The sequence below is a fragment of the Nesterenkonia aethiopica genome (assembly GCF_039534665.1).
Lineage (GTDB): Bacteria > Actinomycetota > Actinomycetes > Actinomycetales > Micrococcaceae > Nesterenkonia > Nesterenkonia aethiopica.
In genome coordinates, this window is record NZ_BAAAVT010000018.1 from 1 (window position 1) to 56,538 (window position 56,538).

53 protein-coding genes and 2 tRNA genes (1 of these 55 only partly in view) are annotated in these 56,538 nt (G+C 70.6%); 17 read left to right on the plus strand and 38 right to left on the minus strand.

Annotation, left to right across the window (positions count from 1 at the left end):
- Positions 1 to 338: 338 nt before the first annotated feature.
- The 12 genes from ABD658_RS12825 to ABD658_RS12880 all read right to left on the minus strand — a co-directional run bounded on the left by ABD658_RS12825 (position 339) and on the right by ABD658_RS12880 (position 14,817).
- Complete coding sequence (locus tag ABD658_RS12825) at positions 339 to 542, minus strand: hypothetical protein (RefSeq protein WP_070159649.1); 204 nt, start codon at positions 540 to 542, stop codon at positions 339 to 341.
- A gap of 306 nt (positions 543 to 848) precedes the next feature.
- Positions 849 to 1,763: a hypothetical protein gene (locus ABD658_RS12830; RefSeq protein WP_344681506.1), complete on the minus strand. Its 915-nt coding sequence runs from the start codon at positions 1,761 to 1,763 to the stop codon at positions 849 to 851.
- A 63-nt stretch (positions 1,764 to 1,826) separates the two neighbouring features.
- Positions 1,827 to 2,663 (minus strand): hypothetical protein, encoded by an 837-nt coding sequence (locus tag ABD658_RS12835; RefSeq protein WP_070159653.1) that lies wholly within the window; start codon positions 2,661 to 2,663, stop codon positions 1,827 to 1,829.
- A gap of 124 nt (positions 2,664 to 2,787) precedes the next feature.
- Positions 2,788 to 4,479: an alpha-amylase family protein gene (locus tag ABD658_RS12840; RefSeq protein ID WP_344681508.1), complete on the minus strand. Its 1,692-nt coding sequence runs from the start codon at positions 4,477 to 4,479 to the stop codon at positions 2,788 to 2,790.
- A 35-nt stretch (positions 4,480 to 4,514) separates the two neighbouring features.
- On the minus strand, positions 4,515 to 5,504 hold the full coding sequence (locus tag ABD658_RS12845) for a TIGR03885 family FMN-dependent LLM class oxidoreductase (RefSeq protein ID WP_344681510.1): 990 nt from the start codon (positions 5,502 to 5,504) through the stop codon (positions 4,515 to 4,517).
- 76 nt (positions 5,505 to 5,580) lie between these two features.
- Positions 5,581 to 6,102 (minus strand): gamma carbonic anhydrase family protein, encoded by a 522-nt coding sequence (locus tag ABD658_RS12850; RefSeq protein ID WP_070159659.1) that lies wholly within the window; start codon positions 6,100 to 6,102, stop codon positions 5,581 to 5,583.
- Between the two features lie 51 nt (positions 6,103 to 6,153).
- A complete protein-coding gene (locus ABD658_RS12855) occupies positions 6,154 to 7,071 on the minus strand; it encodes an NAD(P)-dependent oxidoreductase (RefSeq protein WP_344681512.1) in 918 nt (305 codons plus the stop codon).
- A gap of 183 nt (positions 7,072 to 7,254) precedes the next feature.
- The gene (locus ABD658_RS12860) at positions 7,255 to 9,477 is read right to left on the minus strand and encodes an NADP-dependent isocitrate dehydrogenase (RefSeq protein WP_344681514.1); all 2,223 of its coding nucleotides are present in this window, start codon (positions 9,475 to 9,477) and stop codon (positions 7,255 to 7,257) included.
- A gap of 166 nt (positions 9,478 to 9,643) precedes the next feature.
- Positions 9,644 to 10,984, minus strand: coding sequence for a magnesium transporter (gene mgtE, locus ABD658_RS12865; RefSeq protein WP_070159665.1), 1,341 nt, complete (start codon positions 10,982 to 10,984; stop codon positions 9,644 to 9,646).
- A gap of 104 nt (positions 10,985 to 11,088) precedes the next feature.
- Positions 11,089 to 12,753 (minus strand): bifunctional phosphoribosylaminoimidazolecarboxamide formyltransferase/IMP cyclohydrolase, encoded by a 1,665-nt coding sequence (gene purH / locus ABD658_RS12870; protein WP_344681631.1) that lies wholly within the window; start codon positions 12,751 to 12,753, stop codon positions 11,089 to 11,091.
- A 148-nt stretch (positions 12,754 to 12,901) separates the two neighbouring features.
- A complete protein-coding gene (locus tag ABD658_RS12875; RefSeq protein ID WP_344681518.1) occupies positions 12,902 to 13,582 on the minus strand; it encodes a response regulator in 681 nt (226 codons plus the stop codon).
- Entirely contained in the window at positions 13,579 to 14,817 is a 1,239-nt protein-coding gene (locus tag ABD658_RS12880) for a sensor histidine kinase (protein ID WP_344681520.1), read from the minus strand. The genes ABD658_RS12875 and ABD658_RS12880 overlap by 4 nt, the downstream gene beginning before the upstream one ends.
- A 206-nt stretch (positions 14,818 to 15,023) precedes the next feature.
- On the opposite strand from ABD658_RS12880, the gene phoU reads away from it, so the two are divergent.
- Positions 15,024 to 15,683: a phosphate signaling complex protein PhoU gene (gene phoU / locus ABD658_RS12885; RefSeq protein WP_344681522.1), complete on the plus strand. Its 660-nt coding sequence runs from the start codon at positions 15,024 to 15,026 to the stop codon at positions 15,681 to 15,683.
- Between the two features lie 168 nt (positions 15,684 to 15,851).
- Here the strand turns inward: phoU and ABD658_RS12890 are convergent, their stop codons facing one another.
- From ABD658_RS12890 to ABD658_RS12900, 3 genes are all read right to left on the minus strand, one after another.
- The gene (locus ABD658_RS12890) at positions 15,852 to 16,598 is read right to left on the minus strand and encodes a phosphoglyceromutase (RefSeq protein ID WP_344681524.1); all 747 of its coding nucleotides are present in this window, start codon (positions 16,596 to 16,598) and stop codon (positions 15,852 to 15,854) included.
- Positions 16,599 to 16,702: 104 nt separating this feature from the next.
- Positions 16,703 to 17,011: a DUF2516 family protein gene (locus ABD658_RS12895; protein ID WP_070159673.1), complete on the minus strand. Its 309-nt coding sequence runs from the start codon at positions 17,009 to 17,011 to the stop codon at positions 16,703 to 16,705.
- Between the two features lie 9 nt (positions 17,012 to 17,020).
- On the minus strand, positions 17,021 to 18,277 hold the full coding sequence (locus ABD658_RS12900) for a trans-sulfuration enzyme family protein (RefSeq protein ID WP_344744728.1): 1,257 nt from the start codon (positions 18,275 to 18,277) through the stop codon (positions 17,021 to 17,023).
- 164 nt (positions 18,278 to 18,441) lie between these two features.
- Between ABD658_RS12900 and tmk the strand changes: the two genes are divergently transcribed.
- The 5 genes from tmk to ABD658_RS12925 all read left to right on the plus strand — a co-directional run bounded on the left by tmk (position 18,442) and on the right by ABD658_RS12925 (position 23,314).
- Complete coding sequence (gene tmk / locus ABD658_RS12905; RefSeq protein ID WP_344681528.1) at positions 18,442 to 19,191, plus strand: dTMP kinase; 750 nt, start codon at positions 18,442 to 18,444, stop codon at positions 19,189 to 19,191.
- Positions 19,184 to 20,374, plus strand: a complete 1,191-nt coding sequence (locus tag ABD658_RS12910) for a DNA polymerase III subunit delta' (protein WP_344681530.1) — start codon at positions 19,184 to 19,186, stop codon at positions 20,372 to 20,374. The genes tmk and ABD658_RS12910 overlap by 8 nt, the downstream gene beginning before the upstream one ends.
- A gap of 14 nt (positions 20,375 to 20,388) precedes the next feature.
- Positions 20,389 to 21,954 carry an alpha/beta hydrolase gene (locus ABD658_RS12915; RefSeq protein ID WP_344681532.1) on the plus strand — a complete coding sequence of 522 codons (1,566 nt, stop codon included), beginning with the start codon at positions 20,389 to 20,391 and terminating at the stop codon, positions 21,952 to 21,954.
- A 131-nt stretch (positions 21,955 to 22,085) separates the two neighbouring features.
- Positions 22,086 to 23,096: a universal stress protein gene (locus ABD658_RS12920; protein ID WP_070159679.1), complete on the plus strand. Its 1,011-nt coding sequence runs from the start codon at positions 22,086 to 22,088 to the stop codon at positions 23,094 to 23,096.
- 145 nt (positions 23,097 to 23,241) lie between these two features.
- Positions 23,242 to 23,314 (plus strand) — tRNA-Thr (locus ABD658_RS12925).
- Between the two features lie 66 nt (positions 23,315 to 23,380).
- Here ABD658_RS12925 and ABD658_RS12930 read toward each other — a convergent pair.
- From ABD658_RS12930 to ABD658_RS12940, 3 genes are all read right to left on the minus strand, one after another.
- Entirely contained in the window at positions 23,381 to 23,851 is a 471-nt protein-coding gene (locus ABD658_RS12930) for an HD domain-containing protein (protein WP_311025857.1), read from the minus strand.
- Positions 23,852 to 23,853: 2 nt separating this feature from the next.
- A complete protein-coding gene (locus ABD658_RS12935) occupies positions 23,854 to 24,300 on the minus strand; it encodes a cupin domain-containing protein (RefSeq protein WP_344681535.1) in 447 nt (148 codons plus the stop codon).
- 116 nt (positions 24,301 to 24,416) lie between these two features.
- Positions 24,417 to 24,875 (minus strand): DoxX family protein, encoded by a 459-nt coding sequence (locus ABD658_RS12940; RefSeq protein ID WP_344681537.1) that lies wholly within the window; start codon positions 24,873 to 24,875, stop codon positions 24,417 to 24,419.
- 139 nt (positions 24,876 to 25,014) lie between these two features.
- On the opposite strand from ABD658_RS12940, the gene ABD658_RS12945 reads away from it, so the two are divergent.
- Complete coding sequence (locus ABD658_RS12945) at positions 25,015 to 25,605, plus strand: MarR family winged helix-turn-helix transcriptional regulator (RefSeq protein ID WP_311025854.1); 591 nt, start codon at positions 25,015 to 25,017, stop codon at positions 25,603 to 25,605.
- Positions 25,606 to 25,708: 103 nt separating this feature from the next.
- Positions 25,709 to 26,497 carry an SDR family oxidoreductase gene (locus ABD658_RS12950; protein WP_344744755.1) on the plus strand — a complete coding sequence of 263 codons (789 nt, stop codon included), beginning with the start codon at positions 25,709 to 25,711 and terminating at the stop codon, positions 26,495 to 26,497.
- Positions 26,498 to 26,531: 34 nt separating this feature from the next.
- On the opposite strand, the gene ABD658_RS12955 is transcribed toward ABD658_RS12950, so the two are convergent.
- Positions 26,532 to 27,269, minus strand: coding sequence for a pentapeptide repeat-containing protein (locus ABD658_RS12955; RefSeq protein WP_344681543.1), 738 nt, complete (start codon positions 27,267 to 27,269; stop codon positions 26,532 to 26,534).
- 118 nt (positions 27,270 to 27,387) lie between these two features.
- Here ABD658_RS12955 and ABD658_RS12960 point away from each other — a divergent pair, with 118 nt between their 5' ends.
- Positions 27,388 to 27,825 carry an NUDIX hydrolase gene (locus ABD658_RS12960; RefSeq protein ID WP_237089932.1) on the plus strand — a complete coding sequence of 146 codons (438 nt, stop codon included), beginning with the start codon at positions 27,388 to 27,390 and terminating at the stop codon, positions 27,823 to 27,825.
- A 34-nt stretch (positions 27,826 to 27,859) separates the two neighbouring features.
- Positions 27,860 to 28,480, plus strand: a complete 621-nt coding sequence (locus ABD658_RS12965) for a flavin reductase family protein (RefSeq protein WP_344681547.1) — start codon at positions 27,860 to 27,862, stop codon at positions 28,478 to 28,480.
- Here the strand turns inward: ABD658_RS12965 and ABD658_RS12970 are convergent.
- From ABD658_RS12970 to ABD658_RS12985, 4 genes are all read right to left on the minus strand, one after another.
- On the minus strand, positions 28,471 to 30,501 hold the full coding sequence (locus ABD658_RS12970; RefSeq protein ID WP_344744734.1) for a glucose PTS transporter subunit IIA: 2,031 nt from the start codon (positions 30,499 to 30,501) through the stop codon (positions 28,471 to 28,473). The genes ABD658_RS12965 and ABD658_RS12970 overlap by 10 nt on opposite strands.
- A 120-nt stretch (positions 30,502 to 30,621) precedes the next feature.
- Positions 30,622 to 31,056, minus strand: a complete 435-nt coding sequence (locus ABD658_RS12975) for a hypothetical protein (protein ID WP_311025849.1) — start codon at positions 31,054 to 31,056, stop codon at positions 30,622 to 30,624.
- Positions 31,057 to 31,175: 119 nt separating this feature from the next.
- Entirely contained in the window at positions 31,176 to 32,162 is a 987-nt protein-coding gene (locus ABD658_RS12980; RefSeq protein ID WP_070160322.1) for an NAD(P)H-quinone oxidoreductase, read from the minus strand.
- A gap of 81 nt (positions 32,163 to 32,243) precedes the next feature.
- Positions 32,244 to 33,113: a class I SAM-dependent methyltransferase gene (locus ABD658_RS12985; protein ID WP_344681555.1), complete on the minus strand. Its 870-nt coding sequence runs from the start codon at positions 33,111 to 33,113 to the stop codon at positions 32,244 to 32,246.
- 200 nt (positions 33,114 to 33,313) lie between these two features.
- On the opposite strand from ABD658_RS12985, the gene ABD658_RS12990 reads away from it, so the two are divergent.
- Positions 33,314 to 33,401: transfer RNA gene (locus ABD658_RS12990), tRNA-Ser, on the plus strand.
- Positions 33,402 to 33,498: 97 nt separating this feature from the next.
- On the opposite strand, the gene ABD658_RS12995 is transcribed toward ABD658_RS12990, so the two are convergent.
- A complete protein-coding gene (locus ABD658_RS12995; protein WP_344681557.1) occupies positions 33,499 to 33,837 on the minus strand; it encodes a hypothetical protein in 339 nt (112 codons plus the stop codon).
- Positions 33,838 to 34,012: 175 nt separating this feature from the next.
- Complete coding sequence (locus ABD658_RS13000) at positions 34,013 to 35,305, minus strand: SLC5/6 family protein (RefSeq protein ID WP_344744737.1); 1,293 nt, start codon at positions 35,303 to 35,305, stop codon at positions 34,013 to 34,015.
- 262 nt (positions 35,306 to 35,567) lie between these two features.
- Between ABD658_RS13000 and ABD658_RS13005 the strand changes: the two genes are divergently transcribed.
- On the plus strand, positions 35,568 to 36,485 hold the full coding sequence (locus tag ABD658_RS13005; RefSeq protein WP_344681561.1) for a DUF4190 domain-containing protein: 918 nt from the start codon (positions 35,568 to 35,570) through the stop codon (positions 36,483 to 36,485).
- Between the two features lie 50 nt (positions 36,486 to 36,535).
- Here ABD658_RS13005 and ABD658_RS13010 read toward each other — a convergent pair whose 3' ends face one another.
- Both ABD658_RS13010 and ABD658_RS13015 read right to left on the minus strand, forming a co-directional pair.
- Positions 36,536 to 37,477 carry a hypothetical protein gene (locus ABD658_RS13010; protein WP_344681563.1) on the minus strand — a complete coding sequence of 314 codons (942 nt, stop codon included), beginning with the start codon at positions 37,475 to 37,477 and terminating at the stop codon, positions 36,536 to 36,538.
- 65 nt (positions 37,478 to 37,542) lie between these two features.
- Positions 37,543 to 38,757 (minus strand): MFS transporter, encoded by a 1,215-nt coding sequence (locus ABD658_RS13015; RefSeq protein WP_344681566.1) that lies wholly within the window; start codon positions 38,755 to 38,757, stop codon positions 37,543 to 37,545.
- Between the two features lie 77 nt (positions 38,758 to 38,834).
- Between ABD658_RS13015 and ABD658_RS13020 the strand changes: the two genes are divergently transcribed.
- Both ABD658_RS13020 and ABD658_RS13025 read left to right on the plus strand, forming a co-directional pair.
- Positions 38,835 to 40,250, plus strand: a complete 1,416-nt coding sequence (locus tag ABD658_RS13020; RefSeq protein WP_344681568.1) for a phosphomannomutase/phosphoglucomutase — start codon at positions 38,835 to 38,837, stop codon at positions 40,248 to 40,250.
- 108 nt (positions 40,251 to 40,358) lie between these two features.
- Complete coding sequence (locus tag ABD658_RS13025; RefSeq protein ID WP_344681570.1) at positions 40,359 to 41,891, plus strand: OFA family MFS transporter; 1,533 nt, start codon at positions 40,359 to 40,361, stop codon at positions 41,889 to 41,891.
- Between the two features lie 143 nt (positions 41,892 to 42,034).
- On the opposite strand, the gene ABD658_RS13030 is transcribed toward ABD658_RS13025, so the two are convergent.
- From ABD658_RS13030 to ABD658_RS13045, 4 genes are all read right to left on the minus strand, one after another.
- The gene (locus ABD658_RS13030; protein ID WP_344681572.1) at positions 42,035 to 42,970 is read right to left on the minus strand and encodes an alpha/beta hydrolase; all 936 of its coding nucleotides are present in this window, start codon (positions 42,968 to 42,970) and stop codon (positions 42,035 to 42,037) included.
- A 114-nt stretch (positions 42,971 to 43,084) separates the two neighbouring features.
- Positions 43,085 to 45,241: an iron ABC transporter permease gene (locus ABD658_RS13035; RefSeq protein ID WP_344681574.1), complete on the minus strand. Its 2,157-nt coding sequence runs from the start codon at positions 45,239 to 45,241 to the stop codon at positions 43,085 to 43,087.
- Positions 45,242 to 45,285: 44 nt separating this feature from the next.
- Positions 45,286 to 46,293, minus strand: a complete 1,008-nt coding sequence (locus tag ABD658_RS13040; protein ID WP_070160300.1) for an ABC transporter substrate-binding protein — start codon at positions 46,291 to 46,293, stop codon at positions 45,286 to 45,288.
- Between the two features lie 107 nt (positions 46,294 to 46,400).
- Complete coding sequence (locus tag ABD658_RS13045) at positions 46,401 to 47,222, minus strand: ABC transporter ATP-binding protein (RefSeq protein ID WP_344681576.1); 822 nt, start codon at positions 47,220 to 47,222, stop codon at positions 46,401 to 46,403.
- A gap of 495 nt (positions 47,223 to 47,717) precedes the next feature.
- Between ABD658_RS13045 and ABD658_RS13050 the strand changes: the two genes are divergently transcribed.
- Genes ABD658_RS13050 through ABD658_RS13060 form a run of 3 tightly spaced genes read left to right on the plus strand, consistent with a single transcriptional unit; the run spans position 47,718 to position 50,760 of the window.
- The gene (locus tag ABD658_RS13050) at positions 47,718 to 48,890 is read left to right on the plus strand and encodes a FecCD family ABC transporter permease (RefSeq protein WP_344681578.1); all 1,173 of its coding nucleotides are present in this window, start codon (positions 47,718 to 47,720) and stop codon (positions 48,888 to 48,890) included.
- A 27-nt stretch (positions 48,891 to 48,917) separates the two neighbouring features.
- On the plus strand, positions 48,918 to 49,943 hold the full coding sequence (locus ABD658_RS13055; protein WP_344681580.1) for an ABC transporter substrate-binding protein: 1,026 nt from the start codon (positions 48,918 to 48,920) through the stop codon (positions 49,941 to 49,943).
- Positions 49,930 to 50,760 (plus strand): ABC transporter ATP-binding protein, encoded by an 831-nt coding sequence (locus ABD658_RS13060; protein ID WP_344681582.1) that lies wholly within the window; start codon positions 49,930 to 49,932, stop codon positions 50,758 to 50,760. Before ABD658_RS13055 ends, ABD658_RS13060 begins: the two co-directional genes overlap by 14 nt.
- A 281-nt stretch (positions 50,761 to 51,041) precedes the next feature.
- Here the strand turns inward: ABD658_RS13060 and ABD658_RS13065 are convergent, their stop codons facing one another.
- The 7 genes in view from ABD658_RS13065 to urtC are tightly spaced (at most 26 nt apart) and all read right to left on the minus strand, a layout consistent with a single transcriptional unit that may run on beyond the window.
- Positions 51,042 to 51,572 carry a Fur family transcriptional regulator gene (locus ABD658_RS13065; RefSeq protein ID WP_344681584.1) on the minus strand — a complete coding sequence of 177 codons (531 nt, stop codon included), beginning with the start codon at positions 51,570 to 51,572 and terminating at the stop codon, positions 51,042 to 51,044.
- Entirely contained in the window at positions 51,569 to 52,156 is a 588-nt protein-coding gene (locus ABD658_RS13070; protein ID WP_344681586.1) for a TetR/AcrR family transcriptional regulator, read from the minus strand. The genes ABD658_RS13065 and ABD658_RS13070 overlap by 4 nt, the downstream gene beginning before the upstream one ends.
- Positions 52,153 to 52,839 carry a TetR/AcrR family transcriptional regulator gene (locus tag ABD658_RS13075; RefSeq protein WP_344681588.1) on the minus strand — a complete coding sequence of 229 codons (687 nt, stop codon included), beginning with the start codon at positions 52,837 to 52,839 and terminating at the stop codon, positions 52,153 to 52,155. Before ABD658_RS13075 ends, ABD658_RS13070 begins: the two co-directional genes overlap by 4 nt.
- A gap of 11 nt (positions 52,840 to 52,850) precedes the next feature.
- Complete coding sequence (locus ABD658_RS13080) at positions 52,851 to 54,575, minus strand: purine-cytosine permease family protein (RefSeq protein ID WP_344681590.1); 1,725 nt, start codon at positions 54,573 to 54,575, stop codon at positions 52,851 to 52,853.
- A 26-nt stretch (positions 54,576 to 54,601) separates the two neighbouring features.
- Entirely contained in the window at positions 54,602 to 55,300 is a 699-nt protein-coding gene (locus tag ABD658_RS13085; RefSeq protein WP_085437906.1) for an ATP-binding cassette domain-containing protein, read from the minus strand.
- Positions 55,293 to 56,048, minus strand: coding sequence for an urea ABC transporter ATP-binding protein UrtD (urtD, locus tag ABD658_RS13090; protein WP_070158524.1), 756 nt, complete (start codon positions 56,046 to 56,048; stop codon positions 55,293 to 55,295). The genes ABD658_RS13085 and urtD overlap by 8 nt, the downstream gene beginning before the upstream one ends.
- A protein-coding gene (urtC, locus tag ABD658_RS13095) for an urea ABC transporter permease subunit UrtC (protein ID WP_344681593.1) crosses the window boundary here: on the minus strand, positions 56,045 to 56,538 show its 3' end. The gene runs 847 nt beyond the window's last position; the window shows 494 of its 1,341 coding nt (coding positions 848-1,341); the start codon falls outside the window, past its right edge; the stop codon is at positions 56,045 to 56,047. The genes urtD and urtC overlap by 4 nt, the downstream gene beginning before the upstream one ends.

Consider the following 56,538-nt stretch of genomic DNA (forward strand, 5'->3'; position numbering starts at 1 on the left):
ACCTCCATCATCGGAAGGCCTCGACTTCTATCCATCCACCGCCACGCCGACTCCGGCGCGCGTCCCAGCTTCTACACCCTCAAACGCGAAGAGCCCGAGAAGGCCCTGGAGGGCCCCGGGGTGTGCGCTGGACGTGCGCAGCGACGCGCCGGGATGACCACGCGCACGCCCTCCGGACACAGAACGGCCCCGGCGGTATGCACCGCCGGGGCCGCACTGGATCGGTGGGCTCGGTCCACCATGGGCCGAGCCGCACCGACCATCGTCGTACTGGAGAAGCTCTCCCGCCGGGACCGTGCCCTGCAGGAGACGACCTCAACCGGACGTCGGAGAAGGAATCAGCCCTCCTCTTCCTCCTCGGCCGGGTCCTCAGCCGGGTCCTCGGCCGGGTCCTCCTCCATACCCTCTTCCTCTTCGACCGCCGGGTCCTCTTCGCCGGTGTCCCCGTTGGTGTCACAGGCTGTGACGCCGAACAGTGCCAGGGATCCGACTCCGATGGCGGCAGCCAGGGAGCGAAGCTTGTTGTCGTCGGTGGTAACCATAGGATCAGTACCTCCGTCCAGGTGCATTCTCGATGCATCGCGGGCTTTCCGCTGGTCACCTGATCTGACCGTTCTGCGGCAGTCGCCTGCCTTCGACCAGATGACTCGTGACCATTCTCACCATAGAAGTTCCCTGAAAGAAAGCTCTGCAAAAGCTTTCTCCCGAATCTATGAGGACGCTCCCATGAATCGTCCAGGTTGTCGCCCGGATCACGCTGAATCTGGACGTAACCTGAACGTCCACTCGGTGGTCGGTTCACTCGAGCAACAGCTCCGCTGAACCGGGGCGCCGGGTCGACGCACCGATCAGCTGAGGATGTCCTCCATATCGTCGACGGTCAGGATGTCCTCGTCAGCGGGCCGCTCCGGCTCGGCAGCCTCGTCCCAGTCGCTGAACCGGACGTCGAAGACGTCGCCGTCATTGTCCGCGTAGACCGACAGCAGCACCGGGTCATCCCCGGCCCGGACCACGATCTCCCGGCGGTCATCGGTGTAGATCCACACGTCCTCGCCGTCGCGGGTGTCCGCCTCCGCCTCGAGCTCGCCGAATCCTCCGGCCTCCTCGAGGCTGCCGCGGAAGTCGGCCATCCACTCGTCCACCGTGAAGCCCTCGGGGAAGATCTGCGAGTAGTCCACCCACTTGCCCTCGAACTCACCGGCCAGCTCGTCCTCATCGATCTCACCCGGGAACTGTCGCGCCACGGCGGCCAGCTCGTCCTCGCCGCGCAGATAGGTGCCGTCGTCGAAGGAGATGTACTCGGCCGAGGCGCCGCCTGCCTCCTCCCGGAGGGTCAGCGCCGAGCCGTCCATCTGCCCCGAGTAGTGCTGGACGATGGTGTCCGCACCCTCTTCGGCGTCGATGTCGGCCTCGACCTCCTCGGCGCCGGCGGGCACCTCGGCGTCGAGCACCACGGACTCGGCCTCCTCCATGGCACGCCACAGGTCGGCTTCGATCTCCTCGATGGCCGGAGCGTCTCCCGCCTCAGCCTCCGTCTCGTCCTCGGGCTCCTCGTCGGCCCCGTCCTCGGCGATCTCGTCCGGCTCGTCGCCCTGGTCCTCGGCGCCGTCCGGATCCACATCCTCCTGACCGGCGTCCTGCTCGCCGGCGTCCTCCTCGGCCTCGCCGGCCCCACAGCCGGTGAGGGCCAGCAGGGCGATCCCCACGATCCCCAGCATCCTCACCGTGGTCGGGACCGCAGCGGTCTCCATCTCCTCAGTCACGTCGTGCCTCCTTCAGGCGGTGCATGATTCCTCCGTTCCGCCGCGCGTCGCCGCGCGACCCCATCACTGGTCCGAGACGTCCTCCTCGGTGGGCCACCCCTGATGGTCGGCGATGGCATCGAAGATGTCGTCCAGGGTGATGACGTTCTCAGGCTCCTCGGGAATGTCCGCGGAGTTCCAGTCGGTGAAGGTGTACGTGCTGTCCTCATCCCGCAGCTCCAGGAGGTGCGGCTGTCCGTCCGCGGCCACCACGTACTCGGTCTCTCCGTCCTGCTGCGCGTAGACGTAGACCTCCTGCCCGTCTCGGGTCTCCCGGACTCCCGAGATCGCATCCGTGTCCTCCTCGCGCAGCTCGCGCTGCCAGATGCCCAGGAAGTCCTCGGCGGAGAAGATGGAGGCCGAGCCGTCGGCGGAGAACTCCACCCACTGGTCGGCGACCAGGTCCTCGATGAACTCCGGCTCCACCGCGGCGGCGACGTCGTCGTCCAGGTTGCCGTACAGCAGGGCGCCGAAGTCCTCCCCGCGGAAGTACTCGACACCACCGACCGCACGCTGGGTGAAGGTGTTGCCCTCCCCGGCCGCGTAGCTCATCTCCGAATCCGTCCCGTCCAGGGCACCTGTGATGGTGATGTCGCCGACCGCGTCCTCGTCGATCTGCTCGAACAGCTCGTCCAGATCGGCCTCCCCGGCTTCGACCTGCCCCTCGATGGTGACGGTCTCAGCGGCGAGCATCGTCTCCCACATCTCGTCCTGGATCTCGCCGAGGCTGGGAACTTCGGCCTCAGCGACGGTGCCGTCGTCGGAGTCCTCGGGGGCGTCGTCCGCGAAGGGGTTCGACGCGCAGGAGGTGAGCAGCAGGGTCCCGGCGATCGCCAGGGACGTCACGGCGGTGGGCTTCATCGTCAGGTGCCTCTCAGCAACGGATCACAGGGTGCTGTCGGACCACCGACGCCTCGCGGCAGAGTGGTCCGAAGCGTGACTATACCCACGGAACCTGGTCCGTGCCTCCACATGACCTGGGGCCTCAGACGAGCCGCGGGTCCTCCTGCCTCCTGACACGCAGCCAGCGGTGCCCATAGCCCTCCAGGTCGAGCTCGGAGCGACGGCCGGCATCCAGCCGGCAGGCCCCGGGCTGCAGCAGATCCACCAGCTCCGTGCCCTCCGACAGGTCCTCGAGCTCGAAGCCGACGACCACCGGCTCCGGGCTCAGATTGTGCAGCAGGACCATGGAGGAGCCCCGCCAGACCATCCGGTGGGCCAGCACCTGCTGGTGCGGCTGCTCGATGATCTCCACCGTGCCCCAGCCCAGCTCCGGTGACTCCCGGTAGCGCTGGCAGAGCCGCGTGATGTGCTGCAGCAGCGAGCCGGCGTCCCGGCGGGCATCGGCCGCATTGACATGCTCCGGGCCATAGGGGCCCTCCACCACCGGCCGCGGCAGCCGGCTGGGACGAGCCGCGGAGAAGCCGCCGTTCTTCTCTGCGGACCACTGCATAGGGGTGCGCACCGCGGCCCGCCCCTCCAGGGAGAGTTCCTCCCCCATGCCGATCTCCTCACCGTAGAACAGCACCGGAGTGCCGGGCAGGGCGAACAGCAGCGAGTACGCCATCTTCAGGCGCCGGGGGTCTCCGTCCACCATGGGCGGGAGTCTCCTGCGCAGTCCGCGGCCGAAGAGCTGCATCTCCTCCGCAGGGCCGAACGCGGCGAAGATCTCCTCCCGCTCGTCCGTGTCGAGCAGGTCGAGGGTGAGCTCGTCATGGTTGCGCAGGAAGGTCGCATACTGGCAGGTCTCCGGTAGGCCGGTGGGGCGGCTGCGCAGCGCCTCCGCGATCGGCCGGGCGTCCTGCCGCGCCATGGCCAGGAACACCTTCTGGTTGGTGAGGAAGTCGAACTGCATGGTCAGCTGGTCGCCGCCGTCGCCGCCGAAGAACTCCACCTGTTCCTCATGCGGGAGGTTGACCTCACCGAGCATGATGCCCGCGCCGTTGCCGGAGGAACGTCGTTGCAGGAAGCCGCGCAGAGCCCGCAGATAGTCATGCGGCTCATCGAAGGCATGGTGCTGCTGCAGGTCGATGGTGTTCTCGTTCAGCGCGAAGGGCACGGCGTCCACCCGAAAGCCGTCGACGCCCATCTGCAGCCAGAACCCCATGGTCCGCTCGATCGCCTCCCGCACCTGCGGATTGGCGGTGTTCAGATCCGGCTGATGACGGAAGAAGTGATGCAGGTAGTGCTCGCCGGTCTTCTCGTCACGGGTCCAGATCCCGTCCTCCACATCGGGGAACATGGTCTGATCGGAGGTGTCCGGAGGGGTGTCCGCGCGCCATACGTAGAAGTCCCGGTACGGGCTGTCCTTCGAGGACCGGGCCCGTCGGAACCACGGGTGCCGGTCCGAGGTGTGGTTGATGACCAGGTCGATGATCACCCGGATGCCGCGGTCATGGGCCACCCGGATGAACTCGACGACGTCGCCGTGGTCGCCGTAGCGCGGATCCACCCCGTACATGTCCTGCACGTCGTAGCCGCCATCGCGCCGCGGAGACGGGTAGAAGGGCATGAGCCACAGGCAGGTCACCCCCAGCTCGGCCAGGTAGTCCACCCGCTGAGTGAGCCCGGCGAAGTCCCCGACGCCGTCTCCGTCCGCGTCCAGAAAGGTCTCCACATCCAGGCAGTAGACCACGGCGTTCTTGTACCAGAGGTCGGCGGTGTCGGCGATACGCATGCTGGGGTCCTCCTTCGGCGGCGGCCGGTGCTGACTCAGCCGGACCGGAGCCCGGGGAGCACGTGCTCTCCGGCGGTGTCGAGCCATGGGCGCTGATCCTGGCCCACGTGGTGCAGGTACAGGGTGTCGAAGCCGGCCTCCATGTCCTCGACCAGGTGCTCCAGGTGCCACTGCGGGGACTCCGAGATACGCACCGCCTCCCGGACCCTCGCCAGCGGAACATCCTCGGCGACGGCGTCGAAATGCTCCGGGGAGGGCAGGTCCTGATCCACCGGGGGCCCGAAGACGTTGGTCCGCCATTGGTCATGGGCCAGAGCCTCCGCCTCGGCTCTGGTCTCCGCCCAGCTGAGGTGGACCTGCAGCATCGCCGGGCCGACGCCGCCGGCCTCCCGATAGGCCTGCAGCACGTCCCGTTCGGCGTGGTCGGGCTGGTTCAGCGTGATCACGCCCTCCGCCCACTCGGCGGCCCGCTGCGCAGACTCCACCGTGATGCAGGCCGCGTAGAGCGGCACGGGGTCGGCGGGCAGGTCGTAGAGGACGGCGTCGTCCACGCGGACCAGGCCGTCGTGGCTGACCCGCTCCCCCCGATGCAGACGACGGATGATGTCGGCGCATTCGGCCAGTCGGCGCCGTCGGGTCTCCCGGTCAGGCCAGGGGTCCCCGGTGATATGTTCGTTCATCGCCTGGCCGGCGCCCAGGGCCGCCCAGACCCGGCCGGGGAACATCTCCGCCAAGGTGGCGTAGGCCTGCGCGACGACGGCCGGATGATGGCGCTGTCCGGGTGCCGTGACCGCGCCCAGGGAGAAGCTGGTGGTGACCAGCGCCGCCCCCAGCCACGCCAGCGTGAAGCCTGAATGCCCCTGTCGGGTGGACCAGGGCATGAAGTGGTCCGAGCTCATGGCCGCGTCGAACCCCACCTGCTCGGCCAGCTGCACGTCGCGCAGCAGCTGGGACGGAGGGATCTGCTCCTGCGAGGCGTGGAACCCCACGCGCGGGTGAGGCAGGCCAGCGGTCTCCTCTGCCATGCGCCCTCCTGGTCACCTGTCACGACTCGGTGCGCAGTCTGCCACGAGCCGCGGCATGCGCGCACGGCCCGGCGGCTCAGGCCGGTTCGGCGTGGATGTGGGCGTCCTTCAGCTCCAGGTAGGTCTGCGCGTTCTCCCTCAGCCCGGCGACCTCATCCTCGGTGAGCTCGCGCCGCACCTTCGCGGGCACGCCGGCCACCAAAGACCGGGGCGGAATGACGGTGCCCTCCAGCACCAGGGCGCCCGCCGCCACCAGGCTCTGTTCGCCCACCATGGAGCCGTTGAGCAGGGTCGCTCCCATGCCGATGAGACTGTCGGCCCCGACCGTCGCTCCGTGCACGACGGCGCCGTGGCCGACGGAGACGCCTGCCCCCAGCGTGCAGGGGTACCCCTCGTCCGCGTGGAGCACCACATTGTCCTGCAGGTTCGTCCCGGCACCGACGGTGATGCGTGCCGAGTCGCCCCGAGCCGAGACGCCGTAGAACGCCGAGGAGTCCGGCTCCAGGACGACGTCGCCGGTGATCGCGGCTGTGGGTGCCAGGAACACCCCGGCACCGATGCTGGGGGTCTTGCCTCTGACGGTCAGGATGTGTGCCATGCTCCGGTCCTCCTTGATCGGATCCTGCGGTCCAGCGGGGCCTCTCCCCGCTCAGTACCCGGCGGTGGTGTCGACGACGCCGACCGGCGGCTCGCCGTCGCGCAGGCGACGGTGGTTCTCCAGCACGCGGTCCCGCAGCCGCGGAACCACCATGGCCTTGGTGTCCGCGGTGTGCGGCGTGATCAGACAGGTCTCCAGCTCCCACAGCGGGTGGCCGTCAGGCAGCGGTTCCGGCTCGGTGACGTCGAGCCCGGCTCCTCGCAGCCGTCCGGCACGCAGCGCGTCCACCAGGGCGTCATGGTCGATCAGTCGACCGCGCCCCACGTTGGCGACCACCGCGCCGTCGGCCAGCAGACCGAGCTGGCGGGCCCCGATCATGTTCTCCGTGTCCGGGGTGACGGCGGCGGCGAGGGCCAGGACGTCAGCACCGTCGAGCACTTCGTCCAACTGGTCCTGGGAGACGGTCCGATCTGCGCCCTGCAGCGGCTCCTGGGTGCGCCGGACCACCGTGACATGCGTGTCGAAGGCCTTGTAGAGGCGCACCATCTCGGCGGCCACGCCTCCGGCCCCGACCACGACGCAGCGCAGTCCGTTCAGCGAGATCCCGCCCTCGGTGCCCCAGCTGGTGGCCCGGGCCCGGACCTTGAGTCCGCGCAGGGCCGCCAGGGTCAGCAGCAGCCCGTGCTCGCCGACGGGCTTGGCGTAGGAGCCCTTGGCGGAGGTCCAGAGCCGGTCCGGGAACCGACGCAGGATCTCGCCGTACTTCTCGATGCCGGCGCTGGGCAGCTGGATCCAGGAGATCTGCGGGTTGGCCTCGAGGACCTCCGCCAGGTTGAAGCTGCGGAACATGCCGGTGACCACCACCGCCGTCGGCTGCTCGTCGGCGCCGACGATCTCGGCTCCCTGGGCCTGGAGGCCGGCGACGAGCTCCGGCTCGCCGTCGGGCATGAGGTGGATGCGTGAGGTCACGAGGTCTCCGTCCGCGTCTCGAACTTGTCGGCCCCCGATCATGCCTGAGCATGTCCGGGCGCGTCTGGGGTGGTCCGGCTCACCATCCTACGAGGTCAAGGCCACCGACGTCGGAACACGTGACGGGCCCGGGCTCCCTGTTCAGGGAGCCCGGGCCCGTCACGTCTCAGCCGAGGGCGGCAGTCAGCCCTTCAGACCGTCCACGATCGTGTTGAGCGTGGCCGAGGGGCGCATGGCCGCGGCCGCCTTGGCGTCGTCGGGCCGGTAGTAGCCGTCCAGCTCCACGGACTGGCCCTGCACGCCGTTGAGCTCCGCGAGGATGGTCTCCTCCTGGGAGACCAGCTGCTCGGCCACGGGACCGAAGATCTCCGCCAGCTCGGCGTCCTCGGTCTGGGCGGCCAGCTCCTGGGCCCAGTACTGGGCCAGATAGAAGTGCGAGCCGCGGTTGTCGATCGTCCCCAGCTTCCGGCCCGGGGAGCGGTTCTCCATCAGGAACGTCGCGGTGGCGCGGTCCAGCGCGGAGGCCAGCACCTTCGCCTTGGGGGCATCGGCCTGCTCGGCGTACTTCTCCAGCGAGGGCACCAGCGCGAAGAACTCTCCCAGGGAGTCCCACCGCAGGTAGTCCTCCTGGACCAGCTGCTGGACGTGCTTCGGAGCGGATCCGCCGGCCCCGGTCTCGAACAGGCCGCCGCCGGCCATCAGCGGCACGATGGAGAGCATCTTCGCCGAGGTTCCCAGCTCCAGGATCGGGAAGAGGTCGGTCAGGTAGTCGCGCAGCACGTTGCCGGTCACCGAGATGGTGTCCTCGCCGCGGCGGATGCGCTCCATGGAGAGCTTCGTGGCCTCCACAGGGTTGAGGATCCGGATGTCCAGGCCCTCGGTGTCGTGGTCGTCCAGGTAGGCCTCCACCTTCGTGATGAGGTTGGCGTCGTGGGCACGCTCCGCGTCCAGCCAGAAGACGGCGGGCGCGCCGGACTCGCGGGCCCGGGTCACGGCCAGCTTGACCCAGTCCTGGATCGGGGCGTCCTTGGTCTGGCAGGCGCGCCAGACGTCTCCGGCGGCCACCTGGTGCTCCATGAGCACCGCACCGGCGGCGTCGAGCACCTGCACGGTGCCCGGCTGGGAGATCTCGAAGGTCTTGTCGTGGGAGCCGTACTCCTCGGCCTTCTGCGCCATCAGGCCGACGTTGGGCACCGTACCCATCGTGGCCGGGTCCAGAGTCCCATGGGCGCGGCAGTCCTCGATGACGGCCTGGTAGACACCCGCGTAGGAGGAGTCCGGGATGACGGCGAGAGTGTCGTCCTGCTCGTTGGAGGGGCCCCACATGTGGCCGCCGTTGCGGATCATCGCCGGCATGGAGGCGTCGACGATCACGTCGGAGGGTACGTGGAGGTTCGTGATGCCGCGGTCAGAGTCGACCATGGCCAGCCGCGGTCCCTCAGAGAGGCCCTTCTCGATCTCGGCCTTGACACCCTCCGCGACGTCGGCGTCGAGGTCCTCCACGCCGGAGAGGATCGAGGCCAGCCCGTCGTTGGCCGACAGGCCCGCCTGGGCGAGCTGCTCCCCGTACTGGGCGAACAGCTGCGGGAAGTAGGCCTTGACGATGTGGCCGAAGATGATCGGGTCGGAGACCTTCATCATGGTGGCCTTCAGGTGCGCGGAGAAGAGCACGTCCTCCTCCTTGGCGCGTGCCACCTGGGCGGCCAGGAACTCGTCCAGGGCGGCGGCGCGCATCACGGTGGCGTCCACGACCTCCTCGGCCTGCACCGGCAGAGCGTCCTTCAGCACCACGGTCTCGCCGGAGTCGGTGACCAGCTGGATCGTCAGCGTGTCCTCGGAAGCCAGGACCACCGACTGCTCATTGGAGGCGAAGTCGTCGGCACCCATCGTGGCCACGTTGGTCTTCGACTCGGAGGTCCACTCGCCCATCCGGTGCGGGTTGGCCCGGACGTAGGCCTTCACGGACTCGGGAGCACGGCGGTCCGAGTTGCCCTCACGCAGCACCGGGTTCACGGCCGAGCCCTTGACCCGGTCGTACCGGGCGCGGATGTCCTTCTCCTCCTCGGTGGAGGGGGACTCCGGGTAGTCGGGCAGGGCGTAGCCCTGGGACTGCAGCTCGGCGATCGCGGCCTTCAGCTGCGGCACCGAGGCGGAGATGTTCGGCAGCTTGATGATGTTCGCCTCGGGGGTCTTGGCCAGCTCGCCCAGCTCGGCCAGGGCGTCCGCCTCACGCTGCTCCTCGGTGAGGTGGTCCGGGAACTGGGAGATGATGCGACCGGCCAGCGAGATGTCTCGGGTCTCCACCTCCACGCCTGCGGTCGAGGCGAAGGCCTCAACGATCGGTTTGAACGAGTAGGTCGCCAGCATCGGCGCTTCGTCGGTGTGGGTGTAGATGATCTTGGCCATCGGCGCGTGATCTCCCTCGAGGTCTGGGGTCAGGGAACAGGCTGGAGCGTCGCCCCGGCCTGTTTTCGGTCAGTCGACGATCCAAATCTACCGGAGTGCGGGCTTGAGCCCGTGCTCCGTTTCGTCGCCTGCGGCGACGCGCTCATCTCCCGGGTCATGTCCCGGGTCATATACCGAGCACGGCGCGGGCGATGAGGAAGTAGACGATCAGTCCGGTCGCGTCCACGAAGGTGGAGATGAACGGATTGGCGAACACGGCGGGATCCGCACCCAGCTTCTTGCCCAGGATCGGCATGAGTCCGCCGGCCGAGGCCGCCAGGGTGCAGATGGCCAACAGCGTGAGCCCGATCACCGCCCCCACATGCCATTCCCACCGCCAGCTGACCAGCAGGAACCCGAGGACCCCCAACACGGAGCCCAGCGTGATGCCGACCCTGATCTCCCGCCAGAACACCTTGAACACGTCCCGGGTGGTGACATCGCCCAGCGCCATGGCGCGCGTGACGGTGGTGGCCGCCTGATTGCCGGTGTTGCCTCCGGTGCCGATCAGCAGCGGAACGAACAGCGCCAGCACGACGACGGCCTCCAGCGTCTCCTCGAAGACGTCGAGGACCTGCACTGTCAGCGTGGCCCCGATCGCCAGGACCAGCAGCCATACGATGCGCGAGCGCATGATCGTCAGCACCGGTGTCGACAGGTACGGCCGGTGCAGCGGCTCGGCACCGCCGTGACGGGCGGCGTCCTCCGACTCGGCGCGCTCGAGGATGTCCAGGGCGTCATCGACGGTGAAGATCCCCACGACCCGGTGCTCGGAGTCGGTGACCGGCATCGCCAGGTGCTTGCGGTCCGCACACAGACGGGCCGCGTCCTCGGCGTCATGGTCCGCATCCACCGAGTCCGCCTCCGTGGTCAGGGAGGAGATGCTCACGTCAGCGTCCGCGGCGACCAGGTCCCGCAGCGAGACCACCCCCTTGAGCAGCCGCTGCCGGTCCACCACCGGCAACGTGTAGAGGGTCTCTGCCTCATCCCCGGCCCGGCGAATCTTCTCCATCGCCTGCCCCACCGACCAGTGCTCCGGGATCGCCACGAATTCGGGGCTCATCTGGCGGCCGATCGTGCCGGAGGGGTAGCCCAGCACGATGTTGGTCAGGCTCCGCTCGCGCGGGTCCAGATGCCGCATCATCTTGCGCGCCACCGAGGCCGGCATCTCGTCCATCAGACGCACACGGTCGTCGGGGTCGAGTGAGTCGAAGTACAGCGCGACGTCGACGTCCTTCAGGCCCTCGATGATCTCGTGCTGCAGCGCCTGGTCGAGCAGGTCGAAGACCTCCACCGCCCGGTCCTTGGGGAGCAGGCGGAAGGCCACGGCCCGGTCCTGCACGCCGAGGCGCTCCAGGAAGTCGACGATCTCGCCGACCGGAAGGTCGTCCAGCGCCTCGCGCAGATCTCGCAGCCGCTCATGGCGGACCAGGTCTGCGAGCTCATCCAGTCTCTCTGACACTGACATCACCCCTTCCGAGGGTGTTGGCACCGATGAGTGGTCATCGCCGGCGGGATCCGCCGGCCGGTGCCGAGCGGGCCCGCACGCTGAGGGGCTCGCGGCCCCTCAGGTCAGTGGAAGAAATGTCGCGCGCCGGTGAGGTACATCGTCAGGCCCGCCTCTTCGGCGGCGTCGACGACCTCCTGGTCCCGCTGCGAGCCGCCCGGCTGCACGACGGCGCGCACCCCGGCGGCGATCAGGCTCTGCAGCCCGTCCGCGAACGGGAAGAACGCATCCGAGGCGGCCACCGAGCCGCGGGCGCGGTCCACGCCGTCACCTGCGAGCGTGTTGGCCCGCTGCACCGCCAGACGGCACGAGTCCAGGCGGTTGACCTGGCCCATCCCGATGCCGACCGTCGCGCCCTCACGGGCCAGGAGGATCGCGTTGGACTTCACCGAACGCACCGCGCGCCAGGCGAACTCGAGGTCCGCCAGCGTGGACTCGTCGGCGGCCGCACCGGAGGCCAGCTTCCAGGAGCCGGCGGCATCGCCGTCGGCGTCCAGGGCATCCGAGGCCTGCAGGAGCATCCCCCCGGAGATCTGCTTGTACTCCACCCGGTCCCGCCGGTGGCCCTCCGGGAGCCGCAGCAGCCGGATGTTCTTCTTCCGGGTGAGGATCTCCAGAGCCTCCGGCTCGAAGTCCGGGGCGACGACGACCTCGGTGAAGATCTCGGCGACCGTGCCGGCCATCTCGGCGGTGATCGTGCGGTTGGCGGCGATGACCCCGCCGAAGGCCGAGAGCGGGTCGCAGGCGTGGGCCCGACGATGCGCCTCGGCGACCGTCTCCCCCACCGCGACGCCGCACGGGTTGGCGTGCTTGATGATGGCCACCGCCGGGCCCGCGAAGTCGTAGGCGGTGCGGACGGCCGCGTCCGCGTCGACGTAGTTGTTGTAGCTCATGGCCTTGCCGTGGAGCGTCTCCGCCTGGGCCAGGCCAGGGGCGGCGTGCGTCTCCGTGTACAGGGCCGCCGGCTGGTGCGAGTTCTCCCCATAGCGCAGCCCGGTGATCCGCTGGAGGGCCAGCCCGGCGTAGGGCGGGAACTGCAGCGTCTTGTCCTTCCGGGGGAGAGGGGGCGCCGGCACCGAGGCGGCGTCGAAGTCGTCGTCGTACTGCTGGGAGGTCCAGCGGGCCACCGCGGTGTCGTAGGCGGCGGTGTGGGCGAAGGCCAGGGCCGCCAGCCGCTGGCGGGTGGCCAGGGTGAAGCCGCCCTGCTCGGCGGCGGTGATGACCTCCCCGTAGCGCAGCGGATCCACGACGACGGCGACCGAGGCGTGGTTCTTCGCCGCGGCGCGCACCATGGAGGGCCCGCCGATGTCGATCTTCTCGACGATCTCATCCTCCGACGCGCCGGAGGCCACGGTCTCCGCGAACGGATAGAGGTTGACCACCACCAGGTCGAAGGGCCGGATCTCCAGCTCGTCGAGCTGCGCCCGGTGGTCCTCGCGCCGCCGGTCGGCCAGGATGCCTGCGTGGACGCGGGGGTGCAGCGTCTTGACCCGGCCGTCCAGACACTCGGCGAAGCCGGTGACCTCGGAGACCTCGGTGACCGGCACGCCGGCGTCGGCGATGCGCTGGGCGGTGGAGCCGGTGGAGACCAGCTCGACGCCGGCCGCGTGCAGCCCCTGGGCGAGCTCCGTCAGCCCCGTCTTGTCGAAGACGGAGACCAGGGCGCGGCGGATGGGCTGCCGATCCGTGGCGGAGGAGTTCTCCTCAGGGCTGGGACTGGTGTTCTGCACGTTCGACACGCACGCTCCTTACTCTCCGACACGGCTGGAGGGCAGGACCGCTGCGGGTCCCGCCGCTGCGGGGCACGGCGGCCCGGGCGCCCTGGATGAGGGCGCGGCGGACCTCGATCAGTCTAGCGCCCCGGCGCTGGCCTGCGCCTCACTCCTCGAACTTGTAGCCCAGGCCGCGCACCGTGATCAGGTGCTGAGGCCGGGAGGGGTCCGGCTCGATCTTGGCGCGCAACCGCTTCACATGCACGTCGAGGGTCTTGGTGTCCCCGACGTAGTCGGAGCCCCACACTCGGTCGATCAGCTGACCCCGGGTCAGCACACGTCCGGCGTTGCGCAGCAGCATCTCCAGCAGCTCGAACTCCTTCAGCGGCAGGCTCACGCCGTCTCCGCGGACCTCCACCGTGTGCCGCTCCACGTCCATGCGGACGGGCCCGGCCGCGACGGAGGAGGTGTCATCCACCTCGGTGTCCACGTGCCGGCGCAGCACCGCACGCACCCGGGCCAGCAGCTCCCGGGAGGAGTACGGCTTGGTCACGTAGTCGTCGGCGCCGAGCTCCAGGCCCACCACCTTGTCGATCTCCGAGTCCTTGGCGGTGAGCATGATGACCGGCACATTGGAGCGCTGGCGGATCTGCCGGCACACCTCAGTGCCGGGCTGGCCCGGCAGCATCAGGTCCAGCAGGACCAGGTCGGGGCTCTCCTTGTCGAAGAGCTCCACGGCCTGCAGGCCGTCGTCGGCGACCGAGACGTCATACCCCTCCTTCTGCAGGGTGTACGACAGAGCCTCGGAGAACGAGGGCTCGTCTTCGACGATGAGAATCCTGGTCACGCTGTTCCTCCTTCACCGGCGCGAGCGCGGTCGGACTGTTGATGGTCGGTGCGGGGGCCGCCGTCGGCGTCGGCCTCCGGGGCGCCCTCCTCGGGCTCCCCGGGCCCCTGGCCCTCCTCGAGCTCCGGGATCCGCACGGTGAACGTGGACCCCTTGCCCTGCTGGGACCAGAGGGAGACCTCTCCCCCGTGGTTGGTGATGACGTGCTTGACGATGCTCAGGCCCAGGCCGGTGCCCCCGGTCTGACGCGAACGGGCGGCGTCGACACGGTAGAAGCGCTCGAAGATCCGCTCCTGGTCCTCCGGGGCGATGCCGATGCCCTGGTCCGTGATGGTCACCTGCGCGATCCCATCGCGGGAGGACAGCCCGATCCCGATGCGGGTGCCCTCCGGGGAGTAGCGCACGGCGTTGTCGATGAGGTTCCGGAAGGCCATGGTCAGCTGATCATGGTCCCCGTGGACCGAGCGGGTCAGGCTGCCCCCGACCTTGATGGTGATGTCCTTGGCCTCCGCGGGCAGCGTGGAGCGGTCCACCGCCTCCGAGATGACCTCTCCCAGGTCCACGGGGCGCCCCGAGTGGACCACGTTCTTGCCCTGCACGCGGGAGAGCTCGATGATGTCCTGGACCAGTGCCGCCAGGCGGGCCGACTCGCGCTGCAGGCGCTGGGCGAAGTGCCGCACCGCCTCCTCGTCGTCGGCGGCGTCCTCGATGGTCTCGGTCAGCAGCGAGATGGCGCCCACCGGGGTCTTCAGCTCGTGCGAGACGTTGGCGACGAAGTCATGCCGCACCGCCTGGGTGCGGGAGAACTCGGTACGGTCGTCGGCCAGGACCAGGATGTACTCGTCCCCCAGCGGAGCCACACGCAGATGCACCACGATGGAGGACTCCCCCTGCAGCCCGCGCGGCAGCTCATGGTCCTGATCGATGATGACGCCGTCGGCCCGGACCCGCGCGGTGAGGGCGAGCAGCTCCTGGTGCACCACGGTGTGGCCGCGCACCAGGCCGAAGGCGTAGGCGGCCGGATTGGCGCGCACCACGCCGTCGACGGTGTCGACGACGATGTAGGCCAGGCCCAGCGAGGCGAGCACCTCGGTGGCGCCGGCGGGCATGGTCGGCTCGTCCACGTCGATCCCGGCGGCGCGCTGCAGCTCGCTGACCCGGAACGCGTGCATCCCGGCGACGCCCAGGAGCAGGCCGACCAGGCCGGAGACGATGGCGATGAGCAGGGAGTCCACGCCTACAGCTTAGGCATGTGTTCATGCGCTCGTCGCCGCAGGGCCCCGATGCGTCGAGGGGTTCAACGAGCGTTCACCTGGTGGTTGACTGGGGCGCGGGCCCGCGTTCACGTCCGTCGGTGAGCCTGGAGCGTCGGGATGCTCCGGGACGAGCCGGCGCGCCCGCGGCAGGCCGCGGCCCCCTCACGACGAAAGGACCGTCACCCGTGCGCAAGCTCTTTCAGGAAGACCTCCAGAACCTCGGCGAGCAGCTGATCGACATCGCCACCCTGGTCTCCCAGGCGATGCAGAAGGCCTACCGATCCTTCGAGACGGCCGACGTGCAGCTGGCGGAGGAGGTCATCGCCGCGGATCAGCGGATCGACGCGCTGCAGAACGACCTGGACGAGCGTGCCATCGACCTGCTGGCGCTGCAGGGGCCCGTGGCCTCCGATCTGCGCACCATCGTCGGCGCCCTGCGGATGAGCACCTCGCTGGAACGCATGGGGGATCTGGCGCGCCATATCGGGCAGCTGGTCCGCCTGCGCTACCCGGACCACGTCTCTCCGGAGCACCTGAAGCCGGTGTACGCGCGGATGGCCCAGCACGCGCAGGACCTCGCTGAGAAGGTTGTGAGGCTCCTGCAGACCCGGGACCTCGCCCTCGTGGACGAGATCACCGCGGAGAACGAGGCCATCAATGCGCTCCACGCCTCCGTGTTCCGCCTGATCGCCGAGGACGAATGGGATGCCAGCCCCGCCACCACGGCGGACTGCACGCTGGCCAGCCGATACTTCGAGCGCTTCGGGGACCACGGCGTCTCCGTGTCCAAGAAGGTCGCCTACCTGGTCACCGGAGAGTGGGACGTGAAGGCCCACGCCGAATGAGCTGAGTCGGCTCTCCGGCCCGGATGTGACCGCCCGAGCAGGTGAGGAAGACGGCCCCGACGTCATCGAGCGGGAGACCCGACCACGGGTCTCCCGCTCGATGACGTCGCTGGGACGGTGCTCGCGCGTCGCGCGGCCGTCCCGCTCAGCAGGGCGGCCCGGACAGCCTCACTTCTTGCCCTGGTTGGCCACCGCCTCGATGGCCTCCTTCGCGGCCTCAGGGTCCAGGTAGGTGCCCCCGGGCTTCACAGGCCGGAAGTCCTCGTCCAGCTGGTAGTGCAGCGGGATGCCGGTGGGGATGTTCAGCCCGGCGATGTCCTCGTCGCTGATGCCGTCCAGGTACTTCACCAGGGCGCGCAGAGAGTTGCCGTGCGCGGCGAGCAGCACCGTCCTGCCGGCCTTCAGGTCCGGGATCACCGCGGACTCCCAGTACGGCAGCATGCGCTCGACGACGTCCTTGAGGCATTCGGTGCGCGGGGCGGCGTCACCGAGATCCGCATAGCGAGGGTCGCCGATCTGCGAGTACTCGTCGTCGGCGTCGAGCTCCGGCGGCGGAGTGTCGAAGGAGCGGCGCCAGGTCATGAACTGGTCGTCGCCGTACTGCTCACGCACCTGGGTCTTGTCCTTGCCCTGCAGCGCGCCGTAGTGGCGCTCGTTGAGCCGCCAGTCCCGCTTGACCGGGATCCAGAGCCGGTCCGCCGCCTCCAGGGACAGGTGCGCGGTGGTGATGGCCCGCTGCAGCAGCGAGGTGTGGACGACGTCGGGCAGCAGGTCGTTCTCGGCCAGCAGCTCGCCGCCGCGGGCGGCCTCGGCCCTGCCCTGGTCGGTCAGCGGCACGTCGACCCAGCCGGTGAACAGGTTCTTCTGGTTCCAGTCGCTCTGTCCGTGACGGAGCAGAATGAGGTCATAGCTCATCTGGCGGTGATCCCTTCCGATGCGTGATGTGGGTGGAACGTCGGTGGTCAGGGCGCACGTCGGCGGGCGCGGAGTGGAACGGCGATCGCGTCAGCTCATCCGGCTCACTCGGAGACGGCGGGCTCGACGTCGGCCAGGTAGACGGCGGCCATGGTCGCGCCGATGACCGGGAACAGGAAGCCGAAGGGGCCTCCGAACAGCTGGGAGTAGACGCCGAACAGGCACAGCAGCGCCGCGCCGCCGGTCATGCCGAGCCAGAACCCCTTGGTGCGCTTGAATGCGATGTCGAAGCGCTGCGCGTTCTTCGGCAGGCATTTCAGCAGCGCCACGCCCGCCACGATCAGGCAGACGACGGCGAAGGCGAGGAAGAGGTAGATCTCAGAGACGAGGACGGCGTACCAGATTCCGGACATGTGTCGATGCTATCGCTTCTCGTCGCGGTTTTCCGAGGCGACCAGCCGCAGCGCCTGCAGCAGGTCGGCATACAGGTCGTCCACGTGCTCGATGCCCACCGAGAGCCGGATCAGCCCGTCCGGCACCGTCTCCGGTTCGGTGGAATGCCGACGGCGGCGCTCCGCCAGGGACTCCACTCCTCCGAGGCTCGTGGCCGGGGTCCACAGGGTCAGATGCTGGAGGACGGCGTCGGCGGTGGCGGCGTCGGGCAGCTCGATGGTGAGGATCGCTCCGAAGCCGCCCAGCTGGGCCGCGGCCCGCGCATGCTGCGGGTGGCTCCCCAGCCCCGGGTACCGGACGCCGCGCAGGGGCGTCTCCCCGGTGGGGAGCAGCGCGGCGAACCGCCGGGCGAGCTCGGCGGCGTTGGACTCCGCGGCGTCGAGGCGCACCGCCAACGTCCGCACCCCGCGCAGGGCCAGGAAGACCTCCATGGGCCCGGGTACCGCGCCATGGAGGGTGCGGTGCTGGTGCAGCCTCTGATGCAGCTGCTCATCGGCCGTGATCGCCGCCCCCATGATCAGGTCCGAGTGTCCGGCCAGGAACTTGGTCACGGAGTGGAGCACGACGTCGGCTCCGTGCTTCAGCGGCTGCTGCCGCAGCGGGGTGGCGAAGGTGTTGTCCACCACGGTGAGGATGCCGCGCCGCTTCGCCTCGGCGAGCAGCGCCGGCAGGTCGGCGACCTCGAGCATCGGGTTGGTGGGGGACTCGATCCAGAGCATCACCGGCGCGTCCTGCGCCTGGGCGAGGGTGGCGACGTCGGCGATGGTGGTCCTCACCGCCTCGGTCTCGGCGATGTCCACCCGGTGCAGGGTCAGCAGGCCCCGGTCCGCCATCTCCTGGGCCAACGTGGAGAAGCCCATATAGCTGTGCCGGGGCAGGATCAGGTGGCCGCCCGGGGGCAGCAGATGCACCACCGCGGAGATCGCGGCCATCCCGGAGGAGAACAGCAGACCCGGCAGCACCGGCACCGGGTGTTCCTCGGCGGTGGTGACGAAGCCCTGACCGCTGTGGCCCCGGCGCGTGCCGGCCTCCAGATGGGCCAGCAGCTCCTCGAGCGGCTGCCAGGAGGGCACGCCTTCTCGGGCGTACTCCCAGCGGTTGTCGCCGCCGGGCCGATAGCTGTAGGTGGAGGTGAAGTCCACCGGGGGATTCACCGGGGAGCCGGCCTCATGGATGCCGCGGCCTCCGGACACGAGGTAGGTGCGTTCGTCAGTCACATCAGCCACGGTAGTCGACTCCCCCGTCACGAGGGCCGCCCGCCGAGCCGCGTCCAGGCTCTGAGACGCCGGCAGGGCTCGCGGGGCGCCGGCGGAGGTGCTCACACAGGCCTCCGGTGACGTTCGATGATCGCGTCACCGGAAGCGTCACCGGAAGCCGATAGGCTGTCCGCGTGACACAGACGAAGCCAGCGAGCACGCGCGGAGCCTTCATCGTCGTCGAAGGCGGCGACGGGGCCGGGAAGACCACGCAGCTGGACCTGTTGGAATCCTGGCTGAGCGCCCACGACGTCGCCTGTGAGCGGACCCGGGAACCCGGCGGCACCCCCATCGGCGAGCGGATCCGGACGCTGGTCCTGGAACACGGCCACGGTGAGGTGGACCCCCGCACCGAAGCGCTGCTCTTCGCGGCCTCACGCGCGGCCCACGTGGTGCAGCGGATCCTTCCGGCTCTGGAGTCCGGGGCCACGGTGCTCTGCGACCGGTACATCGACTCCTCGGTGGCCTACCAGGGCGTAGGACGTGGCCTGGGCCCGGAGAAGGTGGCGGAGATCAACGGCTGGGCCACCTCCGGACTGCAGGCGGACCTGACGATCCTGCTGGATGTGGACCCGACGATCTCCCAGCGGCGGCGGGCCGGACGCGACGGCGGCCCCGGGGACCGTATGGAGTCCGCCGACGACGCTTTCCGAGCCCGCATCCGAGAGGCCTTCCGCAGCCGGGCCGAGGCCGAGCCGGACCGCTATCTCGTCATCGACGCCGACGACGACGTCGATGCCGTGCAACGGCAGATCCGGCACCGAGTCGCCGCGCTGATCGGCGAACCTCTGCGCGCCGCCCAGCCCGCCGGGTCCGAGTCCACAGATCCCGAGCTGAACGAACCCGAGCTGAGCGAGAGCTCCGGGGAGGCCGGTCTTGGCTGAGCCCGCCGTCTTCGCCGAACTGCCCGCGGTCTTCGCCGAACTGGTGGGCCAGGAGCCCGTGGTGGACCAGCTGCGCCGGGCCGTGGCCGCGAGCGCACCGGCCCATGCCTGGCTGGTCACGGGGCCGCCCGGATCGGGTCGGTCCAACGCCGCCCGGGCCTTCGCCGCCGCACTGAACTGTGAGGTGGCAGAGCCGACGGAGCGCGGCTGCGGGACCTGTCGCTCCTGCCGACTGGTCGCCTCCGGCGCCCACCCCTCGGTGAAGCTGGTCTCCACCGAGAACGTCACCTACCGGATCGATGACGTCCGCGAGCTCGTCACCACCGCCCAGGACAGCCCGCAGGGGGCACGCTGGCGAGTCATCGTCGTCGAGGACGCAGACCGGATGACCGAGCGCGCCACCAACGTGCTCCTCAAGGCCATCGAGGAACCGCCGCCGCACACGCTCTGGGTGCTGTGCGCCCCGAGCCCCGCCGACGTCCTGGTCACCATCCGCTCACGTTGTCGACTGGTGAGCCTGCGGATCCCCCCGGCCGACGCCGTCGCCCGGCTGCTGGTGGAGCGGGACGGACTCAACGCCCAGCAGGCGCACTTCGCTGCCCGGGTGTCGCAGAACCACGTGGGGGTGGCCCGGCGCCTGGCCCGCGACCCCGAGGCGCGCCAGCGGCGGGAAGATGTGGTGACGCTGCCGCTGCGGGTGCGCAGCTCCACCGACGCCGTCCGGGCCGCCGGCACACTGGTGGCGATGACCCAGGCCGACGCCGAGGCGACGGCCGACGCCCGCCTCGCCGAGGAGCAGGCCGCGCTGCGGCGCTCGTTGGGGCTGGAGCCGGAGGAGAAGATCCCGCCGAAGCTGCGCAGCCAGTTCAAGAGGCTCGAAGAGGAGAACACCCGGCGCGCCAAACGCGCCGTGGCCGACTCGCTCGACCGGGCTCTGATCGACCTGACCGCGGTGTACCGGGACGTGCTGAGCCTGAAGCTCGACGCCGACGTCGAGCTCATCAACGACCACCTGCGCGAGCAGCTGGCCGACTACTCCGAGAGCCTCAGCCCGGAGCATGCCCTGGGCTGCCTGGATGCGATCGGCGCCGCACGCACCAGGATCGGTCAGAACGTCCCGCCGCTGTTGGCCATGGAAGCTCTCATGATGTCCTTCCTGCCCGTGGAGGCCCACCGACGCTGAAGGGAGCCCTTCCCATGGAGACCACCGCAGGCCCTGTGCTCCGCCATGCGGCGGCCCTCGGCGTCGCCGCGATGCTGCTCAGCGGCTGCGTGCCGCTGGGCGGACCGCCAGAGACGCAGCAGCCCTCCCCCGGCGACACCGCCGAGGACGTGGGGCGCGGGAACGCCACAGACCCCGCTTACGCCAGGTTCTACGATCAGGAGCTGGACTGGGAGGACTGCGAGCGCGGGGCGCGATGCGCCGATGTGGAGGTCCCCCTGGACCACGCCGAGCCCGACGGCGAGACTCTCCAGCTCCGCATCATCAGCTCCGGCACCGGCGGGCCTGACGCCCCGCATCTGCTCATCAATCCTGGCGGCCCCGGGTCCTCCGGATATGACTCGGTGGCCGAAGACCTGCAGTACTTCTTCACCCCGGCCCTGCTGGACGACTATGACATCGTCGGCTTCGACCCGCGTGGAGTCCACCGGTCGGCGCCCGTGGAGTGCCTTACGGACGAGCAGATGGACGAGAACCGGGAGCAGGTCGCCGAAGGGGACGAGGAGCTCGACGACGAGGCCGCCGTCGAACAGGCCCGCGAGGACGCCCGCTGGCTGGGTGAACAGTGCCTCGAGCAGACCGGCGAGGTGCTCGGACACGTGGACACCGCCTCCGCCGCCCGAGACATGGACATCATCCGTGCCGCCCTGGGCGAGGAGCGACTCAACTACCTCGGCTTCTCCTACGGGACCCACCTGGGGGTGACCTACGCGGAACAGCATCCGGCTTCGGTGGGACGGTTCGTGCTCGACGGGATGATGAACACCGCTCTGAGCGACCACGAGCTCTCCCTGGACCAGGCGGTCGGGTTCGAGGAGGCGCTGCAGGGCTACGCAGCATGGTGCGTCGAGCAGTCCGACTGTCCGGTGGACGGTGAGGCTGAGGACGTCGTCGACGCCGTGGCGGGCCTGTTCGAGGATGTCGCCGAGGAGCCCTCAGAAGGCCCCGACGGGCGGACCATCTCCGTGAGCGTGCTGGTGAGCGGGTTCATCCAGCCCATGTACTTCTCCGGGGGCTGGCCGATGCTGAACCAGGCGCTGGGCTCCGCCCTCGACGAGGAGGACTTCTCCTCCTTCCAGCAGTGGGCTGACCTGGCCGCAGGCCGCGAGCCCGACGGCAGCTACGGGTGGAAGAGTCAGCTCGCCTTCCGCGCGATCATGTGCCTGGACCACCCGGTCTCGGAAGACTCCGAGACCATCGAGGCGGAGTATGAGGAGACCGTGGAGGCCGCCCCCACGTTCGGCCCGTACCTGGGGCACGCCGGCATCGCGTGCTCCGAGTGGCCCTTCGAGCCGGTGGGCGAGCCGCGGGAGCCGCAGCTGGACGAGGTGGAGGAGATCCTGTTCATCGGCACCACCGGGGATCCGGCCACCCCGGTGTCCTGGGCCGAAGACATGCACGCCATGGCGCCCACCTCCTCCCTGTTGGTCTACGACGGCGAGGGCCACCTGGCCTACCGGCCCGGCAACACCTGCGTGACCGAGATCGTCGACTCCTACCTCCTCGACGGGGAGCTCTTCGAGGGCCGCCAGGACTGCTGACCCCGGCCAGCATCCCTCCTGGTGAGCGGCATGCCGCCGCTAGAATGGCGGCAGCTGGGTGACGGTGACGTCGCCTCGGTGGCCGCACCGTCGTCGACAGCTCTGACCGTCGTCGTGTCCAGGAGGTCGCCATGAACGAGGATTCCCGGCATCGAAAAGCTGTCCCCTACACCCCCGCATCCCGGGCACTGGGCGTGATCGTCGGATTCGACGGCTCGGACCAGGGGTCCCGTGCGCTGCACTACGCCGCCGTCGAGGCTCATCGGCGCGATCTCCAGCTGACAGTCATCAGCGCCTTCACGGTGCCGCGCGCCGTCGCCGGCTATGTGGACTCCGCCGCGGAGATCACCGGAGACTCTCTGGCCCGGCGGGGCGCCGAGGAGGTCCTCGACGAGGCACGCGACCAGCTCCACGGCTATCCCGGCCACGTCGAATACCGGGTGGAGCACGGGGATGCCGCCGGAGTCATGATCGCGAGGTCCGAGAACGCCACCCACGCCGTCGTCGGCGGCCGCGGACGCGGTGGTTTCGTCGGACGCCTGCTGGGTTCGGTGTCCTCGGCGCTGCCCGCCCACGCCCACTGCCCCACCACCGTGGTCAACCGCCGCTACGATCCCGACCTGGTGGGCGGCGACACCCGATTCACCGCGCGTCGGGACGCACGACCGGTGATCGTAGGCGTCGACGGCTCCGCCCACGGACGAGTGGCCGCACTGCACGCCGCCGAGGCCGCCGGGCTGCGAGGCACCTCCCTGCAGCTGCTGCTCGCGCTGCCGACGATCGACTCCTCCCTGCTCTGGTACGCGGGCCGCACCGCGAAGGAGTCCGGCATCACCGAACTGGAGATGCAGGGCCTGCAGGAACGGCTGGACGGGGACGTCCGCTGGCTCACCGGACATTTCCCGGACCTGAGCATCGAGGGAATCATCGAACAGGGCTCGCCGACCCAGGTGATGGCCCACGCCACCGAACGCGCCCAGCTCACGGTGCTCGGGACCCGCGGCCGGGGAAGCATCACCAGCGCACTGCTGGGCTCGGTGTCCCGCAGCGTGCTGATGGAGGCCCACGGGCCCGTGGAGATCGTCCCGCTGCTGACCGATCGCCGTCTCAACGACCACGGAGAGCACGAACCCGTGCTCTGAGACACGGGAAGATGTCGCGACCTGAGCCGGCGCGTCCGAGCTGAAAGGCCTGGACAGCAGAGATCGCGCAGCCGTTTTGACCAGTCCGCCCTGAGCCGAGTAATGTTGTGCATCGCGCGCGAGGGCACACCGTCCACGCGAGCAGGCCACCTTAGCTCAGTCGGTAGAGCGATTCACTCGTAATGAATAGGTCGCCGGTTCGATTCCGGCAGGTGGCTCCGTGGATGCAGCAGAACCCCCGGTCAGGCACGCTGGCCGGGGGTTCTGTCATCTGTCGGGCGTGCTCAGAGGCCCAGCAGCTCCCGGGCCTTCGCGTACTTCGCGGCCAGACGGTCACGGGTCTCCGGGTCCAGCTGAGAGGTCCGTGCAGGATCGGTGTTGTCCGCGAGGTCCGCCGCCTTGACCTGCAGCGCCAGTTCATCAGACCGCACACGGCGGTAGTAGTCCTCGGACGACTCTCCCTCGCCTCGGGAGACCGCCTCCACCGCGGCGACGACCTCCTCGGGCATCCGACTGGCCAGCAGATCGACGGCCGTGACCGACGTGTCCTCGATGACGTCGTGGAGCCAGGCCGCCGCCACCACCTCCGGCGCCGCACCGGCCACCTCGGTATGCCCGGCCACCCGCTCCGGATGCCCGATGTAGTCCGCCCCCAGCTTGTCCACCTGCCCGCGGTGCGCCTCGGCGGCGATCTGCGCTGCCGCACGCACCAGGGCCGGCCCGCGCAGGGGCTCCCGTCCCAGCTCCGTGGTCATCCTCAGTCCTCCCACTCCGAGCAGTGCAACGTGCCCTCCACCTCGGCATCGCCCACTGCCGCGGTGGCGAACTCCACCTGCGCCTCCCCCAGCTCGATGCCGTCGGGAGACGTCGTCTCCTGCGGACGCTCGGCTCCCTCCAGGCGCACCTGGGCGAAATCCTCGCCCGCGACCTCGACCCGCGAGGAGTCGTCACCGGTGGTCGCGATCAGGTGATGGACCTCCCCCGGGGGTCCTGAGCACAGGACCTCCGACGGGGCAACCCGATGAGTCTCCCCACCCAGGGTCACCTCCAGCTCCCCGAGGTCCCCGCCGGGGTCCGCGCCATGCCGGGCATCCGTCACCTCCAGCTCGCTGGGGTCGAGGTCCTTCGAACATCCGACCGCCACGAGCGCCGCAGCGACCCACGCCACCGTGACCCACGCCACCGTGACCCACGTCGTCCTCATGCCACGGAGGCTACCACCGCGCACCGACAGGACGCCCGAGACGAGCCTCCGGTCCACCGGCTCACACAGCTCAACTACGCGCCTTCGCACAGCTCAACTGCGCGCCTTCGCACAGCTCAACTGCGCGCCTTCGCACGACGCCGCGGTGCCGGGGCGATGAGCCGGTCCACACTGAAGCGGCCGGCCCCTGTGGCGACCAGGATGACCAGACCGGCGAAGATCGCCAGGACCAGCTCGTAGCCGCCCTCGGAGACGAACAGGCCCGCCGGCGCATGGACCAGGAACAGGGCCACCACCATGGAGACCGCATTGACCGCCGCGGCGATCGGGGTGAACAGCCCCACGATCAGCAGCACACCGCCGATCAGTTCCGCGCCCGTGACCACCGCAGCACTCACCGAGGCCGCCGGCACACCCATCCCCTCGAAGGAGGCGGCCGTGCCAGCCACGGTCCACTCGTCGAACTTCTGCCAGCCATGGGCCACCAGGATCACCCCCAGCGCCACTCGCGCGACCAGCAGGGCCAGATCCGTCAGCGCCGGGGCCCCGGCCGACGGGTTGAGCAGCGTCTTCATCTCGGAACGTCCTTTCGCCAGCACCTGCCGCAGCAGACACAGAATCGTCCGCGGGCCCCGGAACACACCGGGCCGACCCGCGACTCGTAAGTTGTTGCGACAACCAATGTAGGGCACAACAGTTGTCCCATCAACCCCGGTGCGCAAGAATCGACCTGTGGACGCGCAATGGTTGGACTCCCGACAGCTGGCCGCCTGGGTGCGGCTGACCGCCGTGCTCGAACTGCTCCCCGGCGTGCTGGACTCCCAGCTCCGCCACGACGCCGGCCTGACCCACTTCGAGTACTACGTGCTCGCGGTGCTCTCCGAGACCGAAGGCCAGTCCCTGCAGATGAGCACGCTCGCCGTGCGCACCAACGCCACACTTCCCCGCCTGTCCCATGTCATCCGACGCATGGAGGACCGCGGCCTCGTCCGGCGCCGCCGTCGTCCGGACGACGCGCGCGCCACCCATGTGGAACTCACCGAGATCGGCTGGGAGAAGGTGAAGGCGTCCGCCCCGGGCCACGTGGCCACGGTGCGTCACCACGTCATCGATGCACTCACCGCCGAGCAGGTCGACCAGCTGCGGGAGATCGCCGAAGCCATGCTGGGCCGTCTCGACCCCGAGGGGCGCCTGATCCCCGTCTACCGCCGCCACGACACGGTCGCCGATGCGGACGCGGGGAAGGACACCGACGCCGACACGGACGCCGACCCCGACGCCGGCGGCGGCTCCGCCGGCGCGTGACCAGCTCACCACTCGCCGACTCATGCCGCTCCCCGACGAACCGCATCTACGATGGGCGCATGACCGACAGTCCCAGCCCCCTGCGCCGAGATCCTCTCCCCCCCTGCGGGGTCGACGGATGCTGGTCACCGGCGTGAGTCGCCGGGACGGCATCGGTCATGCCGTCGCCTGCCGGCTCGCCGCCTACGGCGCCGAAGTCTTCTGCCACCATCACCGCCCCCACGACGCCGACCAGCCCTACGGCGCCGACGATCTCGGGGCGGTGCTGGCCAGCGTGGCCTCCCATGCGATCCCGGGAGCGCGGGTCGAGGATCTCGGAGCCGACCTCACGGTGACCGGCGCCCCAGACCGCGTGGTCGACGCCGCCGTCGAGACCTTCGGCGGCCTGGACGGGTTGGTGTGCAACCAGGCGCTCAACGGCTCGGACGGCGGCCTCGGTGAGCTGACCGAGCAGCTGCTGGACCGCCACTGGGCCGTGGACGCTCGCGCCTCGATCCTGCTGGCCCAGCGATTCCTGCACCACCACCGGGACGGCAGGGACGCCTCGATCGTCTTCATGACCTCCGGGCAGGGCCAGGGCCCGCTGACCGGAGAGATCGCCTACGGCGCGGCCAAAGCCGCCCTGGCCGGCATCACCACCACGATCGCCGCACAGGTCTCCCCCACAGGAATCCGCGTGAACACCGTCAACCCCGGACCGGTGGACACCGGCTACATGACACCTCAGCTCTGGGGCCAGGTGGCTTCGATGTTCCCCCGCGGCCGGTTCGGAGAGCCCGACGATCCGGCCCGCCTCATCGCGTGGCTGATGACCCCAGAGGCCGAATGGATCACCGGGCAGGTGCTGCACACCGAGGGCGGTTTCGCCCGGTGGCGCACCGCGGAGGACTGACCGGCCCCGAATCCGGGACGCGCGACGACGCCCGTCAGACCCGCACATCCAGCCCCAGATGCTCGGCGAGCGCAGGGGCCAGCTCCACGAGCTGCTCCGGACTGATGGTCGCCCCGCGCAGTCCGGTGAGCCCGATGATGCGTTCCAGCCGGGCGCCCCGGAGGTCCACATGGTCCAGAGACGCTCCGCTGAGGTCCAGGGTGCCGATGCCGGTGTCCGTCACGCGCAGCCGACGCACGCTGGCCCCACCCAGGTCCAGCTCGGTGAGCGTGCACCCGCTGAGTTCGACGTCTGTCAGGGACGCGCCGCGCAGGTTCACCAGATCCATCTTGGACTCGGCCACCCGGACCTCGGACAGGCCGGACTCATAGAGCTCCGCCACTCCCACCCGGGAGCCGAGGACCTCCACCGCGCGCCAGGTGGAGCGAGGCGCAGCCAGATGAGGACTCGCCAGCCGCTGCAGACGGGTCTCCGCCACCGTCGCACCCGTCAGCGTCACCTCCTGCAGCACGATGTCGATGAGCTCGCTGTCCACGATCCGGGCCCCGGTGAGGTCCTCCCCGTGGAGCGTCTCACCGGTGAGGCGCAGGCCTTCGGCATGCTGGCTGAACAGCAGCTCGGAGGCGTCACCGTCGACCAGGCCCGTCGGCGCCGCGAGGTCCAGTCGCGGTGGGTGCGGTCTCGGGATCTCGCCGGAGGAGGTGCGACGGGAGCTGGAGCGGGCCGCTGGGCGGCTGGCGGGGCGGCCGGTGTGTCGGCGGGAGGACGTCATCGGCCGAGACTATCGCCACCCACTGACGACCATGGAGCGTGGACGCTCCCGAGCGACCGGTCGTGAGGCTCCGACCTGGACCGGCTCCGCGCGGTCCACGATGCTAGAGTGCGGGGTCGTGGACCTGAGAGTGGGCGCATACGCCGTGATCATCGACGACGAGGGCCGCATGCTGCTGCCCCACTGGCGCGACGAGACCCTGGGCTCGGGCTGGACCCTGCCCGGAGGAGGCATGGACCCCGGGGAGCACCCGCACGACACCGTGGTGCGGGAGGTCATGGAGGAGACGGGCTACGAGATCGAGCCCGGCGAGCTCCTCGACGTCGGCAGCCTCATCATCCCCGGCGACCGGCGCCGGGCCGAGCACGGCGGCACCCCGCTGCAGGCGCTGCGGATCATCTACCGCGCCCGCATCACCGGCGGCTCCCTGCGCGTGGAGCAGGACGGCACCACCGACGACGTCGCATGGTTCGCTCCCGAGGAGATCGACATGCTGGACCGAGTGGACCTGGTGGACCTGGCCCGTCGCCGGGCCGGCCTGCTCACCTCCGCCTGAGTCCGCGGCCGAGGCCGCTGCTAGGCTCACGCACGTGCGCACCTCATACTTCTACGAGCCCTCCGCCGGGCACGGGCTGCCCCACGACCCGTTCAACGCCATCGTCGCCCCGCGCCCGATCGGCTGGGTGTCCACCAGCACGGGGCAGGGAGGGCTGAACCTGGCACCCTACAGCTTCTTCAACGCGGTCAACTACACGCCGCCGCTCATCGCGTTCTCCAGCATCGGGCACAAGGACACCGTCGCCAACATCGAAGCCACCGGCGAGTTCTGCTGGAACCTGGTGACCACGGAGCTGGGCGAGCAGATGAACGCCACCTCGGCGGCCGTCGACACCGAGATCGACGAGTTCGAGCTGGCCGGGCTCACCGCCGCGCCCTCCCGGGTGGTGAGCGTGCCGCATGTGGGCCAGGCCCGCGTGGTCTTCGAGTGCCGCCGCACCCAGATCCTGCGCCTGACGGACGCCTGCGGAGAGGATACCCCCGCACGGATGGTCTTCGGGGAGGTCGTCGGCGTCCACCTCGACGAGTCGCTGCTCGACGACGGGGTCTACCAGACGGCGGCCGCGGACCCGCTGCTGCGCGGCGGCGGGCCGGCCGACTACTTCAGGATCCGTGGCGAGGACCGACTGAGGATGCACCGGCCTCAGCCCTGAGCGCCGGCGTCGCGCTCCTCGTCGGCCTGGTCCGTGCTCTGCTCCTTCTCCCCGGTGATCACGGTCATCACCAGGTCACCGGGCTCGACCTCGTCGACAGCGACGGGCGTCACCGAGGCGAAGTCCTGCGCGTTGGTCACCACCACTGCGGTGATCGCGTCGAAGCCGACCCCGTGCACGAGCTCCAGATCCACATCCACCAACGGCTGGCTGACCTCCACCCGGTCCCCGGGACGCACCGCCGGGGTGAAGCCCTCGCCCTTCAACGTCGGGGTGCGGCTTCCGCAGTGGACCAGGATGTCGACGCCGTCGTCCGTCCGGATCCCGTAAGCGTACCCGCCGGACGGAGCGGCGATCACCACTCCTGCCACCGGAGCCACCAGGTGGCCGCTGACCGGGCGGATCGCCACGCCGGGGCCCATGGTCCCGTCGGCGAAAAGCTCATCGTCCATCGCGTCCAGTGGGAGCAGCCGCCCGGGCAACGGGGCCATGACCTCCACCATCGACGGCGTGTCGGCCCGCCCTCCCCGCTGCTCCGCCGCGGCGGGCGTCGGCGTCACCACCGGCGACATCGAGGTGGTGGTCGGCGGTTCGGGGTCGGGTTCGGCGTCGGGGTCCTCGTCGGGTCCCTCCCGGTCCACCAGCAGCAGGGTGGGCACGAATCCGACCGCCAGAGCCAGCGCCAGCCCGCCCAGCAGCAGCGCCCCCGACCCGTGGGCCGTCATTGCGGGCACACCGGCCAGCGCGGGCGGGACTGCGCTCACGGCGGCCGCCCCGGAGGCCGCCGTGAGCGCACCGCCGACCGCTCCGCCGAGCATGCCGAACAGGAACGGCTTCTTCAGCGGAAGGGTGACCCCGTAGATCATCGGCTCGGAGACCCCGCCCACCAGCCCCGCTACCGAGGAGGCCCCGGCGATCTTCCGACGCGCGGCAGAACGGGTCCGCAGCAGCACCGCACCGGCGGCCCCGGCCTGGGCCACCACCGCGGCGGCGATGACCGCGGGCAGCGTCGCCGCCGTCGGGACTCCCACGATGCCGGTGCCCACGGACTCGGCGATGGTCCCGAGCATGCCCCACTGCAGCCCCAGGATGGTCAGCACATGCCACAGGCCGCCGAGCACTGCTCCGGCCAGCCACGGGGTGGACTCCAGCACGCCCACCACGAGCGCCACCAAGGCCTCCCCAGTGATCACCACCATGGGACCCAGCAGCACCAGCGCCCCGGTGACCACCAGCAGCAGGGTCACCAACGGGGTTCCCACGCTGCGCACGGCGGCCGGCAGCATGCGGTCCAGCGTGCGCTCCACCCAGGCCTGGACGAACACCACCAGCAGGATCGGGATCACCGAGGCGGCGAAGACCATGATCGGGAACGGCACCCCCAGCAACGATCCCGTGGGGACGGCGGTATGTGACTGGGCCTCCCCCAGGTCCAGGATCGAGGGGTACACCAAGGCGGCGGCCACCGCCATGGCCGTGAACGGCTGGGCACCGAACCGTCGTGCCGCGGTCACCGCCAAGAAGAGAGGAAGGAACAGGAAGATGCCCTCCGAGACGGCGCTTAGCACGGTGAACGTCCCGGCCTCAGGGTTCAGCCATCCGAGCTCGCCGAGCACCACGACGACGGTCTTGAGCAGCCCTGCGGCGGCCAACGGCCAGATCACCGGGGTGAACACCGCGGCGAGCATGGTGATGATGCGGCTGCCCAGCCCGCGGACCGACAGCACCGCGGTGGAGAGCTCCAGCTCCGGCATGGGTCCGGCGGGACGGCGGGTCAGCAGCTCCAGCTCCTGGTGGACGAGCTCAGCGCCTTCCCCGGTGACCACGTGAAGCTCCCCGTGGGCTCGGATCACGGTGATGACACCGGGCAGCGCCCTCAGCGTCTCAGCACGGACGGCGGATTCGTCGCGCAGCACCACCCTGACCCGGGTGGCGCAGTGCGCGGAGGAGGTGACGTTCGCGGCGCCGCCCACGCCGTCGAGGATGTCCTCGGCAAGAGCACGGGTATCCTGGGTGCTCATGCGGTCTCATGCTCCTTGGGTCCTGATGTGGGGGCGGGCCGGTGCCCGTGGGCTCCAGCCCGGCCACTATAGGCCAGCGCCGGGGATATCACCAGAAGACCCCGCAGTCGCGGGCGCCGCTCAGTGCGCCCGCTCCAGAGCGGACTCCGCGTCCTGGAGGCTGGCCAGCACCCGGTCCGCGCGGCGGCGCACGGAGAGCACCTCCGCACTGCCCACGCGCACCATCGCGGCGGCCTCGGCCGTGGTGGCTACGTGGTTGGCGGCCTTGGACAGGCATGAGTGCAGCTCCGAGGCCCGGCCCGGGATGTTCATCCCCTCAGCGGGGAAGAGCCGGTGGGCGTGGCGGCAGAGGTCTCGCACCGCGGGGAGCTGGTCGGCCAGCTCGTCCCCGATGGCGACCAGGTGATTGTGCACGACGTCGTCGTCCACACCCTCGACCACCTGGTGATAGCGATCCAGGCCCCGGACGAACCGGTCGTGGGCCTGCCGCCAGAGTCCGTCGCCCAGCTCCTTCTCCAGTCGGCGGGCACGACGGCGGCCTGCGAAGAGCTTCATGCTTCCCTCCACCTGCGTGCTGGGCCGGCGGCGCCGGACGGTCGGACCTGCGACGGACGTCGTCGATCAGACAGTCTACCCACGTCAGCACAGGGCCGTGGGGAGAGGACAGGAGCCCGTCAGAACCTCAGTAGGATCTTGCCGCTGTGGGCACCGCTGTCGAAGTAGTCGTGGGCAGCCGCTGCGTCGTCAGCGGCGAAGACGCGGTCGGTCTGCACGCGGATCCGTCCCTGCTCGATCAGCGGCCAGAGCTCCTCCCCCACTCCGGAGACGATGCCGGCCTTGGTCGCCGCGTCCCGGGAGCGCAGCGTGGTGGCGATGATCCGCAGTCGGCGGGCGAGCATGAGTCCCAGGTCAGCCTCGGCCTTCCGCCCGCCCTGCAGCCCGATGATCACCAGCCGTCCGTCCACCGCCAGGCTGCGCAGGTTGGTCTGCAGGTACTTGGCTCCGATGACGTCCAGGATCACGTCGGCGCCACGGCCGTCGGTGATCTCGGAGACCCGGTCACCGATGTCCTCCTCGCGGTAGTCGATGACGTGATCGGCCCCCAGGCTGCGGGCCAGCCGCGCCTTCTCCGGACTGCCCACGGTGGTGAGGGTCCTGGCCCCGAGGGCGTGCAGATACTGCAGCGCGAAGCTGCCGATGCCGCCGGTGCCGCCGTGCACCAGGACGGTCTCCCCCGGCTGCACCCGGGCCTCTCCGCGCAGGTTGGAGTGCACGGTGGCGGCCACCTCGATGAGCCCGGCGGCGTCCACCACGTCCACACCCGCCGGCACGGGGAGCACGTGCCGGGCATCGACGACCACCTTCTCCGCGTAGCCTCCGCCGGCCAGCAGGGCGACGACGTCGACGCCGACGAGCTCCTGCACGGCCGCGGGGCTGCCCAGTCCGGCGGCCGCCACGCGACCCGAGACCTCCAGCCCGGGGATCGGGGAAGCCCCTGCCGGGGGCGGGTAGACGCCGCGGCGCTGCATGACGTCAGCTCTGTTGAGTCCGGCCGCGGCGACGTCGATGAGAACCTCCCCGGCGGCAGGGACCGGATCCGACACTTCCGTGAGCGCGACGACCTCCGGGCCGCCGGCGTCGGTGTATTCGACTGCTCTCATGGTGCTCCCTTCCTCTGGAACGAGTGGCCTCGGAAGACCGCATCTGCGCTCTGACACGCCGGTCCGACGGGCGGGAGGCCGTCACCTGTGGCCACTGGACGTCCCGTCAGGAGTGCGGGCCATCCACAGCGTCCAGCGGTCGACCTCGGTGACTCCGCCCTCCGGCAGCTGGGCCCGCAGGACGTCCACCAAGCGGGCCAGCTCGGCGTCATCCAGTTCATGCAGGATGCTGCGTCCGGTGCGGGCGGCGACGTCGGCCAGCAGGCTCTCGCGGTCCGGATGCTCGGCGCGGACCTCCCAGAGCGTGCTCACCTCCACGTGGACCCCGGCCTCCTCCAGCGCCTCGGTCAGCTCCTGAGCACCGGGCCGACGGGCGGCCTCCACCTGCAGCAGGCGGGGAAAGGCCTCGAAGAACCAGCCTCGCACGTGCCGGGCATCGCCCGGGAGGGCGGCCGCAGTGAGGTGCGCGGCGGTGAGGTCCGGCGCAGCGAGCTCCGCGGCGGCGAGGTCGACGTCGGCGGGCTGGGAGACGTCCTCGACGGTGCGGTCCTGGACGATGAGCGTCCCGCCCGGCCGCAGCAGGCGCCGGGCTTCCTCGGCGAAGGCCCGCAGGTCCGGGAGGTGATGGACCAGGGCCCGGGAGAACACGACGTCGGCGCAGGCCTCCGGAAGGCCGGTGGCGGTGGCGTCACCCCGGTGGAAGGTGATCTGCGGATCGGCACCGTGCTCCGCCGTCGCACTGGCCAGGATGGGGGCGCTGGAGTCCACGCCGATGACGCGTTCCGCACCGAGCTCCCGCCAGGCTCGGCTGTAGATGCCGCCCCCGCAGCCCAGGTCCACGACGACGGCGGCGCGCGGGTCCACGAGCCCGGTGACGTGCGCAGACCAGCTGGGGTGGGCGCGCCGCCCGGAGTAGGTGCGTGCGTTGTGTGCCGCGGTGAAGTCGATCATCGGTGGTCCTCCTGGACGTGCGGCCCCACCGCTGCGGGAGTGGGCCGCTCCGGCGCTGACCGGCCGAGGTCGGCCCACGCCGTCCGACTCGATGCCGGGGCGGGGTCTCACGTATAGTCTGAGCCTAGGTTTTCACATCGGCAGGTGCGTCCGCGGAGGAATCTCCGAGCGCGCCAGCGTGTCGAGGACCCTGATGACCGGGAGCGCTGTCCGAGCGGCCGAAGGAGCCGGTCTTGAAAACCGGTGTGCGGCAACCCCGTACCGTGGGTTCGAATCCCACGCGCTCCGCTCATGTGCAGGCCCCTGACCAGGCATTTCTGGTCAGGGGCCTGTCCTGTGCGAGCACGAGAAGAGCTCCGGAGCCGACCAGCGTGAAGGTGCCGCATCAGCGTGCTCCCTGTGCCGTGGCGTCCCGCGGCCGGATGAGGGACTCGTGCACGTCCCCCGGAACGATGTTCACCCGAAGCGTCTGGGGGCGGTTCTCGGTCATGGCGATCATCGCGTCGTAGAGCTCCTCAACCGGCCGCGCGTCTGTCGCGGACTGGAGCATCGTGGCTGCACGGTGATTCGCCTGCGAGGAACCGGCTCGTGCGTCGAACTGTGCCGCCGCCTGGTCGCGCGAACTCACCAGGCACAGCTCCAGGAATCGGGCACCTGCCTGGGCAGCCACGTCTTCGAGTTCGTCGATGAACTCCTCGCGGTGAAGAAACTGGGGAACGATCACGTCATGGCCCGGTCACGGGCGAGCAGGCCGGCCAACGTCGATTTGCCGCTGGCAGGAGCTCCATTGAGCAGCGTCACAGTGGACATGTCTTCAGTCAGCGCTTGGCCCGTTCGGGCGTCAACTCCGTCGGCGCCGGCGCCTCACCCGGTTTCCGGCTGCTCACCGCCGCGGTCGCTCAGCGCAGCAGGCCCAGCAGGATCCCGCTGACGGCGACGACGCCGGCCACCACGACGAACACGTTCGAGACCCGGCCACGGAACCGGGCCAGGGCGGGCACCCTGTGGATCGCATACATCGGCATCAGGTACAGGACCGCGGCGATGACCGGGCCGGCGAGAGATTCGATCAGGGAGAGGATGCTGGGATTCAGCACGCCCGCCAACCACGTGGTGAGGATGAGGAACACGCTCACCCCGATGGTCAGCGGACGGTCGCCGATCCGGTCACCCGTGCGGTCGGCCATCCCGCGGACGATCCCCTTGGCCCCTTCCGCGGCGCCCAGCCAGTGCCCGAAGAAGGACGAGCCGATGGCGGCGATGGACACCGCAGGGCCCAACCAGGCGATGATCGGCATGTCCATGACATTGGCCAGGTGCGCCAGCACCGGCAGGTTGGCATCGCGGGCCTCCTGCAGCCCCTCGGGCCCGAGGGCCAGCACGCAGGACCAGACGAATCCCATCGTGAACACCACCAGCAGCAGGGTGGTGACGCGCAGCACAGACGACGCCTTGCGCACCGAGCCCGTTCCGTAGCGCTGACGCAGTGAGACGGAGAACTGGGAGATCGCCGGTGAGTGGTTGAAAGCGAAGACCAGCACCGGGATCATCATCCACACGGCCAGGGAGAAGTCCCCCAGCGCCGGGGCGGCGCCGAAGCCCTCCAGGGACCAGGACGGGGTCAGCATCAGCGTCACCGCGAAGAGCACAGCGATCAGCGGGTACACCAACGCCTGGGTGACCACCAGCATGACCCGACGCCCCGCCACCATGACCGCCGACATCGCCAGCACCAGCACTCCGGCGAGCAGCCAGCGCGGCCAAGGGTCCAGCCCCAGCTGGTTGACCATGAGGCTCTCCACCGTATTGGTGATGCCGACCCCGTAGATGAGGACGATGGGGTAGATGGCCAGAAAGTACAGCACCGTCATCACCCGGCCGGCGTTCTCACCGAAGTAGTCCCGGACCACACCGGTGATGTCCTGGTCCGGCCGCGGGGAGGTGCAGATGATCCGGGAGAGCGCTCGGTGGGAGAAGTACGTCATCGGCCCGATCAGCAGCGTGGCCACCAGCAGGGGCCACAGGCCGCCCAGGCCCGCATTGATAGGCAGGAACAGGACACCGGCCCCCACTGCGGTGCCGAAGAGGGCGATCGTCCAGCTGGTGTCGAACTGGTTCCATCGCGGGACGTCCGACGCCTCGGGGACGGCCTTCTCCGGCGGCACGGCGTGGGTGGGTGTCGACACAGGCATGCTCCTTCGCACATCCGGGACGGTCCGTCCCGAGTCGGTCCGCCGGGGTCGGGCGGGCAGGACTGACGGCTCCGGGATGGCGGCGACGACAGACCCGGAAGGAGTGTAATCCCGCTCATAGCTCGCCGCGAATCGGCGCCCATCCAGCCCCGCCCGCGAGCGCCGGCGATCAGGCTGACTGCTCCAGGCGCTTCCCCGCTGGATGCTGGCACACTGGTGTCCAGAGGCCGCTCACCCCGGCCCAGGACCTACGGAGGGGACGATGTCAGACGCACCGCATGATCCGCGCCGCTCGGGTGAGCCCGAGGAGTTCGGCTCCGAACCGCACTATCCGTCGCCGCACTATCCGTCCCTGCACAGCCACGCGCCGTACGACCCCTCCCCCTACGAGGCCGCCCCTCCCGGACCCGTGGGTCATGACCACAGCCGCCACCCCGGCCAGGATCCCGGCCAGGAACCCCGCTATCCGGCGCCCCATGACCCGCACACCGACTGGGCCCGGCACCCCTCACCGACACCTCAGGCCCACTCCGCCTCCGCTTCGGGAGGCGGACCTGGGGACAGTGCGGGGCAGCCCGCGGGATACGGGTACGGCTATGCCGCCGGTCAGCCCACCTGGGGCGGTCATACCCCCGGCCAGCCCGCCTGGGGCGGCTACGCCCCGGCCCCGACTCCGCCCACCGGCCTGGGCGTCACCTCCATGGTCTTCGGCATCATCGCCCTGCTGCTGAGCGTCATCCCGCTCATCGGGCTGCTCAGCCTGCTTCTCGGCCCCCTGGCGGTCATCCTGGGCATCATCGCGATCATGCGCCGCAACGGGCGCGGATTCGGCATCGCCGGGCTCATCACCGGTGCGCTGGGGACCGCCATCTCCCTCGCGGTGCACATCATCAGCGGCATGTTCATCACCGCCGTCTTCGAGGAGCTCGATCTGCTCCAGGAGAACCTGGTCGAGGACGCCGACCAGCACGAGGAGGCCCCGCTGGAGCCCGCTGAGGACGACGGCGGCGGCCCCGCCGACCTCCTGCCCCAGGATGTGCTCGACGACATCGAACAGCAGATCGAGGACGCCGATGCCGACGACGTCCGGCAGCTGCTGGAGCAGTGGGGCGGCGAGATCGACGAGGAGGAGCTGGAGCGCCTGCAGCGAGAGCTCGAGCAGCAGCTCTCCGGCGACTGAGCTCGCCGCCGGTCCAGACCTGTCAGCGCCGGCGGATCAGCTCCGGCAGGTCAGCTCTGATCCTTGAACACCACCAGGAACTTATGTGCCTCTTCCTGGGTGAGCGGCGAGTGGTCCGCCAGCAGCGTGGCGGCCTCGTCCACGTGGTCGTCGCGCAGCAGAGCATAGAGCTGGTCATGGACCCACGGCTCGAGGTCCTCGTGGGACAGCGTGATCTTCTCATCTCCGCGCTGGACTTCCAGGTGGAACCCCGCCAGCTCCTGATCCTCCTGAGCCCAGTCCTCCGGGATGGTGAGCTCCTCGTCCAGGGAGAAGCCGGACTCCTCCATCAGGCGGCGTGCCTTCGCGTCCACCTCATCCTCGCCGGCAGACTCGGCGGAGGCGGCCGACGCGGCCGAGTCCGCGGACCCTCCGGAGACCGCTGAGCCGTGCGGATCCGTCATCCGGGGGCGGCCGCCGGGGATGTCCGGCACGTCCTGGCTGTTGTCGCCCAGGATCTCTCCGGTCTCCGGGTCGGCCTCGGCGATGGGCCCCTCCTCCCGGCCGGCCTCGTCGCGGACCCCGTCGATGACGTCCTCGACGTACTCGCCGTCGTCTGCGCTGGCGGCAGATCCGGCAGGCGAGGCGGCCGAGGAGGCCGTGTCCGAGCCCGGGGCCGGTGCCCCGCCGTCCAGCTCCTCCTGGAGACGCAGCTCCGACGGGGAGGCCTGCGGGTAACGATGCAGGGCCTGCACCGCGATGATGCAGTCCTTCACCGGTGCCCCGGTGGCGTGCTTGAACAGCGCCAGGGCCCGTTGCCCGTCGTCGGCGGCGATGGCCTGATAGACCTCGCGATGCTGCTCATCGGTGAGCACCTTCGCCGCCATCCGGGCGTTCTCCGGGGTGACGGCCTCATTGATCCGCTTGTTCAGGCGCTGCCCCTGGCGCTGAAGGAGCAGGCGGATCCCGAGGAACAGCAGGACGGCCAGTGCGATAACTGCGAGAAACTCCACACGGCCAGTCTAGGACAGGCACCTGGACGGTGTCTGCGGGGTCACATCCGGTGCCGTGGCTGCGCTCAGTCCCGCGGAAGCACCAGGGCCGCCGCCGTCGTCGCCACGGCGACCAGCGCCAACACCATGCCCACCGTCCCCGGCCATCCGGCCAGGTGGAGGAAGGTGCCGCCCAGGAATCCGAACACCGAGGACCCGGCGTAGTAACCCAGGTTGTACAGCGACGCCGACTGGGCCCGCCCCGCCACGGCGGACGCGCCGGCCCATCCGGCTGCCACCGCGTGGGCGCCGAAGAACCCGGCGGTCAGCACCACCATGCCGAGGATCACCACCGGCAGGTTCGGCACCAGCGTCAGCAGCACCCCGGAGGCGATCACCGCGTTGCCCAGCAGCAGCACCGACCGACGCGAACGCCGAGCCGCCAGCCGACCGGCCCGCGGCGATGACCAGGTGCCGGCCAGGTAGGCCAGGAACACGAAGGAGGCCAGCCACACCGGCAGCTGGAACGGCGGCCCCGCCAGTTGGAAGCCCAGGTAGTTGTACATCGCCACGAAGCCGCCCATGGTGAGGAAGCCTTGGAGGTAGATGACCCACAGGGCCGCTGAGCGGAGGTTGCCGGTCAGCGCGGCCAGCGCCTCCTGGATGCGGCTCCGGCGCGGGGTGAAGCGCACCGCCGGAGGCGCCAGCCGCAGGAACGCCACCACGCACACCACCGCCAACGCCGTGACGGCCAGCATGCCGAGGCGCCATCCCAGCTGCTCCCCCACCGGAGCCGCCACCAGCCGCCCGGTGAGTCCGCCCACTGTGGTGCCGGAGATGTAGGTGCCCGCGGCCACCGCCGCGGCCCGCGGGTGGACCTCCTCGCTGAGATAGGCCACCGCCAGCGCCGGGACTCCGCCCAGCATGAGCCCTTCCAGGAAGCGCACACCCAGCGCCATCCAGAACTCGGGCACGACGACGGCGGCGAGCGCGAACAGACAGGCCAGTCCGACGGCCCAGCCCATGGCGGGCTTCCTCCCCTTCGCGTCCCCGATGTAGGACCAGGGGATCACGCCCAGAGCGAGGCCGAGCGTGGCGGTGGAGATCATCAGGGCGGCCTGGTCGGCGGAGACGCCCTGATCGGCGGCGATGACGGGCAGCAGTCCCTGCGGGGAGTACAGCTGGGCGAAGGTCGCGACGCCGATGACGAACAGGGCGGCCAGCAGGCGGCGGTAGGCGGGTGTCCCGGGCTCCGCACCGGAACGGTCCGGGCCGGGGGCACGGGCGTCGTCGGCTGTCACTCATCTCACTGTACGCCGGGCGACCTGACCCCGGTGGGAGGAGCCGATCTGTGACGGCACTGGCTTACGATGATCTGGTGAGCATCGATCTTTCCGCCTCCTTCAAGGCCTATGACGTCCGCGGTCTCGTCGGCGAGACCATCACCGAAGACTCCGTGCGGGCGGTGGGCGCCGCGTTCGTGGACGTGCTGGGCCTCGCCGGCCGCCAGGTGCTGGTGGGAGGGGACATGCGCCCCTCCTCCGAGGCCTTCGCCGCCGCCTTCACCGAAGGCGCCCGGACCCGTGGCGCCGACGTCGTGCAGCTGGGCCTGATCTCCACGGACATGCTGTACTTCGCCTCCGGCACCCTGCAGGCCCCGGGGGTGGTGTTCACCGCCTCCCACAACCCGGCGGCCTACAACGGGATGAAGATGTCCCGCGCCGGTGCGGTGCCGCTGTCCGCGGACACCGGGCTGCTGGAGATCCGTGACGCCGCCCAGGCGTACCTGGACGCCGCCGGCTGCGCGGGGGTGACGATCCCGACCGCCGGGCGGATCGGCTCCGTGGAGTCGGCCGACCAGCTGACCGGCTATGCGGTGTATCTGCGCTCCCTGGTGGACCTCTCGGGGGTCCGACCCCTGAAGGTGGTGGTGGACGCCGCCAACGGCATGGCCGGGCTGACCACGCCCGCCGTGCTGGGCGACCAGATCCTGCCGACGCTGCCCTTGGAGATCGTGCCGCTGTACTTCGAGCTCGACGGGACCTTCCCGAACCATCCGGCGAACCCGCTGGAGTCGGAGAACCTGCGGGATCTGCAAGCCGCGGTGCGGGAGCACGGGGCGGACATCGGACTGGCCTTCGACGGCGACGCCGACCGGTGCTTCGTCATCGACGAGCGCGGCGAGCCGGTCTCCCCCTCGGCCGTGACGGCACTGGTGGCGCGCCGGGAGATCGCCCGGGCCCGCACCGAAGGTGAGCAGACCCCGGTGATCATCCACAACCTCATCACCTCCCGGGCGGTGCCGGAGCTGGTGGAGTCCGAAGGCGGCCGAGCGGTCGAGACCCGCGTGGGACACTCCTTCATCAAGGCAGTCATGGCCGAGGAGCAGGCCGTGTTCGGCGGGGAACACTCGGCCCACTACTACTTCCGGGACTTCTTCAACGCAGACACCGGCATGCTCGCGGCCATGCACGTGCTGGCCGCCCTGGGGCAGCAGGAGCTTCCGCTGTCCGAGCTGGCGGCCGAGTACAACCCCTATGCGGCCTCCGGCGAGATCAACTCCGAGGTCGAGGACAAGCAGGCCGCCGCCGAGCGGGTGCTGGCGGCATTCGCCGACCGAGACGCCGTCGTCTCCCACATGGACGGCCTGACGGTCCGCGCCGAGGACGGCACCTGGTGGTTCAACCTGCGCCCGTCCAACACGGAGCCGTTCCTGCGCTACAACGGGGAGGCACACAGCGCCGAGGTCATGGAGGCCGTGCGTGACGAGGTCCTGGGGATCGTCCGGGGCTGAACCGACTGTCAGGGCCATCTCCGGGTCATACCCGTTGACAGATTCAACGGATCGGGGCGTACCAGCGCTCAGGTTTCATGATCTGCAGCACACGTCCCGGGAGGTCCCATGTCCGTCGCCGTCGCTGAGCGGTCCGCGCCCCTGCAGCGGATCACCGCCGGCCCAGGGTTCAACCGGTGGCTCATCCCACCGGCGGCGCTGTCCATCCATCTGTGCATCGGCCAGGCCTATGCCACCAGCGTGTACAAGACCTCGTTGGTGGCGCATTTCGAGACCAGCCTGACCGCCGTCGGGGTGATCTTCTCGCTGGCGATCGTCATGCTGGGCCTCTCCGCGGCGATCTTCGGCACCTGGGTGGACCGCAACGGGCCCCGGCGGGCCATGATCGCCTCGGCAGTGTGCTGGGCCACCGGGTTCTTCGTCGGAGCGGCCGGGATCCTCACCTCGCAGCTGTGGCTGGTCTATCTCGGCTACGGGGTGATCGGCGGCATCGGGCTGGGCATCGGCTACATCTCTCCGGTCTCCACCCTGATGAAGTGGTTCCCGGACCGCCCGGGACTGGCCACCGGGATGGCGATCATGGGCTTCGGCGGCGGAGCGATGATCGCCAGCCCCGTGTCCTCCTCCTTGCTGAGCCTCTACGACCCCGCCTATGACCCCGCCACCGGCGTGTATTCAGGGACCGCCGTCGCAGGGCTGTTCCTGACCCTCGGCGCCGTCTACCTGGCGGTGATGCTGTTCGGCGCCTGGCTGGTGCGCGTCCCCGCCCCCGGCTGGACGCCCGAGGGCTACGACCCCTCCCAGGAGAAGAAGAAGGCCCTGGTCACCAGCGGGCACGTCACAGCGAACCGGGCACTGCGGACTCCGCAGTTCTGGCTGCTGTGGATCATCCTGTTCTGCAACGTCACCGCCGGCATCGGCATCCTGGAGCAGGCAGCCCCCATGATCCAGGACTTCTTCCGCTCGAACGGGACCACGGTGATCGCCGGTGCGGCGGCCGCCGGATTCGTCGGCTTCCTCAGCCTGACGAACATGGCCGGCCGCTTCGTGTGGTCCTCCACCTCCGACCTCGTGGGCCGGAAGAACATCTACATGCTCTACCTGGGCGGCGGCGTGGTGCTCTACACCCTGCTGGCACTCCAGGGATCGGGCTCGGTGATCCTGTTCATCCTGCTGGCCGGCATCATCCTCAGCTTCTACGGCGGCGGCTTCGCCACGATCCCCGCGTATCTGCGCGACTTGTTCGGCACCCTGGAGGTCGGGGCCATCCACGGGCGGCTGCTCACCGCCTGGTCCTGCGCCGGCGTGATGGGCCCGCTGATCATCAACGGCTTCCTGGACGCCCGAGGTGAGCCCGGGAGCCTCACCGCCGCGGACTACCGGCCCGCCCTGCTCACCATGGTGGGACTGCTGGTGATCGGGCTGATCGCGAACGTCCTGGTCCGTGCCGTCGACGAGAAGCACCACGTCAGCACGTCTTCCGGGGACCCGACGACGACGGCCCACGACTCAGCGACACCGCAGGTCGAACCGGCCGGCGCCCCGCGGGTGCCTCTGTGGCTGCCCTGGGCCGTCGTTGCGATCCCCCTGGCCTACGGGGTGCTGCAGACGGCGATCAACGCGCTGGGGCTGTTCGCCTGAGCGGAAGCGAGCTCACCCCACGCAGACTCCCACGCCCCCACAAGATTCTCCCGCCCCCACACGATTCGAGGGGCTCAGGAACCTGGACGGGGCGGAACGACTGGTTCGGGGACGCGAGGACGCATCCCGCTGCGCCCGCGCGCTCACACTCGGCTGAGCAGCCCCTGACGGTCCAGCCAGTCGAACCAGAGGTCGATCCACGCGTCCACGGGGGTGCCGGTGACCCGGGCTCCGAAGCCGTGCAGCGCCCCGGGATAGATGTGCCCCTCCACCGCTGCGCCGCTGAGGCGCCAGGTGTCGATGAGCTCCAGCACATCCCCGGCGCACAGCGGGTCGTGGACGTCGACCAGCGTGAACAGATCCGGAAGGCCCGGCTCCACCTCGAATCCGGCCTCCGGCAACCGTCCCCCGTAGATGCAGGCCAAGGAGCCCGGCCGCCTCTGCGGATCCTCGGCGGCGACGGCGGCTGAGATGGCGTACGCGCCCGCGGAGAAGCCGATCGCGCTCACCCGGTCGGCGTCCACGCCCCACTCCCCGGACCGACTCCGGATCAGCGCCAACGCGTCCTCGACGTCGTCGACCGCCAATCGCTGATGTCCGCCCCGGGTGTCCACCACATCGGAGTCTTCGCTCGGCGAGAAGGCGCTGGCCAGGTGGGCTCCGAAGTCCTCCAGCGTCTCACCGGTATGTCCCAGCCGGTACTTCAGGACGAACGCCGCCAACCCACGCTCCCGCAGGAGATGGGCGACGTCGGCCCCCTCGCTGTCCATCGACAGCTTCAGGAAGGCCCCGCCGGGGGCGATCAGCACCGCTGCACCCGTGGCCGTGCCGGGATCCGGCAGATAGGGGATCAGCGTGGGCCGGGTGACGTTGCGCAGGCGGTATCCGCCGTCATTGCGGCGCAGCGCCTGCTCGCGGTCCGGGACACCGTCGGCAGGGCGCAGCGGGACCTCCGGCCCGGTGGCGCCCAGCAGGGTGGGCTCGGTGATGGTGAACGCCTGGGCGAAATGCCGGGCCAGGTCCTCGTAGCTGGGCTCCGGGTTCTGCTCCGGCGTCTGGTCTGGCATCGTCTCCGGCATGTCGTCGCCTCGCATCCTCGCCGCTGGTCCTCTTCTCCCTTCAGACTCTAGCCGACCTGACGTGACGGGCTTCACCCTCCGCGACGACAGGAGCCGTCCGGCCGGGCCCCGCGCTCAGGCCCGCGCCGGCGTCGTCGCCTGGGTGGTGCGGGAGGTGGACCGCTTGAGCAGCCACAGCAGGTACGGGGGGCCGATGACCGCGACCACCAGGCCCGCCGGCAGCTGATCGGGTGCGATGACGGTCCGGCCGAAGGTGTCCGACAGGGAGACCAGTGCGGCGCCCAGCATGGCGGAGACCGGCAGGAACCACCGGTGCTCCCGGCCCACCAGCATGCGCGCCAGGTGCGGGGCGGCCAGACCGACGAAGCTGATCACCCCGACGGCGATCACCGCGACGGCGGCCAGCAGCACGGCGATGCTCAGAGCCACCCCGCGCACCACCGGCAGGGAGACCCCGAGGATCCTCGGGGTGACATCGTCGATGCCCACCAGGTCCAGCTCCCGCCGCAGCGCCAGCAGCACCGGCACGGCGACCACCAGGAGCAGCAGCATCGGCCCCAGATCCCGCCAGGCGGTGCCGAAGGTGGACCCTCCGAGCCAGGAGATCGCCATGGCCTGATTGTGCGGGTGCGTGGTGGCGATGAGCAGCTGGGTGATCGCCTGCGCGGCGGTCATCACGCCGATGCCCACCAACACCACCGTCTCCGGGGAGCTGGTGCGCGAGCTGGCCAGGGAGAACACGATCAGGCCGGCCAGGACGGCACCGGCCGCGGCTCCTGCTGACATGGTCCACGCCGAGGAGGCCGGCAGCACGATCAGCGCGATCACCGCGCCCGCTCCCCCGGAGGCCGCCACTCCGAGGATGCCGGGTTCGGCCAGCGGATTCCGCGTCACGGTCTGCACCAACCCTCCGGCCACGGCCAGCACGGCGCCGGCCAGCAGAGCGGCCGCCACGCGGGGGGCGCGGAAGTCCAGGGAGATCTCGATGGCCCGCGGCGCCTGCCCCTGCAGCCACAGGGCCAGATCCCCCACGCGCAGCCACCAGTCACCCAGCAGCATGCCGGCGGCCACCAGTCCCAGCAGCAGGACGCCCACAGTGACGACGACGGCGAGCCTCCGCGAGAGCCGCACCCCCGAGGGAAGCCCCATGGCGGCGATCTCCTGGCTGCTGCCGCCGCTGCGCATGCGCAGGGCGAGCACCACCAGGAACACGGCGCCGATCAGAGAGGTCACCACTCCGGTGGGGATGCCGACCGCCAGGTTGAGGTCTGTGAAGCCGAAGATGCCGCCCAGGAAGATGGCCCGCACCCCGACGTCGGCTCCGAGGACGATCAGCGCCCCGAGCAGTCCGGAGCCCGCCATGGCCCAGCCGAAGCGGCCGAAGCGGATCACCCGGGTGGACAGCAGCCGCACGATGGCCGGGGCGCACAGCCCCACGAAGCCCAGCGGCCCCACCATGGTCACCGCGGAGGAGGCCAGCAGCACCGAGCAGACCAGCAGCCCACCGCGGACCAGGCCGACTCGCACGCCCATCGACTGGGCGGTGTCGCTGCCCAGGGAGAGCACATCAGTGGCCCGGGACAGCACCACCAGCACGGCCAGGGCCACGAGCACCACCGGCAGCAGGCGCAGCACCGCGCCGATCCCGGAGAGGTTCAGGGTGCCGGATCCCCACAGGAACAGCCCCTGGGTGGACTGGGCGTGGATCATCAGCAGCGCCGAGGTCACCGAGGCCAGCCCCATGGCCACCACGGTGCCGGCCAGCACCAGGCGGATGGGCGCGGACTCGGAGAAGCCGGTCAGCGCCAGCACCAGCCCCGCGGCGGCGAAGCCCCCGACGAAGGCCAGGGCGGCGGAGCTCAGCAGCGGCAGCGACAGCCCGAAGGCCGCCGCCGTGGTCAGCGCCAGGTGCGCCCCGGCGTTGACGGCCAGCGTGTCCGGGGAGGCCAGCGGGTTGCGGGTCATGGCCTGCAGCGCGCAGCCGGCGATGCCCAGCACCACGCCCACCACGAGACCGCCCACCAGCCGTGGCAGGCGGGAGTCCAGGGCGATGGCGGTCAGCTGGGCGTCCTGACCGGTGACGACGGCGGACAGCAGGTCCCGGGCGCTGACCCCGGAGGTGCCCTGAGTCAGGTGCACCGCGGAGAGCAGCACCAGAAGCCCCAGCCCCACCATCAGGGTGAGCAGCACCAGGGAGCGGGCCTTCGCCGGGGTGGTGCGCGCCGCGGCGGCGCTGGTGCGCACCGCCAGAGCGTCCTTCTGCTGGGTCACGGGTGTCCGCCGTCGTCTCGTGTCAGTCGAAGCCGAAGCGGCGCTCAGGCGTCGTCGGCGACGGTCTCAGCGAGCTGCTCGGTCCACTGCATGGCCGAGCCGGGACCGCCGTAGAGCCAGGTGCGCTCGATGACGTGCATGCGGTCGTTCTCCACGAAGCCCAGCGAGTTCCAGGTGGAGTTGTCCTCCAGCGGAGCGAAGGGGTCCTCCGGCTCGGTGGAGGCGGTCCACCAGAAGAACTCGGTGTCGTCCGGCAGCGCGGTGAGGCCTTCGACGTCGGAGGAGCTGATCGCCCAGCCGGCGTCGCCCTCCTCCTCCCAGGCCGGGGTGAGGCCGATCTCTTCGCCCACGGCGCTGACCATGGCGCCGGGTCCGTGGAGCCGGAAGGTGGCGGTGTTGCCCTCCACCGAGGGGTAGACGACCACGAAGGGCGTGTCCTCGGCGTCGGCCTCGTTGAGGGTCTCCCGAGCGTCGGTGAGGGTCTGCTCGTAGTCGTCCCAGACCTGCTCGGCGTCGTCCTGCGCTCCGATCAGCTCCCCGATCTGGAAGAACGTGCGCTCCATGTGGCCCAGCGGGTCGGAGGCGTCGGCGGACTCCTGCAGCACCACCGGGGCGATCTCCTCCAGGTCCTCCAGCATGCCGTCCGGCACGGACTCCTCGGCGCCGATGATGAGGTCCGGGTTCGCCTGGCCGATCGCTTCGATGCTGGGCTCGGTGCGCAGGCCGACGTCGACGACGTCCTCGTCGTCGATCTCCGCGGCGGAGGCCCACGCCTCGTAGCCTTCCAGGTCGGCCACGCCCACGAGGTTGCCGCCGAGCAGGGCGACGTTCTCGGTCTGGGCCCATTCCAGGGTGACGACGCGCTGCGCGGGAGCGTCGAGGGTGATCTCTTCGCCGGAGTGGTCGGTGACGGTGACCGGGCCGGTCTCCGCGTCGGTGCCGGTGTCCTCGTCGGTGTCGACGTCAGTGGTGCCGCAGGCGGTCAGCGCCAGGGATCCGATGGCGGCCAGGGACAGCAGCCAGCGGGTGGAGGGGGCATCGGTGAGGGTCATGGTGTCCTTTCGGGACGTGAGGGGTTCAGGGCTGCTCGGGTGCGACGCCCGCAGCCGACCCGGACGGCACGGGGCCGCCCGAGCAGATGGGGAGGATCGGGGGGGGATCAGGCCGGCACGGGCAGGGTCCGGGAGTCGTCCCGGGTCTGGGCGGCGGACGGATCCTCGGCGCTGCGTCCCCGGCGTCCGGCGCGCCGGGCACGGACGGCGAGCCCGCCGTCGGGCAGGGAGGTGACGTCGATGGGCACGCGATAGACCTCGGTGAGCCGCTCCGAGGTCATCACCGCGGACGGAGACCCGGCCGCGACGACCCGCCCCTCCTCGAGGAGGACCACGTGATCGGCGATGTCGGCGGCCTGCTCCAGGTCATGCAGCACGACGCCGATGGTCAGGCCGTGGACGTCGGCAAGGTCCCGGATGAGGTCCAGCAGGCTCATCTGGTGCTTCAGGTCCAGGAACGTGGTGGGCTCGTCGAGCAGCAGCACGTCGGTCTGCTGGGCCAGGCAGGTGGCCAGCCAGACCCGCTGCAGCTGACCGCCGGAGAGCTCAGTGACCGGCCGGTGACGCAGATCCTCCAGCCCGGCGAGCGCCACGGCCCGTTCCACGGCCTCCGCACCTCCAGGATCGGTGCGGCGGAACCGGCCCCGGTGGGGGTGGCGTCCGAGCTCGACCACCTCGGCCACCGTCAGCCCGGTCGGCGTGGGCCGCTGCTGGGCGAGGATCGTGAGCCGCTTGGCGAAGCTGCGCGGCGAGAAGCTGGTGATGTCGACGTCGTCGAGGCTCACCTGGCCCTCGGCGTCGGCCAGTCGGCACATGCCGCGCAGCAGCGTGGTCTTGCCGCTGCCGTTGGGGCCGATCAGCGCGGTGACCCCGCCGGGCAGCAGCTCGGCGTCGACGCCGTGGACGATGCGGTGGGGACCGTAGGACACGGACACCTCGCTGGCGCGGAGCGAGGTCCGGGACGTCTGCGCCGAGTCCGGGTGCGTAAGGTTCGACAGCACGGGGTCATTTTGCACATCTGCATCTTACTCAATCAAGCATAGGTTCACCTAAGAGATGTGAGGAACGCATCCCCGAACGGGCCTCCCGAACCCCACGCACCGGCGAGGATCCGCACCATGCGGGCCATTCACGGGGTCCAGATCACACGACACGACGGTGTCATATCACCCCGGCATGCCCCATCATCAGGTGATCTCACCGGTTCGTGTCTGCGGCAGTGTGAGCGATTCGTCCCCCGCACGCGCTTCTCGTGGAGGCATGACCCCACCTCGGCGCGCCGCCGCGCCAGGCTCAGCGCACGAATCCGGCCCGGGATGTAACACGGCTGACATGTCGAGGTCCCCAGGCTTCATGCGACATCGTTGCAGGACGGGACTGCGGCGCCACGGCGTCGGCAGCTCCCCCCGACGGACAGGACGCAGATGACCCTCACCGGCACCGGCTCGGCCGCTCGGGTCGGCCGCACGCGGCGCCCTCCTGCTGCCGTCCTTCCAGCCCCGGGACACGCCGCCACCGGTGGCGCGGCCCCCACCGGCCCACGCCGTCACGGCCTCACCTCCGGTCCCCGGCGCCGTGCGGCCGGGTGGACCATCGGCCTCTCGGCGGCGCTGCTGGTCTCCGTCCTGGTCTGCGTGGGCATCGGTCCCGCACCCATCGCCCCGGCCACGGTCGCCGGGGTGATCGCCCACCAGCTCGGCCTGCCCGTGACGCCCACGTGGACGGACGCCCAGGAGGCGATCGTGTGGACGATGCGCGTGCCGCGTGTGCTGCTCGGTGCCGCCGTCGGGGCCGGTCTGGCGCTGTGCGGAGCCGCCCTGCAGGCCATGGTCCGCAACGTCCTGGCTGATCCCTACATCCTCGGCATCTCCGGAGGCGCGTCCACCGGGGCCGCCGGAGCCATCCTCTTCGGATTCGGCGCCGGCGCCGGGCAGCAGGCGCTGCCGCTGAGCGCCTTCCTCGGAGCCATGGCCGCCTCCCTGCTGGTCCTCGTCGTCGCCCGGTCCCAGGGTCAGGTGACCTCGCTGCGCCTGCTGCTCGCGGGTGTGGCCGTCGGCTATGCCCTCTCGGCCACCACCAGCTTCCTGATCTTCGCCTCAGACGATGCCGAGGGCTCCCGGACGGTCATGTTCTGGCTGCTGGGGTCCCTCTCCCTGGCGCGCTGGGACCCGTTCCTGCTGCTGGTGCTCGCCCTGGTGGGCGCCAGTGCGATGGTGCTGATGCTCTGGTCCCGGCGGCTCGACGCCCTCGCCCACGGCGACGAGACCGCTCGGGCTCTGGGAGTCCGCCCGACGCAGGCCCGCGTCCAGGTCCTCACAGTCGTCTCCCTGGGCACCGGGGCGATGGTGGCCGCCGCCGGGGCGATCGGCTTCGTCGGGCTGGTCGTGCCGCATCTGGGCCGCCGCCTGGTCGGCGCCGTCCACGCGCGGCTGCTCCCCGTGGTCGCCCTCCTCGGCGCAGTGCTGCTGATCTGGGCCGATGCCCTGTCCCGCGTCCTCATGCAGCCCCGGGAGCTGCCCATCGGGATCATCACCGCCCTGGTGGGCGCGCCCTTCCTGCTCCTGCTGATCCGCCGCATGCACGCCCGGACCTCCTGACCGGATCCACCCCTCGGAAGGACTCCCATGACTCCCGGACCCCGCCAGCCCCACTCCGCTGCCCCAGCAGCGCCGGCCGCCCTCGCGGCGCTGTCGGTGCTGTCGGCGCTGGCGGTGCTGGCCCTCAGCGGATGCGCGGACGAGGGCACCGCCGCGGAGCCAGAGCGCGGCGACGCGGTGACCGTGACCGACTGCGGCCGCGAGGTGGCCTTCGAGGCCGCTCCCGAGCGGGTCATCCTTCTGGAGACCGCCCCGGTGACCATCCTGGACGGCCTGGGAGTGATGGACCGCGTCGTCGCCCGGGCCGGGGACTTCCCCGCGGGGTACTACTCTGCGGAGCTGGCACGGCAGATCCAGGACATCCCCTCGCTCTCAGAGGATCTGGACGCCTCCGGGCATCTCATGCTCTCCCAGGAGGAGGTCGTCGCCCAGGAGCCGGACCTCGCCCTGGGGCTGCCCGACGGCGTCACCCGGGACGGGCTCGGCGACGCCGGCATCGCGGTGCTGGAGCAGGAGCTGCACTGCCCGAACCACGGCACGGACGCAGACTTCGAGACCCTCTGGGCGGAGATCGACCGGCTGGGCACCGTGTTCCGCGCCCCGGAGGAGGCCACCACGCTGATCGACGAGCTGCAGGACCGGGTCGCCGCCGTCGAGACCAGCGACGCCGTCCGGCAGGAGTCGCGCACCGCCGCCGTGCTGTACCCATCGGTCGGCGGCGGGCCCGTCTACGCCTACGGCACCGGATCCATGGCCCAGCCGCAGCTCGAGGCGGCCGGACTGGAGAACGTGTTCGCCGACGTCTCCGAGCGGGTCTTCGAGGTCCAGACCGAGGAGCTGGTGGACCGGGACCCGGAGGTTCTGATCCTGCTGCACCAAGGAGAGCCCGACGGCGTCGCCGAGGCTGTGACCTCCCTGCCCGGCGCGGAGACGGTGCGAGCCGTGGAGGACGGGTCGATCATCGTGCAGCGGTTCAACTTCACCGAACCGGCGTCGCCGCTGACGGTGGAGGGCCTGGAACGTATCACCGAGGAACTGCATGCCGACCGCTGACCCGCCTCCGGTCCTGCACACCTTCGGCCTCGACTGCGCCGTCGGCGCCGGGCGCGGCAGGCGCGTGATCCTCCGCGACGTCGCCCTCACGGTCGCCGCCGGGGAGGTGGTGGGGCTCATCGGCCCCAACGGCGGCGGAAAGACCACGCTGCTGCGGACGCTCAGCGGGGCGCTGCCCCCGGCCCGCGGGCAGGTGCTGCTGCACGGGCGCCCCCTCCACCGACTCACCGCCCGACAGACCGCCCGGGAGGTCGCTCTGGTGGCCCAGGAGCCCTCGGGAGAGCTGGCGCTCAGCGTGGCCGAGACGGTGCTGCTGGGACGCACCCCACACCTGGGTATGCTCCAGCGCCAAAGCCGCCACGATGAGGAGATCGCCGAGCGTGCCCTGAGAGAGGTGGGAGTGCACCACCTGGCCCCGCAGGAGGTCAGCAGCCTCTCCGGCGGCGAGCGGCAGCGGGTGATGATAGCCCGCGCACTGGCGCAGGAGGCCACCTGCCTGCTGCTGGACGAGCCCACCAACCACCTCGACATCGGGTTCCAGCACCAGGTGCTGCAGCTGCTGCGCGGACTGCGCATCACCACGGTGGTGGTGCTCCACGATCTCAACCTCGCCGCCCGCTACTGCGACCGGCTCCTGCTGCTCGACGACGGCGGCGTGCGCGCCTCCGGGCGGCCGGACGACGTGCTCGCCCCCGACCTGCTGGACGAGGTCTACGGCGTCGGAGCCGACCCGGTGGCGGCCTCCGACGGCACCGCCCAGCTGCTGTTCCGCCGCGAGGCGAGACCGCCCAGCACCCCGAAGGAGCACCGCCCATGAGCGTCCAGGACGCCCTGGACGACCACTGGACCCGGTGGGCCCCGACGATGAGGCGCAGCAGCAGAGCCGGCTGAGCAACCCCCCAGGAGACCGGAGCCTGGGGGCGCGTCTGGTGTCCCGCACTCCCTTCGACCCCGGCGCGCGTCCTCGACGTCGGCACCGGCACCGCCCCGGCCCGTGGAGCGCCGCCGCTGGCTGGGGCCGAGGACATCTCCGTCGTCGCCGAGAGCGCATCGCGCGGGCGGGGTTCAGCGACGTCATCGTGGAGGAGCTGCCGGAGATCATGGAGCGGGAGAGGTGCCGTGACAACCAGGGCAGCGACCGAGCAGCGTGGAGCGCTGAAGGTCCAGGCGGAAGCCGACTCTCCCCTCCAGCACGGCCGCGAGCTCCTCGAGCTCCCGGCGGGGCAGCGCCGTCACGGCGTCGCAGCGGTCGCAGTGACCATGCAGATGCGAGGCCGAGGCCAGATGGTAGGCCGCCGCCCCTCCCGGCAGCTGCCGGACCGAGACCAGCCCCAGGGCGGAGAAGACCTCCAAGGTCCGGTACACGGTGGTGCGGTGGACTCCTCGGGCCGCCAGCAGGCTGGCCAGCTCATCGGCGCTGAGATGCTTGTGACGCCCCGCCAGCACCTCCAGCACCGCCCGCCGGGCGGCGGTGAGCCGCTCACCGGCCTGGCGCAGTCGACCCAGCGCCTCCTCGACCAGCCGCCGCTGGCCGCCGTCGTGCAGGACGTCGTGCAGGACGTCGTGCAGGACGTCGTGTGCGTGCTCGACCGCGGCGGGGCCGGGTGCGGGCCGGGGGCAGCCGCTCATCGGTCGCCCGCCGGTGCCCGCAGTGCGTCCAGCAGCGCCTCGGCGGCCCAGCCTGCGGCGTCGGCGACGTCCCGGACCTCCGGCCCCACCTGACGGTCCAGCGCCACCCAGGCGGACGCGGAGTCCAGGTGGCACAGGGCTGCGACGAGCCCTGCACGCTCCTGCGCGCCGACCCACGGTGTCTCCTGGCGGATCAGCTCGTCGAGCCGAGCGGCGTCCGGGGCCGTGCCCAGGCCGGCGTCGCCCCGTGTGGCGGCCTCCGCCGCCAGATGGGCGAGCTCAGGGCGGCGCGCGTAGGCCTCCATGGACTCCCGCACGATGAGCGGCAGGTCGAAGATCGACTCGGCCGAGCGGCGGGTGAAGACCGCATGCTCCAACCAAGAGGCGGCCGCCAGCTGCAGCTCGCCCCGGGTCCCGTAGTGCCGGAACACCGTGCGCTCCCCCATCCCGGCGCGCCGGGCCACCAGCCGGAAGGAGACGTCGTCGGAGCCCAGCTCCTCCACCAGCTCGGCGAAGGCCGAGAGGATCCTCGCCTGCGTGCGGCTCAGGCCCAGACTCTCCGCAGGATCCTGCCCAGCGGTCACCGGTGCGCCTCCTGAGTTCGGCTTCCCTCTCCTGCGCCCGCGCCCCGCCCGAGGGCGACCTCCGCCGTGTCCACCGCCGTGTCCACCGCCGTGTCCACCGCCGTGTCCCGGGCAGTGTCCCGGGCAGTGTCCCGGGCAGTGTCGAACCTGCCGGTGAGCCGCTCCGCGGACTGGCGGAACGCCGCGGTGACGGCTGCGGCGTCCATGGCGAAGCCGGCGCGGCAGCGGGCCCAGAACTGGGCCGAGGAGAAGTGCACGAGCCCTCCGGTGAGCCGGGCGACGTCCCGACGTCCGAGCCGGGGCAGCTCGCCGGCGACCATGGTCGCCACGGCCTCGGAGAAGAAGCTGGGATGGACCGGTCCCACCGGGGAGACCACCTCGGCGCGCGCCACCACCAGGGCATGCCCCGGTGCGGCGTCGAAGGCTGAGAATCGGCGCTCCGCCGCGCGGAGGAACTCCTCCCAGGTGAGGAAGGTCGGCACCGGGAAGGTCCCGTCCTCCAACGCCCGAGCGACGGCGGTCAGCAGATGCCCCTGCGTGGGGAAATGCCGGTAGACGGTGCGTTCGGAGACGCCGACGGCCTCGGCCAACCGGCTGTAGGGCACGTCGTCGAACGGAGCCAGCGGCATCGTCTCGGCGGCGCAGGCCACGATGGCCTCCGCCGTCTGCGGCTGTGCGCCCATCCTGCCCGCTCTCATCTCATCACCGCCCCACCCCGGGCCTGCCTGTCCACCATCTGCGGCGTCCCCCGCGTCTCCCACGGCGGCGCCGCCGTGGCGGACCCGCCGTCGGCCGGCAGCACATAGCGGTCGGCATCGGCGAGGGTCAGCGCCAGCGAGGAGATGTGCTGGGTCTCCCCGAAGGGCCCGGGTTCCGCTGAGGCCAGCATATCGGGGCGTTCGAAGGTGTATCCGGTGACGTGGCAGCGCAACCGCGCCGCCGACGGGCTGCCCTGGTCGTCGATCAGCGGCAGGTCGATGCCGTCCCAGCGGCGCCGCAGATACCACTGTCCCCGGGTCAGGGCCGCGACGGTGGGCGTCACGACGGCGGCCACCAGGATCGCCACGCCCACGGCGAAGGGCCGCAGAGCCTCTCCGAAGACGCCGAAGAACGTCAGCAGCGACAGCAGCGAGGCCGCGCCCACCGAGACCAGACCCACGGGGTTCCAGTCATGCAGCATGCCCCGACGATGCTCCGGCACCACCGGGGAGATGCCCAGAAGACGCTTGTTCACGGCGATGTCCACCGCCACGGTCACGAGCCAGGCCATCACCACGTTGGCGTACAGGCTCAGCACGAAGGACATCAGCGCGAAGACGTCCATGACCATCAGACCGTAGGCCGCCGAGAGGTTGACCAGCACGAACGGTGTCCGGCCCGGATACCGTCTGGTGAGGCGCGTGCAGGCGTTCAGGCAGGCCAGCGAGCCCGAGTAGCCGTTGGTCACGTTGATCTTCACCTGAGCCACCACCACCAGCGTCATCGCCAGCACGACGGCCAGCCAGTCCGGCATGAGCCGCTCGTAGAGGCCCAGGATCTGCACCACCGGCTCCGCGGCACGGCCGCCGAGGGTGGGATCCACGCGCGCAAGCACATAGACCGCCAGGAAGACGCCGATCATCTGCTTCGCGCCGCTGAACGCCACCCAGCCGGGCCCAGCCAGCAGCACCGAGGCCCACCAGCGCCCGCGGTTCGCCCGCGTGCGCGGCGGCATGAACCGCAGGTAGTCGAGCTGTTCGGCCAGCTGCGGAGCCAGCGCGAAGCACACGGCGGCGCAGGCGACGACGGCTCCCAGCTCGACCACGCCCTCCCCCGCGCCGTCGAAGGCCAGGAAGGACTCCACGACGTCGGGATCGGTGAGCACCACCCAGACCAGCGGAACCAGCGCCAGCACGAGCCACAGCGGGGTGGTCCACCGCTGGAGTCGTTCCAGGGCCCGCATGCCGAAGAAGACGATGGGGATCACCACCAGGGTGGAGAGCAGATACCCCACCGGCAGCGCGACGCCCAGCCCGACGTGCAGCGCCTGGGCCATGATCGCCCCCTCCAGGGCGAAGAAGAGACAGGTGAACCCGGCGAAGATCAGCGTGGTGATGACCGAGCCGCGGTAGCCGAAGCCGCAGCCGCGGGTCAGCAGGTCGATGTCCAGGTTGTAGCGGGCCGCATACACGCTGATCGGCAGGCCCACCAGGAAGATGATCACCGAGGCCAGCAGGATCCCCAGCAGGGCGTTGAGCGTCCCATGCTCCATCCCGATGCTGGCCCCGATGGAGAAGTCGGCCAGGAAGGCGATGGATCCCAGCGCGGTGCCGCCCACGGCCAGGGTGCTCCAGCGGCGGAAGCTGCGGGGGACGTAGCGGAAGGCGTAGTCCTCCAGGCTGTCCTCCGCCGCGCGCCGTGCCCGCTCTGCCGCCGTCATCGTTTGAGCCGTCTCGTCAGGGGCGCTCAGATGGCCATCGCCTGGCGGACCGCGTCCTGGGCTCCGGCTCCGCCCGCTCCGGCGCTGGTGACCCGTCCGGCCGCCAGGACGGTGTACCGCTGAGCGGCATGCAGCGCGAAGTCGATGTGCTGGACGGCCAGCAGCACGCTGAGTCCCTCGTCGGCGGAGAGGCTGAGGATGGTGTGCTCGATCTCGGCCACCACGGAGGGCTGGATGCCCTCGGTGGGCTCGTCCAGGATGAGCAGCTTCGGCTCCGTGATGAGCGCACGCGCGATGGCCAGCTGCTGGCGCTGGCCGCCCGAGAGCAGCCCCGCCTTGCGGTCGATGACCTCCGTCAGGGCAGGGAACCGTCCCAGGGCCTGGTCCACCAGTGCGGCGCGTCGCGCGCCGCGGCGCCGGTCGGCGACCACCTGCAGGTTCTCCCGTGTGGTGAGCTGCTCGAAGGACTGCTGGCCCTGCGGCACATACGCCATTCCGCGGGCCACCCGGGCGCTGGGCGGCAGAGCGGTGACGTCCTCGCCGTCGAACAGCACCGTGCCGCCGGTGGGGCGGATCAGCCCGATCGCGGTGCGCAGCATGGTGGTCTTCCCCGCACCGTTGTGGCCCAGGACCGCGGCGATCCCCTGCGGGGCTCCGTGGAGGCTGACGTCGTGGAGCACCCGGGTGGCGTCATAGCCGGCGTCGACGTGCTGGAGCTCAAGCATGGACGAGCTCCTCCTCGGGCTGGGCGGCGGTGCCGAGGTAGACCTCCTGGACCCGGGGGTCCTCCTGGACCTCGGTCACTGAACCCTGGGAGAGCACCTGCCCCTGATGCAGCACGGTGACCCGGGAGGCGAAGGTGCGCATGAACTCCATGTCATGTTCCACCACGACGACGGCGCGTCCCCGCTTGACGCGGTGCAGCAGCTCTCCGGTGGCCACCCGCTCGTCATGGCTCATCCCGGCCACCGGCTCGTCGAGCATGAGGGCCTGGGCATCCTGGACCAGCAGCATGCCGATCTCCAACCACTGCTTCTGCCCGTGGGAGAGCGTGCCTGCCGCGGCGTCCTGCAGCTCGGTCAGCCCGGTGTCCCGCAGGGCCTGCTCGACACGGGGCTCCACGCTGCGGCGCATGCCCAGCAGAGCGGGCCAGCGACGGTGGAGCCCCGCCGCGATGTCCAAGTTCTGCACCACCGTGAGCTGCTCGAAGACGCTGGCGGTCTGGAAGGTGCGACCCACTCCCCGCCGTGCGGTCGCCTGCACGGACCGACCGAGCAGCTCCGTGCCACCCATCGTCACCGATCCGGAGCCTCGCACCAGCCCGGTGATGGCGTCCACACAGGTGGTCTTGCCGGCGCCGTTGGGGCCGATGAGGAAGTGCACCTCGTCGTCCGCGGCGTCGAAGGAGACCCCTCCGACGGCGGTGAAGGCTCCGAAGCGGACCCTGAGATCTCGGATGCTGAGCGCGGTCATGGCCGGTCTCCCTCCTGGACCGTCAGGTCCGGCTGGGTTGGATGGTCTGCACGATCTGAATGCCCGGGCTGATCTGAATGGCCGGGCTGATCCGGCTGATCCGGCAGATCGGGCTGACCGGAGTCGTGGGGGTGGTCGCTGCCAGGTCCGCCGTCGCGGGGTCGGAACCGGGTGAGGATCGAGGCGACCCCGCCGGGCAGGATCGCGATGACCAGCACCAGCAGCAGCCCCTGGAGGTACGACCACCCGGACGGGAAGGTCTCGGCGAGTGAGGACTCCGCCCACGCGACGGCCAGAGCGCCGATCACCGGGCCGAACAGCGTGGCCCGCCCGCCGATGGCCACACCGATGACGAACGCGATGGACGGCACCACGCCGATCTCCGCCGGGGAGATGATCCCCACCAGCGGGACGAACAGCGCCCCGCCGATGCTTGCCATCACGGCCGCCGTCGCGAAGGCCGCCGTCTTGATCAGCGCCGGGTTGTACC

Excerpts from the sequence above, each read along its gene's own strand:
- ABD658_RS12825 (WP_070159649.1), bottom strand. The coding sequence starts at position 542 with ATGGTTACCACCGACGACAACAAGCTTCGCTCCCTGGCTGCCGCCATC.
- ABD658_RS12835 (WP_070159653.1), bottom strand. The coding sequence starts at position 2,663 with ATGAAGCCCACCGCCGTGACGTCCCTGGCGATCGCCGGGACCCTGCTG.
- ABD658_RS12840 (WP_344681508.1), bottom strand. The coding sequence starts at position 4,479 with ATGCGTATCGCCGACACCGCCGACCTCTGGTACAAGAACGCCGTGGTC.
- ABD658_RS12845 (WP_344681510.1), bottom strand. The coding sequence starts at position 5,504 with ATGGCAGAGGAGACCGCTGGCCTGCCTCACCCGCGCGTGGGGTTCCAC.
- ABD658_RS12850 (WP_070159659.1), bottom strand. The coding sequence starts at position 6,102 with ATGGCACACATCCTGACCGTCAGAGGCAAGACCCCCAGCATCGGTGCC.
- ABD658_RS12860 (WP_344681514.1), bottom strand. The coding sequence starts at position 9,477 with ATGGCCAAGATCATCTACACCCACACCGACGAAGCGCCGATGCTGGCG.
- mgtE (WP_070159665.1), bottom strand. The coding sequence starts at position 10,984 with ATGTCAGTGTCAGAGAGACTGGATGAGCTCGCAGACCTGGTCCGCCAT.
- ABD658_RS12890 (WP_344681524.1), bottom strand. The coding sequence starts at position 16,598 with ATGAGCTATGACCTCATTCTGCTCCGTCACGGACAGAGCGACTGGAAC.
- ABD658_RS12895 (WP_070159673.1), bottom strand. The coding sequence starts at position 17,011 with ATGTCCGGAATCTGGTACGCCGTCCTCGTCTCTGAGATCTACCTCTTC.
- ABD658_RS12915 (WP_344681532.1), top strand. The coding sequence starts at position 20,389 with ATGGAGACCACCGCAGGCCCTGTGCTCCGCCATGCGGCGGCCCTCGGC.
- ABD658_RS12920 (WP_070159679.1), top strand. The coding sequence starts at position 22,086 with ATGAACGAGGATTCCCGGCATCGAAAAGCTGTCCCCTACACCCCCGCA.
- ABD658_RS12930 (WP_311025857.1), bottom strand. The coding sequence starts at position 23,851 with ATGACCACGGAGCTGGGACGGGAGCCCCTGCGCGGGCCGGCCCTGGTG.
- ABD658_RS12935 (WP_344681535.1), bottom strand. The coding sequence starts at position 24,300 with ATGAGGACGACGTGGGTCACGGTGGCGTGGGTCACGGTGGCGTGGGTC.
- ABD658_RS12940 (WP_344681537.1), bottom strand. The coding sequence starts at position 24,875 with ATGAAGACGCTGCTCAACCCGTCGGCCGGGGCCCCGGCGCTGACGGAT.
- ABD658_RS12955 (WP_344681543.1), bottom strand. The coding sequence starts at position 27,269 with ATGACGTCCTCCCGCCGACACACCGGCCGCCCCGCCAGCCGCCCAGCG.
- ABD658_RS12970 (WP_344744734.1), bottom strand. The coding sequence starts at position 30,501 with ATGAGCACCCAGGATACCCGTGCTCTTGCCGAGGACATCCTCGACGGC.
- ABD658_RS12975 (WP_311025849.1), bottom strand. The coding sequence starts at position 31,056 with ATGAAGCTCTTCGCAGGCCGCCGTCGTGCCCGCCGACTGGAGAAGGAG.
- ABD658_RS12980 (WP_070160322.1), bottom strand. The coding sequence starts at position 32,162 with ATGAGAGCAGTCGAATACACCGACGCCGGCGGCCCGGAGGTCGTCGCG.
- ABD658_RS12985 (WP_344681555.1), bottom strand. The coding sequence starts at position 33,113 with ATGATCGACTTCACCGCGGCACACAACGCACGCACCTACTCCGGGCGG.
- ABD658_RS13000 (WP_344744737.1), bottom strand. The coding sequence starts at position 35,305 with ATGCCTGTGTCGACACCCACCCACGCCGTGCCGCCGGAGAAGGCCGTC.
- ABD658_RS13005 (WP_344681561.1), top strand. The coding sequence starts at position 35,568 with ATGTCAGACGCACCGCATGATCCGCGCCGCTCGGGTGAGCCCGAGGAG.
- ABD658_RS13025 (WP_344681570.1), top strand. The coding sequence starts at position 40,359 with ATGTCCGTCGCCGTCGCTGAGCGGTCCGCGCCCCTGCAGCGGATCACC.
- ABD658_RS13030 (WP_344681572.1), bottom strand. The coding sequence starts at position 42,970 with ATGCCGGAGACGATGCCAGACCAGACGCCGGAGCAGAACCCGGAGCCC.
- ABD658_RS13040 (WP_070160300.1), bottom strand. The coding sequence starts at position 46,293 with ATGACCCTCACCGATGCCCCCTCCACCCGCTGGCTGCTGTCCCTGGCC.
- ABD658_RS13050 (WP_344681578.1), top strand. The coding sequence starts at position 47,718 with ATGACCCTCACCGGCACCGGCTCGGCCGCTCGGGTCGGCCGCACGCGG.
- ABD658_RS13055 (WP_344681580.1), top strand. The coding sequence starts at position 48,918 with ATGACTCCCGGACCCCGCCAGCCCCACTCCGCTGCCCCAGCAGCGCCG.
- ABD658_RS13060 (WP_344681582.1), top strand. The coding sequence starts at position 49,930 with ATGCCGACCGCTGACCCGCCTCCGGTCCTGCACACCTTCGGCCTCGAC.
- ABD658_RS13065 (WP_344681584.1), bottom strand. The coding sequence starts at position 51,572 with ATGAGCGGCTGCCCCCGGCCCGCACCCGGCCCCGCCGCGGTCGAGCAC.
- ABD658_RS13075 (WP_344681588.1), bottom strand. The coding sequence starts at position 52,839 with ATGGGCGCACAGCCGCAGACGGCGGAGGCCATCGTGGCCTGCGCCGCC.
- ABD658_RS13080 (WP_344681590.1), bottom strand. The coding sequence starts at position 54,575 with ATGACGGCGGCAGAGCGGGCACGGCGCGCGGCGGAGGACAGCCTGGAG.
- ABD658_RS13085 (WP_085437906.1), bottom strand. The coding sequence starts at position 55,300 with ATGCTTGAGCTCCAGCACGTCGACGCCGGCTATGACGCCACCCGGGTG.
- urtD (WP_070158524.1), bottom strand. The coding sequence starts at position 56,048 with ATGACCGCGCTCAGCATCCGAGATCTCAGGGTCCGCTTCGGAGCCTTC.